Here is a 57,671-nt window from a genome sequence, read left to right as displayed (position 1 = left end):
CGGATGAAGTTGGTTGGACCGTGTGCACTTGTTGCACAGGTTGTGCATACTGAATCGGCACGACTTGTTGCTTAACTTCAGGTTGTTCAGTTAATGCCACATCACATAAAGCTCGAATCGCGACCAAGGATTCACGGATGCTTTGTTCGTCACCTCTACCTTTTGCCAGTGCGACATGTTTCTCGATTTCGGTGACAACTCGACTCATTGGAATCACGTTCGGTCACTCTCCTTTTGCTGATTGTTCTCATCAGACTACACTTTACCACGAAATCTACTTCAAACAAAAGTCTACCGGGTCTAATCCCCAGTGTGAAAGTTGTTCGTTTATTTTGGAATAAGGCTTACTCCCAAAGAATCCACGATGGGAACTAAGAGGACTTGGGTGGACGGATTCAATGATGGCATGTCTGGACGTATCAATTAACTTCCGCTTCAATTGCGCAGGTCTTCCCCATAACACGAAAACAACAGGCTTTTCCCTCTCCGAAAGTTTGCGGATGACTTCATCCGTAAAGAGTTCCCAACCTTGTCCTTTATGAGAATGTGCCGCACCTGCGCGCACAGTTAGGACTGTATTCAATAAGAAAACGCCTTGGCTCGCCCACTTCGACAACGTCCCGTCTTTAGGAATCTCGCAACCAATGTCATCTTGGAGTTCTTTTAACATATTTCGAAGACTTGGCGGATGCTTGATTCCTGGTTTGACTGAAAAACTCATACCATGCGCTTGTCCTGCACCATGATAAGGATCCTGCCCGACAATCACCACTTTCACATCGTCAAATGAAGTTTCTTTGAATGCGCTCCAAAGATCATCCATTGGCGGATAGACGGTTTCGTGTGCATATTGGTCTTTTAAAAATTCGCGTAGTTTCAAGTAGTACGGTTTGTCGAATTCAGTTTCAAGAACTTGTTGCCAGTCGTTATCAAATATTTTTTTATCCAGGATACTCACTCCTCAAATTCAACGGTTACATCATACCCCACCAATGAAAACATTTCAGAAACCGATCGGGCGGCATTTTCTTCGGCCAGTTGCAGTACCCCTTGTTCCGTCGTTTCTTTCATCATCAATTTTTCCGCTTCAGCTGCCAGTTTGTAAGCTTCATTAATATCGGCTTTCTCTCGGAACAAACCTTCAGATGAAAACACTTTGATTTGATCGAATAATATTTCAGGTCCACCTAAAAATTCTGCTTTTGGCAAAGTTAGTGTTGCTGTTTTAGCTTCTTCATCCAGCACAATATCTTCCGCTTCGACTTTAGAGAAATCAATACCTGCCTTCACTGACCCAGGAAAAACGACCAATAAATGCCGTTTCGTCCCTAGTAGGTCGCGCCCGATATCTTGTCCGAGAATCTTATTGTCCTGTCTCTCAATCATAACTTTCGTGTAAGCCTCTGCTGTTGCGAGTTCATTTATCGATTGAATTCGCTCCAAAAAAGCCCCTTTATTTTCTGTGAATGTACTGCCTTTAATCGCCCATAAAGTGATAAATGGAGCAGAAACACCGAGGACGATTAATGCTGTAATGAACCACAGCATTTTTCGTTTCCACAAGGATTTGAAAAGTGAGCCGGATTGCCCAAATCCTGATGAACGTGGCTGAACACTTTCTAGCGTAACCGCTATTTCGTCTTGCGCTTTTAATTCTTCTAGCAACTTTTCAATCTCTTTTATTCGCTGATTTTTTGACATTATTCTCCTCTTTTCTACTATATTAGTCAAAGATTTTATTACGTTTACAATAGTGGAAATTTCCAAATTGTACAACCTTCTGTCGAGTGATAGGATATTTTTAGAGGTGATGTGAATGGCGGATTATCAGTGGCGAGAAAAAATACGAAAAGTCGACCGTTCGACAAAAGAAGAAAGCCAAGTACCCGAACGTGCTAAAACTCTCGGATTTGGATGCTTTACTATAGGGATGTTACTCGTTGTTTTGTTATTCGCTTTTATCAGTTTTGGACTACTTTCACAAAGTTACTGGGTGGCCGGAGGATTTTCGCTCATTTTCACGCTAGGGTTAGCCTATATTTCTATTCAGCTCATGCGGGCGGATAAGCTTCCGTAATTGAATTATTGTGATTTTTTGATACGATAGACACAGATACTTATTGAAATGAGGAATCCATTTATGTCTTTGAAAAAAACATTAACAATCGCTGGATCAGATACTTCAGGCGGTGCAGGCATACAAGCAGATTTGAAAACATTCCAAGAGCACGGTACATACGGCATGAATGCCCTGACTGTTATCGTGACAATGGATCCTGACAAAGGCTGGAGCCACGGAATTTATCCGATTCCAGTTGAAACATTACAAGCACAATTGAAAACAGCTCTTTCTACTGGTGTCGATGCCATTAAAACAGGGATGCTGCCAACTGTCGAGATTATCAAAACAGCTGCAGAAGCAATCGATCGCTCTGGTTTAGAAAACGTTGTTATTGATCCGGTTCTTGTGTGTAAAGGTGAAGACGAAGCCCTTTTCCCAGAGAATGTGGAAGCAATGGTCGCATCATTATTGCCTCGTGCACTAGTGGTCACGCCGAACTTATTCGAAGCAGGACAACTTTCAGGCCTAGGAAATTTAACAACGATTGACGATATGAAACGTGCGGCTGAAAAGATTCATGAAGCCGGCGCAAAAAATGTAGTCATCAAGGGCGGCAAGCAATTGCAACATGAAAAAGCCGTAGATTTATTCTTTGATGGTTCAACATTTACTTTGCTTGAATCAGAAAAAACAGACACATCATACAATCACGGAGCTGGCTGTACATTCGCAGCTGCAGTAACTGCAAACTTAGCGAACGGACTTCCTGTAAATGAAGCTGTGTTGGAAGCGAAGAAATTCGTCTCATCAGCAATCGCAAACGGCTGGAAGCTCAACGAATACGTTGGTCCAGTTATGCACGGAGCGAAAAACCGCTTCGGCGCACCAGAAGTTACAACTTCAGAAGTTTAATATTGATGAAAGTAGCCACTCGTCCTTTATGGGCGGGTGGTTTTTTTGGGGGTTTCGGGTTGTGCGGCGGTTTCGTTAGAGTTTTTGCGATGTTCGTTGGACTTTTTGAGATTTAGTTGGACAATGTGGCAGTTTCGTTGGGCAAATGGACAATTTCATTGGAATCCGACTGTTAAAGTAGTGGAGACCCAGTATGATCCCCCACAGAAAAGGCTGAGCGTGCAGCGAACAGCCTCATTTAAGGTCTTTGAAACTTTAACAAAAGGGTTACTGATTAGCTGAGGGGGACGATTAGTTGGAACTTTTGCGATGTTCGTTGGACTTTTTGAAATTTCGTTGGACACTTTGGCAGTTTAGTTGGACAAATGGGCAATTTCGTTGGAATCCGCATGCTAAAGAAAAGCGAAACCAAAAATGAGCAACTTCGTTGGACAAATCGAACATTTCGTTGGAATTGGCCAATTATAGCTTCGCTCAAAACACATGTGCACTCACTAAAAAACGCCACCCAGGAGCTGTTCTCAGCTCCTTCGGGTGGCGTTCGCTTCATCTTCTTGCTTCTTTTTGCAAAAGGATCATTTTTTCTTTAAGTTGTCGTTGGTTCCATTCGACGGTTTCTTCTGAAAGAAAAGCCATACGTTTGCGTTTTGGTAATGTTACTTGACCGTTCGTTGCGCGAGTATAGCCTTCAATCATGGCAGCAATGGCCAATATAACAAGAGCAAAACTGATAGCTGGTCCTAGTGGCAGCCAAGGCGCGCCTTGAAGATAACGGAAAGAGTTTCCGAATAGTCCTGCCCACTCGTATGAAATGGATCTAGGAGGATCGCCGAACATTCCATCGTAGTCAACATCTGTTCCCCCTAAAAACAATCGGAGCATTCCTAAATGGGCAAAGACAATCAGGGATTCAACTACTTGTTGTCCGTATAACACCAACATTTTTTCGCGCATTTGCGGGAATAAATGACGGATGATTAAACGCCTACGACTGGCGCCTAATGTACGTGCCGCCAAAATATATTCCTGGTGGTACAACAGGTTGGCTTCATTTCCAACTAAAGATGCAACAATTGGAACCGTCATGAAAGCCATGATGACAACTTGAATGACTAATCTCTCTGTAAGAGTTGTCGAGAACCCTTCCGGTGGCATCCACAGGACGGGTGTTAGCAAGATGACGGCGAATATGGTCATGGGTACATAATGAATTGGATCGATTAATCCATTAATCCAAGAGCGCTGACGTTGCAAATATGTTCCAAGTGCAAAGCCTAAGGGAATGGCAATCAACATACGCAACGCTGCCACTGCCATAGCTGCAAGTATGGTGTATTTGGCACCAATCATGATTTTCCCAAACATATCGTAGCCGAATTGATCTGTTCCGAGCGGATGTATCCATTTTGGTGAAATCGGTGGACCTTCTACGGCGCGACCATTTTCTTCGATGAAGAATGTTTGTTTTGGAATGTTGCCATAAATCCATTCGTAAACAAAGCTACCAACTAAAAAGAATGCAATGATACCGAAACCAATAAGAAATAAAGGCTGTCGCCATATGGACTTCATCCTACGACACCTCCCCTTCTCATTCGATGAATAAAGTACCACTCGCCGAGACTATACAAAAGGAATATTGGCAGGAAGAAACTCATGATGGTCACTAAAAACAAAGTACCGCTTAAGTTTTCGAACATGTACAGCATAACCCCTGGAATATTAAACATTAGTTCAAGAATAAAGAGATTGGATAGCATAAACCACATCGTTTTTTTCGATTGGAAAAACACACTGACGATGGCATTACGGAAAATGTGCATAAACAAGATGAATGCTTTACCAAAGCCCAATGATTTCGCCAGTTCCACATACATGTTCCGCTCTTCGGCTTCGAAGGTCAGCATACTCAAACGGTAAAGTTGAATCATCGGTAAAATCATGAGACACAACACCGGAAGCCAGTAAATTCGATCGTCTCCAAGAACCGCAATCTTGGACACCAAGACCCCTGTCTGTTGGTAGATAATGACGACAAACAATTGGGCAAGTAAGATAATCAGGATGTCAGGCAAAGATTCCAAAAAATAAAAGAAAATTTTAACGCGAGCACGAGCTTTTTCACGTAGTAGCATTGTGATAAATGTGCCGATTAATGCAAATACCACCGCAGCAAGCAATGCCAAAAATAATAACTGTAACGAATACGTGATATTTTCCAAGAGCTGTGGAAATACAGGTACTTGCCGCATTTCCCCTCGTCCTACATAATAATCCACACTTAACTCACGTAGATTCATAAGTGAGGTTGCATGTAACTTTATTGTTTCTATGTATTCATTCCACAAGAATTTCCCTTGTTGAAAGCCTGTGATTAGTACGGGTGCTCCACTTAAAAGCAAAACACTCACGAACGCAGCTAGGGACTGGATACTCCACAGCAGAATTCCTTTCATGTGACCATCCTCCTGTTGTCTCAAAAATCAGATAGTTTGATAATACCATATATTCTTTTCGTGAAACGAAGAAATTTCACACAAGTGAACTCATTAATCAAGCAATTTTCATTTCCACAAGGCAAGCTAATCGCAATAATTAGCAGAATTCACTATACTTATGGTTATAAGTTTTGCGGTAAATAGGAGGAAGTCTAATGGAAGTTGTACATGTCGGGAAGTTACAGGAATTATTAAATTCCTTTGCTGATAAAGATGTTTATCTACATTTGGAAACGACGAATGGTGCTTATGCATCTCATTTTGATGAGACTGTGTTTAATGCTGGTGCATTCATTCGTAATATTGTCGTGAAATACGAACTAGGAAAAGTTGCGGGCGACAGTCCTCATCGTGTAGGTTTGAAGTTGCCACATGGCTGGGTGTATGCGCAAGGCATTACGCATTATGAATTGGATGAATACGGTCGTTTATTGATGGCCGGACATGATCAATCAGGAAAATTGGCAGTAGCGCTACAAATTAGCGAAACGCCATTTACGTATTAAGAAGGAGGAAATCACATGACTTTAGCACAAGAAAGACACGTACTCGTTGTATTTCCTCATCCGGATGATGAAGCATTTGGCGTTTCCGGCACTATCTCCATGTATATCAAACAAGGAATTCCGGTTACCTATGCATGTTTGACGCTTGGGGAGATGGGACGTAATCTAGGAAATCCTCCATTTGCAACGCGCGAGTCTTTACCACATATACGCAAACAGGAATTGCTTGCTTCTGCACAAGCGATGGGTTTAACTGACCTTCGAATGATGGGTTTACGTGATAAAACAGTTGAATTTGAAGACGATGAAGAAATGGTCCAAATGATGACGAAGTTGATTGAAGAAACAAATCCTTCCCTTATCATTACGTTTTATCCGAATTACGCTGTGCATCCAGATCATGAAGCGACTGCTCGAGCGGTTGTTCGTGCTGTTCGTCGCATGGATGAAACCTTACGTCCGAAATTGTATGCAGTTGCATTTGCGAATAACACCAAAGATGCCTTAGGTGAACCTGATGTCATCCATGATATTCAAGAAGTGCGCGATCAAAAGATGGGTGCAATGCGTGCTCACATTTCCCAAACAGCGTGGATGCTTTCGGAAATGGACAAACGGTTGGCGGCAGGAGAACCAGAAGCGGAAAACTGGTTTACTTATGAGCGTTTCTATAATTATCGTTGGCACGAGGATTTTGAAGTGTCATATTAATAACTGCCTGTCATTCGACTATCAACGAATGACAGGTTTTTAACTATATTTAGTCAACTACTTATTGTATTAGTTAAACTTTATGTTAATAAATACGATATGAACGATTGTCATTACAATGATTGCAATGAACCAAACATAGAAAAATACATCGAAATTATTTTCTGACAAAAATATAGAAAATGTTAGCGTCCAGATACCATACATCATCAAAAAAAGACCATTAACTATTGCAAATAGCTTTCTCTCTTCTTCCTTAATTGAGCCTTCAACATATCCTGCTAGGAGTCTGAAACGTTGTTTACTCCATACTTGGTATGAAAGCCATAAAATTAATAAAGCACTTACTATAAGCACAGCTTTTGCTATTATCAAAAAAAACCACCTCATAAATCTTAAGTTATATCCAATAATGGTACCATAAACAAGCTATCTCAAATTCCGCAACATCGCGGATTCGAGACAGCTTATTTTTTATCTATTAGGGTTTGATTGTACTCTCGTAATCTCCTAAGAAATAATTAAGCAATAACCTGCTCATTAAAAGAGTCGCGTAATTGGTATTTCAAAATCTTACCTGATGCATTTCTTGGTAAAACATCTGCATAGAAAAATGTCTTTGGCACTTTGTAGCCTGCTAGTCGTTCTTTGCAATAGCTTAGTAAATCGGCTTCATCGATTGGTTCTCCCGTTTTAGAAACGATAATTGCCGCAACCATTTCTCCCCACTTCTCGTCTGGCACACCTATAGTTGCCGCTTCCAATACTTGCGGATGGCTATTGAGAACTTGTTCCACTTCGACTGAGTAAACATTTTCCCCACCTGAAATAATCATGTCTTTTTTTCGGTCAACTATCGTGATATAGCCATCTTCATCAATAGTTGCCAAGTCACCTGTTAATAACCAACCATCTGAAAAAGTCTTTTGTGTCTCTTCTGGTTTTCGATAGTACTCTTTCATCACGGTCTCACCTTTAATGACAAACTCTCCAGTTTCACCAGGCTTCACATCTTCCATGTTGTCATTGACCACACGAATGTTGGTAAAGAACATCGCAGTTCCACCAGCACCTAGTTTCGTTTTATGATCCTCTGGTGATAGGAATACGCCACCTGGGCCAGCTTCAGTTAAGCCGCATAAATTGTAGAATTGATCTGTGCCGAACAATTTCATTGATTGCTCCACCAACGCAGGAGCCATCGGTGCTGCCCCATAGCCACATCGTCGAATGGTTGACAAATTATACGTATCTCCATTCGGCACTTGTAGCATGGCATTGTACATAGCCGGTACACCAAAGAAGATAGTGATGCCATGTTCTTCTATGGCTTTCAATGTTGTCACAGGATGGAAGTCCCGATGAATGACACTGGATGCCCCCAACATAATAGCGCTCGTGAAGAATAAGTTTAATTGCGCTGAATGGAACAATGGCGCAACATGAAGCATTTTATCTTCGGCATGAAGTTTTTTTAGCATGATGAACGCCATATTGACATTGAGTATTCGTTGATGGTCAAATAGCGCCCCTTTCGGCTTTCCGGTCGTGCCTGAGGTATATAATATTTCTGCATCATCTGTATTTAATACAAGTACATTCGGTTCACATACATCTTCACTCGTCACTTGGTTCCACGATAAGTGACCATCTTTAGGAGACGAATGATGGACGATGATATGTTTTACATATTCAAGACCCTCCGCTGCCATAGCCACAGTTTCTTCAAGCTCTCCATCACAAAATATCGCAACACAATCCGATTGTTCAAGAATATAATTCGTTTCCGAAGCTGTCAGACGAAAGTTGATTGGAACAACTGTTAATCCTGCTTTCCAGCTCGCATAAAGGGCAATCGTGAAATAGTCCGAGTTCTTCATGAAAAGTCCAATTTTATTTCCCTTTTCCAAACCTAATGCCAGTAAGCCGTTCGAAAGTCGATTAACTTCATCATTGAACTCTCTATACGAGTAAGTTCGATCTTCACATGTCACACAATGTTTGTTCGGATGCCTGTTTGCATTGAGTACTAACGAAGTGGCAAGATTCATCTAATATCCCCCTATTAAAAAATAACTTATTAATTATTCTGATTAATAAGTTTTCTTATAATAGCATTGTACAAAAAAGAATATGGAAGCGCTATCAAAATTTTCAAATATTTACTTTGACCTGATTCGTGTTACCGATTGTTATTACGATCCTCAGGGATCACCCTTCTGCGAACTAACATGTAACCTTTCAAACAACAAAAAAAGCTAATGATTCTTACAGAATCATTAGCTCGTCATCATTTATTTTTTCGCCAGCTTAGCAAGCATGTCCGCTGTCATTGAATCAAGGTCGTATTGAGCTTTGAAGCCCCACTCGTCTTTCGCAGCCGATGCATCAATGCTATCTGGCCAGCTGTTAGCAATTGCTTGACGGACTGGGTCCACTTCATACGACAACTCAAAACCAGGAATGTGCTTGCGAATGGATGCCGCAATTTCTTCCGGTTCAAAACTCATCGCCGTAACATTAAATGCATTGCGATGCTCGAGTTTAGACGCATCCGCTTCCATTAAATCTATGATTGCTTGCAGGGCATCCGGCATATACATCATATCCATATATGTGCCTTGCTCGATATACGATGTATATTTCCCATCTGCCAGCGCTTTGTAATAAATATCAACAGCATAGTCAGTCGTTCCACCACCCGGAGGCGTAACGTATGAAATCAAGCCAGGGAAACGAACTCCGCGTGTATCTACACCAAACTTATGGAAATAGTAATCACATAGCAATTCACCTGACACTTTGTTCACACCATACATGGTGGTTGGACGTTGCAATGTATCTTGTGGCGTATTTTTTTTCGGTGTCGATGGACCAAATGCGCCGATTGAACTTGGGGTAAAGAATTGAAGTCCTAGTTCGCGAGACGTTTCAAGTGCATTCACCAAACCGCCCATATTTAAATTCCATGCAAGCAATGGTTTTGCTTCAGCTGTAGCCGATAGCAAGGCAGCCATATGCATCATTGTGTCTGCGCCAAAGTCTTTCGCAAGTGTGTGCATGCGTTCTGCATCCATTACATCCAGCAATTCAAAAGGACCGTTTGTGACAACCGGCGAATCCGTTTTACGAATATCAGTTGCTAAGACATTATCTGCTCCATATATTTCACGTAGTTTGGTGATCAGTTCTGATCCAATTTGACCTAAAGCACCTGTAATCATAATTTTTTTCAATTGAATTTCCTCCTCGTCAAATAAACAATTGTTCTTCTCAGGAATACACATTATATTAATAAAACGTTGATATGAATGATTTTAATCAGTATTCATTATAGTGTGTTCATTTGGAAAGTACAATACACATCACCTCAAAGTTTCTTGTATCGATTTGCCCAATTTATCTTTAAGTCCATATAGTTCCCGCGTAACATTTGGTATAGTTATAGAAAAAAAGGAAGTTTGCATATGAATTTCAAGTCTCTTGCCATCACCTATAGTTTCGTGTTTATCGTGACACTAGTACTAGCTTTTCTAGAGTTTCCCTTTTGGCTTATCATGGTAATCGTATTTGTCGCCGTTCTCCTACCGCTTATCCTGATGCAGATTCACACAGCCTATTGGACAAATGATTTAACAAAGGTTGAAAAGTTTTTACAAGCCAACCGTAAAAAGCCGTTACAGGCATTTACTCTTTCATTGGCTCATGGCAATCGGATAGAAGTCGAAGATAATCTTCGAGCCATATTAACGAAATACAAACAGCCACTCATCCAGCAAGTCTATTCAACTATTCTTGACATTTTTCAGCATGACTATGATGCCGCTCGTGCAAGTGCCGAAAAAATTTCGAAAGCCCCTTTGCGTTCCTATTATTTGGCCTATGTGGCAACTAAAAATGGAGACATTGAAGAAGCGAAACGTTATATGGATTCTTTCGACAAGCCTTGGATGACCCACGCCATGAATTCTTTCATTGCACAAGTGGAAGGAAATTCGAAGCTGGCTGAAGAAGAACATCAAAAAGCGATCGACACGTCACGCGGCATTCAAAAATACTCCGTCGTCCACTCTCATAAGCATTTATAAACCAGATGAAGCCACGCGGAATTGCAACCGCGTGTTTTTTTGCGAGATAAATTAGGAGATAATTGGTTTGTTGCAACAAAATGTGAAAAGTTGCAACCAAATCGGGAAAGTTGCAACGAAAACCCCAAAAGTTGCAACCAAATCGTGAAAGTTGCAATGAATCATCATTCATTCAAGAATTCACCCTTTTTACAGAGTAAAATTCCTCTCTAAACAGAAAAACCTCGACGCGTCTTGCTACGTCGAGGTCCATCCATCATTCAAACTCTTAACATCTCACTGTTTTTTTCTTTTTTGGTTCGCCACGTGCAATGACTTTTTCGATGTAATCGAAAGCTAGAGGGACTTTACAAGCTGTCCCTCCCATATCCACATGGACTTTGCCGATTTCCATTGCCACTCTTTGAGCATCTTCCCGCAACTCCGGCACATATCCACCAACGGAGATAACAAATGAGTTCATATCGTAACGTACCCGGTTCGGGGCTTGGTGAATGCCAACTCTGATCTCTTCTAGCAAACGGGAGATTTCTTTTAAATCCAATTCACCGGCTCCTGCATAGGTCAAGTAGTTCGTATAAGTGCTCCACCCCGCACAGGCAATCATTTCATTGTCCGATTGTATCCACTCTCTAGCTAGTTCTAAAGCAAACGGGCTTTCAGCCGCTACCCAGGCGACCGAGTACCCAGACAGCATATACCAATAGGCCGCTTTGACCCATGACTGTAATTGTTCTTTGGTCATTAATTTTGGATCGACGGCCAAGCCTGCCAAGTACATAGCATCCGAATTCCCCGAGTCGTATAACCTCAATGCTAAATCCTGATCTTTTTTCACATGCTTCAGGATTTTTTTCATGTCTCCTACCCTAACTCCATAAAAGTCACCGGTCGCTCCATGATTGATAAATGTCTTTCTTGTTTGCTCCGTGCCAACTTTCTTTAGATAATTCATTACTTCTTCATACGTCACAAACCCATCCCCCATCACAAAATTAATTTATGCTACTGGTAATTTATCTATTACGATACAAAAAAACACTCGAACGCTTATACACATTCGAGTGTTCATCTGTCTTACTTAATTACACCAAGCTCTTTTCCAACTTTTTCATAGATGGCAAGTGCATCGTCCAACATTTCTTTCGTATGGACTGCAGTTGGCATGTTACGAACACGGCCTGTCCCTTTTTGAACGGTTGGGAAGACGATCGCTTTCGCATAAACGCCTTCTTCAAACAGACGTTTTGAGAACTGCTGTGTCAGTTTTTCATCGCCAATGATACAAGGCGTAATCGGCGTATCAGAAGCGCCGATATCGAATCCTAATTTCTTAAGTCCCGCTTTCAAATAATCACCATTATCCCAAAGCTTGTCGTGAAGCTCTGTAGAATCAATGATCATTTGCAAGGCAGCTGTGATTGCAGCAACGTCCCCTGGTGGCACAGCTGTTGAGAATAGGAATGGACGTGAACGGACTTTTAACCAATCAATCAACGATTGTTTACCCGCTACATATCCACCGACTACACCTACAGCTTTAGACAAAGTACCCATTTGGAAGTCGATGTCTTTTTCCAATCCGAAATGCTTAACCGTTCCTTTTCCTTTACCAGTTACACCTGATCCATGTGCATCATCCACGTATGTGATTAAATCAAATTCCTTCGCGATTTCAACGATTTCAGGCAGTTTTGCAATATCGCCATCCATTGAAAATACGCCGTCCGTGATGACCATGACTTTATTATAAAGACCTGATTCTTGTGCTTCTTTTGCCTTTGCACGTAAATCGTCCATGTCTGAATGTTTAAATGCAATGATTTTCGCTTTAGACAATCGGCAACCATCGATAATCGATGCATGGTTCAATTGGTCTGAAAGAATGGCATCGTTTTTGTCCATAACAGCTGAAATAGCTGCCATGTTACAGTTGAAGCCGGATTGATAAGAAATTGCCGCTTCCGTTCCTTTGAACTCAGCTAGCTTTTCTTCGAGCTTCACGTGAAGGTCAAGTGTTCCGTTGATTGAACGAACCGCACCTGCACCCACGCCGTATTTATCGATTGTTTCTTTTGCTATGCGTTTCAATTCTTCGTTTGTTGCCAATCCCAGATAGTTATTTGATGATAAATTAATGAGTTCTTTGCCTCGAACTTGAATTTTTGCTCCATTCGGACCTTCTACTGGATCGACTTCATTGTATAACCCTTGGTCGCGTAATTCTTGTAAGTTTTCTTCTAAAAAAGCATCTAATACGTTAGACAAAAAGCATCTTCCTCTCAAGCGAATTTATTTATATGCCACACCACTATCATTGGCAAATCGCTGGTGTATTATAATCTTTTCCATTTTAACATACGCGCATTAGAAAAGCGCAACGTGCTGACACCACGAAATTAAAATGGCTTGAAACTGTTTATCGTTCCGACTGGAGATGAGTCTGAGATTTTATCGATCATATTCGGCTATATTTCAAAGTCTCAGCCTCAAGTTAACTTGTCTTTACACAAAAAATGGACAGCTGCAGTCGCAGATGTCCTTAACTAATTAGCTTTTTTCTCGGTTTTCCTCATATTGGTCGAGCTATTCGCGTTTCCCAAAAATTTTATGGACTCTTTAAATTTACATATCTTCGAGTCAATTTCATAAATATCTTTTGTTGAATGGTACACGATTATTTAAAATATACTCCTTTGACTTTGTTATGATTTCCGATAATTTGATTGAAGTGAAGGTCGGCGACTCCAGCGGGAAAAGCGTGTCCAAATGTGACCCCGCAGAGAGCGCAGCGAACGAGGAGGCACATGGACCGCCCGCGGAAAGCGTCCGACCGTAACGAAAATCAACAACTCTGTATTAAGAATTTTCGTGTTTACATCCGGTTTTATGAATTATGAATTTGACTCTTTCTTATAAATTTAAAAAAACGAGCTCATTATGAGCCCGCCTCCTTGTTATTTCATTTTCTTTTTACCTTGGTTAGTTTTTAGTCCCACTTCATACGTATAGTCTACCGGTAATGTTTGACCTGGTTTCGCTGCGTATGTTGTAATCATTTTCACATTGCCTTGAGTAAGGAAATTTCGGACTTGTAGTGCCTCTGTTTCCGTCACGTCGAATGGATCGATGTGCATAACTTTTTGTTGTCCATTATTACGTGTTTGGATCAGACTGACAGTAAAGTCTACATACTCACCTTTAATTTCAGCAAGAGATTTGAATACATCGGTTGATGTGCCATCTGCTGAGAAATTACCCAGGTTGATATTTTTAATGAACCAACCACTGTCATTGTAACCCCAATCTGTTAGGTTTCTGAACGATACTAACACATCTTTGCCTGCATAAGCCGACAAATCGAATGACTCCGTTGCCCACTCTGTAGCATGCCCTGTAAATCCAGGTACGTTCTCTTTGATTGTTGGATGTCCTTCTTCCACAATATCTTCACGAGTGTTTTCATTGGATAATGATGTCCACGTTTGACCATTGTCTGTTGAAACTTGAACGACCGCATAATCCCAGCTCTCTTCGATGTCATAGAAATGGTCGAATGTTAAAGTAGGATTTTCCTTTGGAACTTGTGCGTTGAAAATGAGTGCTTGATCTGCTTCGTCCCCATTGTTTGCATGTAAAACTTGCTCATCTGCATTCAATGGATTGGCAACAGTTGCCCATTGCAATGGAAGGAAATCAACTCCATCAAACTTCAACGAACGAACATCTTGACCGAAATCTAAGTCTTTGAAGTCCCCGCCCCATGCCGGAACTCCTTCTTTTTCAAACGTTAACGCTTTTTCAAAATCGACCGTTTTCCCGCGAAGGTCGCCAGCTGCGTTTACTGGCAAGTCTCTTAAATTAATACTATCAAAATTGTAATCGCTCGATACTTTGTCATTATCTAGTGCCAGAGCCGTCATGAAGTTTTGGTAGACTTCTGTAAATGTTTTGTCCGTTCCAGATGACTTTAAGTGCTCGTTTATAGAGGTAATCCCTTGAGAAGTACCATCTACAGCCAATTCACGAATGAAATCTTTACCGAATTTGTCGTACATATAAAGTGTGAACAAGTATGTTTGACCGTAATCCGCAATCGTTTCAGGACCTGTTTCAGCTACACCATGCTCATCCCAGTTGACCAAAGAGTTTTCTGGGTGATCCAAATAGAAGTTTATGGAGCCTTCGCCATGTCCATATCCACCAAGATATTCAGAGAATGTCGACATTCCTTCATTCAACCAGGTCTCTTCAGACCCATCATTATCCGCTTGGATTAAATGTTGAAGTTCATGGATGGTTGTTCCAAAGAAAGTCGACTCGAGTCGTGTTTCCCATGAATTCGTATCGATGGTTACAATATTACGGTCTGTGTAATTTTCAAGTGTTTGCCAGAAGAATCCTGCTACAAAGAATGGATAACTCGGATTATTCCATCCTTCATCTTGGACGTTATCCACGAGCATAATGATTTTGTCTGACCCTTCATAATAACCTTTAGGCAATCCGACCATTTCAGGCAATGGAGAATTAGAGCCATCAAGTGCGTCCGGTGTACCGAAGAAATCAGTTGCTACTGGATAAATGTTGGCATCGAACTCATCACGCAATTTATCAGCTTGTTCTTGAGTGACAACATCAGCAGGTTTCGGGTTATTCGGGCCATACGCTAAATCATTCGCTACCCAAATCTCCACGTTGTCGCCTACACTACGCAACGTAAAATCTTTAAACTTCAAATTGCGATTCAAGAATTTCTTCGTACCACCGTCAAACGTAAAAGGACTTGCTTCGGTTGCATCTTCCCCTCCGCTAGTTGCTTCATCCGCTTGCGCTTTAATGATACGTTCGGCTTCTTTTTGGAAACTTTCGCTTTTTGATAAGTTATTTAACGTTTGATCAATATCAACCCGATCACCGTATTTTGCTGTATTGAAGTTTGCATATGGGCTGGCTGCTTCCACTGGAGTTGCAGCTGCAGGCATCATTAGTGAAGCTGCAAGTGCACCTGTTGATAATACGGAAAACAATTTCTTTTTGTTCAATTTACATTCCCCTCTCGACTATTAAAAATTTTCAGTTAATAGTTTGAGGGTTTATTGTAACACTCGTAAAATATCTGAAGAATGAGTTTATTTAATCATTTATAGATGGAAGAATTATCTATCTTTCGGAATAGGTCATCTTCAATTTCTGCCCATTTATAGTTATTTACACACGTATCTAAAGTCTCTCTAATTGTTTCATCATCCGTGCAATATACCTGTAAAAACTCCGTTGCATGTAAGATTTCTTCCTTATATTTTGCAACGATTCCATCTACTAATTTCTGATCTTCTTCATTCAAATCACGGAATTTTCTAACGTCGTAAATTTCGTCACCCGAACGGTCAGGCTCGTATTCATGCGGTGCGGTACTATCAAACAGGATCGTTTGTAGCTCTGGTAACCAAACATAATCAATGCTGTTGCAGTCGAGTCCACACCAGCCCCATTGGGTATCAAGACCTACGCTCTCTGCTTTTTCAGCAAAGGCTTTCATTAACGTCGACTTGCCGCTACCTGGGTACCCCTTGATGAATATGCGTCTTTTGACCCCTTTAGTTAGAGATGCGAAATAATCTTTTGCCCCTTCAGGCGTCAGTGTCCCCATTAAACGATGTGTCCTTTGAGGGGTCTTATTGAATTTAAGCGTGGTAAAGGTTTCATCAAACAACGCTTTAGCCTGCGCATCAAAGCCTTCCCAGTCCATCCCTTTAACATATGGAACTTCCCAGTCATCATGAATTATTTTTGCGTTTGTTAATGTTTCCAATGCTTTGGCCAGCCACTGTTCACTATGCAATGTTTTTTCTCTTAAGAAGCCACCGTGTTCACGCAGTTTGCTTTCATCATAAGCCTCGTAGAACGAAATCACATGATGGGTACTGCCATAATATTTAGGCTCAAAAGAGATTGGATGGGAAGCTTGAATAAATAAAATCCGATTGCCTCTTACAAAAGTAGCTTCAATCGAATCGGCATGCAATGGATCGTAAAACCACTCAATATCGTAACCTCGTTTTACATAATGGTAGCCAACTTGCCTAAATAATTCCGACAGCTTAAATGTCGGGGGAGATTTAATAAAGTATACTTTCCTAGCTTCATTGATTAAATCGGTATAAATATTTTTTTCACCTTGTCCTGTAAAAGCTCGTCCAAACTGATGTGTGATTGTTCCGTTCATCGACTCATCCCTTTCATTGTGTTGACTGCATCTACTATATGAAATGGGATGGCAAAACATGAAAAAGGCAGCCACCGAAGTGACCGCCTGAAGACATTATTTAGAAGTTAGTTTTACAATCCATTTTTGTGATAGTGGCAATGTAAAGTGCACGATGTACCCGAGTGTTAGTGCAATGATTACAGTACCCACACCTACAGGTCCTCCAAGTAGCCATCCTAGAATCGCAACAACAATCTCAAGTAACGTTCGAACACGTTTGACGGTCCACCCTGACTTTTCAATCAAGATCAGCATGAGTGAATCGCGAGGACCCGCTCCGATATTTGATGCTATATACATGCCAACGCCAAACCCCATCACCGCAACACCTGCAATGAATAAGGCAACTTCAGCAATTGGATTGGCCACAATTGGCAGAGCCCAGAGAAACATATCAATAAATAGTCCAATCAAAACCATGTTTAGCCATGTTCCAATTGGTGGCCAGCGTTTGGAATAGAAAGAAGTAGCAAGTACGAGTAATAAACCGGTGGTAATAGACCAAAGGCCAATCGATAGACCAAAGTGAATGAAAAGTCCTACATGTAAAACATCCCATGGGCCGATTCCAAGTAATTCCCCTCTGATCGTCATCGCAATACCAAGTGCGAGTAAAATTAACCCGACTATAAAAAAACTCCATCGTATGTAAAGAGTGTTTGTCATCTAAAAATGGCCTTCTTTCCGCAAAAAATCCATTCATGTGTAATGCATGAATGGATTTGAATCAATATTGATTAGTATATCAGCATTCTATATTTCGTATAGCGGAAAATTATTCTGCTTTGGTCAATGAAACAAATACCCCTTTTGTACAGGACACCAAATCGTTTGGATTCAAGTGAATCTGCGTGCCGATTTTACCTGCACTGACAATCATCTTATCCAGTTCTCTCGCACTTTCATCGATGAATGTAGGAAATAATTTTTTCATCCCTAACGGAGAACAACCTCCGCGTATATACCCTGATAACCCAAGCAAATCTTTTACCGGAAGCATTTCCACTTTCTTTTCGCCAGCAGCTTTCGCAGCCGCCTTTAAATTCAGTTCGAGGGCTACAGGAACCAAGAACACAAATACTTTCCCTGGCCCAGCAGTAGCAACCAGCGTCTTAAACACTTTTTCAACTGGTTGCTCAATTTTTTGCGCAACGGATACGCCGTCAATTTGTCCATCGTTTACTTCATACTCAAATAAGTCATAGCTTATTTTTTGTTGATCCAGCAAACGGACTGCATTCGTTTTAGTTGGTTTGGAAGACTTGGCCATAGACATTCCCTCGATTCGTTAAAACATCATTATTCTTGATTCAACAACTTTTTCAGTGCTTCAGCCATTGCTGTGTTTTGAGGTTCATCCTGTTGTTTCAGGAATTTCTGTACGTCTTTTTTATTCGCTTTAGCTCCACCTGAAGATTCACGGCGTTTCTCGAAAGCTGATAATTTTTCCCGATGACCACATTTGCAGACAAACAGTTTTCCGTCCCCTTCTCCACGTATTTCCATGCGTTTATGACACACAGGGCAGCGGGCATTGGTTTGCATAGCCACTTGTTTTTTATAGCCACATTCACGGTCTTGGCACACCAGCATTTTGCCACGTTTTCCGTTAACTTCAAGCAAACTCTTTCCACATGTCGGACACGTTTTGCCAGTGACATTATCATGTTTGAACTTTTGATCACTTTGTTTGATTTGTGTCACGACAGTTTTCGAAAAGCTCACCATGTCCTTCATGAATTGTTCTTTTTTCATCGTGCCCTTGGCGATTTTCGTCAACCGTTGTTCCCACTCACCCGTTAAGGACGGGGATTTCAAATCCTCTGGAACCAATTCAAGCAACTGTCTTCCTTTTGAAGTCGTATAAATATCTTTGCCTTTCTTTTCGATGACAAAGCTATTGAATAACTTTTCAATAATATCCGCTCGTGTCGCCACAGTTCCTAGTCCACCTGTTTCGACTGCCGTTTGAATAATGTCTTTTGATTCCCCTGCCATGAAGGCTGATGGATTTTCCATTGCCGCAAGCAACGTCCCTTCATTAAAACGCGCTGGGGGTTTTGTTTCGCCTTGTGTCATAGCAATCGCACGTATTTCGATGGACTCGCCTTTTTGTACAGGAGGCAATGTGCTTTCCGTATCGCTTTCTTTATCTTCTTGGTAGACACGTTTCCACCCTTCGTCACGAACAGTTTTTCCTTTTGCCGTGAATGTTTCTCCAAGCACTTCCAATGTAATGACCGTTTGATCATATGCGTATGGAGGCATGAACACGGCTAAAAATCTTTTGACAATCAAGTCGTATAATTTTCGTTCTTTGTCCGATAAGTTTTGCAAAACTGGTGATTCCTCAGTCGGGATAATGGCATGATGATCGCTGACTCTCGCATCATCAATTACCCCTTTTTGAGGCTGGATGGTCGATGAACGCAATATACTGTTCGTCGCCGCTCGGTACGGCTGCAGGTCGACAGCTTTAATTCGTTCTTTTAATGTGGACTTCATATCGCTCGACAAATGCTTCGAATCCGTACGAGGATACGTCACGATTTTATGGCGTTCATAAAGACCTTGCAACGTAGACAGCGTTTCTTTCGCTGACCAGCCAAATAGACGATGTCCTTCTTTTTGCAGCTCAGTCAAATCAAACAACGGAGGTGCAGGTTGCTTTTTCGGTGTCGTTTGAATGGACTTGATCGTTCCTTCCGTGCTTTTGTCTAATTTCTTCGAAATCTGTTCGACCTGTTCTTTATTGAAATTGCTCGTCTGACTGTTCGAACCAAATGACCACGTATAGGTCGCTTCTTTCGTTAATGCCTGTAAACCGTAATACGTTTTAGATTTAAAGTCGCGAATTTGTTTTTCGCGTGCCGCAATCATCGCAAGAGTTGGTGTTTGCACACGACCTGTAGACAATTGTGCATTGTATTTCACAGTCAGTGCACGTGTTGCATTGATGCCCACTACCCAGTCCGCTTCTGCTCTGGCAACTGCCGCTTCATACAAATGTTCATATGCTCTTCCGTCTTTCAGTTCACGGAACCCTTTTTGAATGGCTTGATCCGTTACCGAAGAAATCCATAATCGTTTGACCGGCTTACGGCATTTCGCTTTCTCCAAAATCCAACGGGCCACAAGCTCTCCTTCACGACCTGCATCAGTCGCGATAATAACCTCTTTAACATCCGTTCGGTTCAGTTGTGCTTTGACAGCATTAAATTGCTTCATTGTTTGTTTGATTGGTACCAGCTTGAATGGCTGAGGCAAAATCGGCAAATCCTCCAGTTTCCATTCTTTATAGCTGTTATCGTACTGTTCTGGATCCGCATGCGTAACCAAATGGCCGAGTGCCCATGTGACAATGTATTGCGTCCCTTCTAAAAAGCCGCTCCCTTTTTTATGACAACCGAGGACGCGAGCGATATCGCGTGCTACGGATGGTTTTTCTGCAAGTACTACTGATTTTGACAAAATGTCCGCCCCTTTCTTACATTCATCCATTATAACGGAAAAAGATGCTGGCTGTTTAGTGCTAGCTGGCGGCTTATTCCCTTTCGATTTGATTTATTGCTCTTTGCGTTTTGTTTATTCCCTCACATTTTGATTTATTCCTTTTCACGATCGGTTTATTCCCGTCCGCAAAGTTCTTATTCCCTTTCTCCCATTTATTCCTAACAAAAAAACCACTTCGCATGGTTTTCGCGAAGTGGTCCAATTGTCTTTTAAGGTTGGTCGATTGTATCTTTTGATAAATGTTTACTCATTTCTACATATTGAACAAATACACGCGCGAGTTCACGCAAGCGGTCATGTACATCTTCATCGATAATGATATTACTTTCACCGAAATGGCTGCCGGTTGTGTACACATAATTCGGTGTCACTAGGCAACGGAAGTAATCCAGAATTGGCTTCAATTGGTTTTCAATGACCAAGTGATGCTGGAACGTTCCGCCATTTGCGACGATTGAAACCGGTTTATATCGCATCGTTCTTGGGTGCAGCATATCAAATGCATTTTTCAGGACACCCGGAATCGACCCTTGGAAAATCGGTGTGGCTAACACATATCCATCCGCTTCTTCAAACTCCCGAACTAGGCGACGCATATCATCGTTGTACTCACCGAGTGGTCGACCGTCAACAAATTGATGGTTAAAATCGGCCAGCTTAAGAATTTCAAGATTTAGCTCACCATTTAATTGTTCAATATATATTTTCACTTGCTCCAGAACCGCTCCAGTTTTGGAGCCAATAATGGTGCCGTCTATAAGTAAAATTTTCATGACCATTCTCCTTCAAAGGCTTTTCTCTTATGAGTTCCAAAAGGAATTTGAACTTCTATAACCTCATTGTATCAAAAAGAAAATCCTTGCCCTAAGCACCATGTGCTGAAAGTACACAAGTTCATTCTTTTGGTGGAGACTGTTTCGCACGATCTGCTTTCAGTCGTTCCTGGACCTTCATGATTTCTTTTGTCGGAGGCAGAAACGGCTTGAAATTCTTACTTGCCGATGAAACTTCAAGTCTCTTTTCGTTCAATGTGGTTCTTCCTCACTGGCACGTAAGTATGGTGTACGAACTTCTGCTACTTTATTTAATTTGTGCAATTGTTTCAGAATCATAAATGGCTACTGTTCTTGAGGGCTTTTGCAAGGCGACTTTCATCATAGCAAACGCCACTTGCTTCGCTTCAATTGAACGGTATTTTCTCAACGGCCCAACGAACGCCGGTTTTAACACATTCATCGCCATTTCTCCGAATCGTTCCCCTAAACGGAATTCTTCTCGGTTTCCGGTTAACAATGAAGGTCTGAAAATGGAGACGTGTGGAAGGGACAGCATCGAGACTTTATCTTCCATCGTTCCCTTTACTCGGTTGTAATAGACATTGGAATCAGGATTTGCTCCCATTGCCGAAATGACGAGCATATGTTTGACTCCTTGTGTTTGCGCAGATTTCCCCATTTGGATTGGGGCGATTAAATCGACTTGCTCGAAAGCTTCTTTAGATCCTGCTTTTTTCATTGTCGACCCAAGACAGCAAAAGAAATCATCCACTCCGACAAAATCATCTTTGGTCACTTGATTCAAATTTTTGACCTTCGTGACTAACTTCGGATGGCTATAGGCAATTGCTTTTCGGACGATGATGGTGACTTTTTCGTAATTCTCATTTTCACAAAGAAACTTAACGAGTTGTGAACCTGTAAGTCCAGTTGCCCCTGCAATCATCGCTGTTCTTTTTTCCAACTTCATCACTCCCATCTTTTAATCTAGTATTTTGAGTTTACCATACGCTGGTGCAAATTCTGAACAATTACTCATACAGCGGTTGTCGTTCCCATACGTTAAATAGAAGATGAAAGGTGGGAATGAAATGAGCAACCAAATTCAACAAAAAACCATTTTATTTACGATTGGACGGGCTGGCTATCCTGTCACGAGGTGTATCCACATTGCAAAGTTACTAGCTTCTCATCGAATTTTATTTGCGGCCCATGAAAAACAAACAGCAGTTCTTCGCACCCTCGACCAACAGGGATTTGCCCCTCTCTCATATGCAAGGAATGCTGATTTAAAGAAATTATTAATCGAACATGAGCCTGATATGGTCATTACCGATGGCTATGATACTGATATTGATGAAGGAAAAATGTACGCTTCGCTTGTTCCGCTCACCCTTCATTTTGACGATTTTGGAGAAGGTGGAAAAGCTGCAACCCATGTTATTCACTCCTTGTACCGAGAAGACCGTGAGCACGTTCTTTCCCATTATGTTGTAGGACCAGCAGGTTTTGTGGTGCCTGACGAATTGGAACCATATGCGAACTCGGGTCTTAAACATGCACCAGCACTTCCACTTCCCCATGTCGTAGTAACTTTTGCTGATGAAGATGCAGATAATCTTTCTTATCGTACGTTGCGTCATTTGCTGCATTTACAAATCCCATTGGCGATCACAGTCGCACTACATTCCAGCTATCGTCACAGTCGGGATGATTTGAAGTTAATGGCGTTAGGACGCAAGCAAACCCGCATTGTCGAATGTGACGATCCAGTTCAACTAATTAGTGAATCTGATTTGGTCATTTGTGATGCTAGCTTCACTCCTTACCACGTCGCAGTCATTGGCAAACCATGTATTGTGATAGCTGAAGATGAAAAAGAAGCGCAGCATGCTTTCCCGAAAGAGCAAAATGGGTTCATTTATTTGGGACTTGGCCGTAAATTGAAACAATCACATTTGCAAAACGCCGTGATGGAAACCATTCTCCATCCTAACCGGAGTGTACGGGCCATCAAAAAGCAACTGTCCTTGAGGCTCCATTTAAACAATGCGAACATGCAACAATTTATAGAAAAAATCATCCAGGAAGAAGTACGCGAAATCACCAGATAACTCATTCATGTGATACAATAGGTGAAAAAAGAGGAGTTTCTCTTACATGACTGCACAAGAAATTCAAGCACAAATTGCCGAACTGAAAATGGATTATGTACGTTTGCAAGGCGACATGGAGAAGCTGGAGTCCACTGGGCATCCTGGCATGATCGAAAAAGCCGAGCAACGTTTAGCAAATATGGAAGTACAACTCGCAGAACTAAACAAAAAGCTCGCGGCGCTGTAAGCCTGCGAGCTTTCTTTATGGAGGAATGGAATCATGGCATTATTGACAGTTGAAAATCTCGGTCACTCATTTGGCGACCGTACACTATTTAAAGACGTATCTTTCCGCTTAATTGAAGGAGAACACGTAGGGCTTGTTGGTGCAAACGGTGTAGGGAAATCTACATTGATGAGCATCATTACAGGCGAAACTATTTATGATTCTGGTCGTGTAGAATGGCTACCTGGCACTCATTATGGCTATTTGGATCAGCATACACGTCTAGAACAAGGTCGTTCGATGCGCGATACATTGCGTGACGCGTTCTTGCCACTATACAAAAAAGAAGAAGAAATGAATGAAATCACGGGCAAAATGGGTGAAGCAACACCTGAAGAATTGGAAGATTTACTCGAGAAAATGGCCGACATTCAAGATGCACTTGATGCGGGTGATTTTTACACGCTTGATATGAAAATCGAAGAAATTGCACGTGGTCTAGGACTTGATGTAATCGGACTTGATCGTCCTGTCTCCGCTCTATCTGGTGGTCAGAGAACGAAAGTATTGTTAGCAAAACTGTTACTTGAAAAACCAAAAGTATTGCTACTGGATGAGCCTACCAACTATTTGGACGAAGAACATATTGGCTGGTTAACGAATTACTTGAAGAATTACCCTCACTGTTTCCTATTAATTTCGCATGATACGGAATTTATGAACGGAATCGTTGATGTGATTTTCCAACTGGAGTTCTCGAAGTTGTCCCGTTTCACAGCATCATATGAAAAGTTCCTTGAGCTTGCTGAAATTAACAAACGTCAGCATATCGATGCATACGAGAAACAACAGGACTTCATTAAAAAACAAGAAGACTTTATTGCGAAAAATAAAGCACGTTATTCAACTACAGGTCGTGCCAAGTCTCGTCAGAAACAATTGGACCGCATCGAGCGAATCGACCGTCCGGAAACGGCAGCGAAACCTCAATTTGGGTTCAAAGAGTCACGCAGCCCAAGTCGTTATGTAGTGGAAGCGGAAAACTTATTGATTGGGTATGACAAGCCATTATTGCCACCACTATCGTTCTCGATTGAACGTGGTGAAAAGATTGCCCTAGTCGGCATGAACGGTGTCGGTAAATCGACATTGCTTAAAACCATGCTTGGTAAAGTGAATCCACTCGGCGGAAATGTACGACGTGGTGATTTCCTTAATATTTCTTACTTTGAACAAGAAGTTAGAGCCGATAATGTGACGCCGATTGAAGAGATTTGGAAAACGTATCCAAGTATGGAGCAAAGCCAAGTGCGCGCAGCATTGGCACGTACAGGATTGAAAAACGAACATATTTCACGTCCGATGAACAGTTTAAGTGGTGGCGAACAAGCGAAAGTTCGTCTATGTAAACTGATGATGGAAGAAAGCAACTGGTTGATTTTCGATGAGCCGACGAACCATTTGGACATCCATGCAAAAGAAGAACTAAAACGTGCGATGAGCGAATATAAAGGCACCATCGTACTAGTCAGCCATGAGCCTGAATTCTATGAAGGTTTAGTAACGAAAATTTGGAATGTGGAAGACTGGTTCCAAACAGGTGTGCATGTAGACGATTCAAAAAAATAATTATTTAAGAAAAGGCCGCTGTCTGTCAGCGGTCTTTTTGTTTGGATGCGGTTATATCTAGATTTCACTATGAATTATCTCCATTTGTCGGGGGATTTCTAGAATTCGTTTGGTAGTTATCTTGAATTCGCAACCGTTTATCTAGACTTCACTAAATCACGCTTTCTTGTGTGAAAGTTGACGAAACAAAAAACCCTGCGACGGAATAGCTCGCAAGGTTTTTGTTTCGTCAATATGTTGTGACTTTGATAGCTTTCTGGATGGTATAAATCCATCTTTGCCACCAGGTAAATTTATCTTGGAATTCTTCCATATCGACCGTGTACATAGCATCTTCGTTGTTCCAAAGACGTTCAAAGTAGTCTTCCATTTCAACAGCGAGCTCGCTGTCATTCGGTGCGACAACACGTAAATTACTTTCTAAATTATAATTATCCAATGTCCGTTCCGTGTAGTTTGCAGAACCATTGGAAATAACGGTTTGATCGTCTGTCTGAATCCAAATAGCCTTAGTATGATACTGCCCGATTACTGTGTTGTACCAACGAACTTTTATCTTCCCTTTTGTATCTTCCACCAATTCTTGTACGACAGGGCGATTCGGTAAGCCTGACTTTTCCTGGCCGAATGAGTTTTCATTCGGATCCAAAATCATATTAACTTCCACTCCACGATTCGCCGCATCAATTAGTGCATTTACAATATCACGTTTGGCGATAAAGAACATGCCTAGCCAAATTTTATCGCCTTCTTTTGTTTCAGCCAAATCCTTCAGTAATGCATCCAGGATCTTTTTCTCAGTTACATATTGGACTTCGTATTGTCCTTCACTTTCTCCCACTTTGATTCGTGGAAGTTCAGGTCCTCCAGAGTATAGGGAAACGGCTTCTTCCGATTCTAGAATATCGTTGATGACAGGTCCCGATACTTTTAAGGCAATATTGCCATGGAACCCACTTGCATCATGTGGATTTGAAGACGTAACCATTGCCTCTTTATCTGTTATCACTGCTTTACGATGATTAGCCTTTACGTTCAGTAAGGTCATATAGGACGCAATGGTCATTTTAGGTGCTTCACTCGCCATTGCATTTGCGATCCAACCTTTGCCACCAAAATCAAACCACTGGAACATCGTTCGATATATTCCTGAGTAAATGGGTGTTGAATCACGCAAAGGATCTAAATCTGTATAAACAATTTCCACGCCCGCATCGCGCATTTTTTTAAACCATTCATTTTCATATGAACCATATCCTCGGTTGATGGGATCCGTAATAAACACGATTGGCATATCTGGATTTTCTTTCTTTTTATCTGCTAATGTCGTAGACAACGTGTCAGCAATTTTAGGAAAATCTTCTTTTTCATCGTAGTAACCATCAAATAAGAAAAAATCTACTACAACAAATTCTTCAGCCTCATCAATCATTGTGTAAACTTCATCAAATATATTATTTTCGTGTACCATACCCTTGCCTTTTTGATCTTGGGCAAAAGTTAAATCGGTAATCATTTCAATCTTATCGGTTTTGTGTAGCTCCCCTGCATATGAAATCCCTTCTGGCAGTGGTTTAAATGTGTGCCACATAATAGCAGCGATATATATAAGAGCAAAAACACCCAATGATCCTATAATAATTCGTTTTCTCATGCTCCATTGCTTGCGCGGCTTGTTGGCCATACGCCGTTCCCCCTTGAACCGTGATTGTTTTTTACTACGTTATTCCCTTGTTCGAAAATTAACAAACCGCATTTCAGGTACACAACAATATATTTTTTGGAGTCATTGCGTATCTTGCAACTGCTTTGGAATGGTCTTGTTTGCGCTACGCTCCTGTTTGGAAAGCAGACTCCATTTCATTGGCTAGTACAATTGGATAATGAGACGTATTTTATGCCTCGCTGTTGCTTGTGAAAAATTTAACGCTCATTCTGGATGGTAATTGCTCATTACAGAACAATTTATCGCTCAAACACGTCTCATTATCTAGTAAACTTGCTGAGAAATTGATGTGTGATAGTTCTGTTTTCGCTACGCTCCTGTTTAATTCCCCCCAACACAAAAAAATCACAGTCGCATGGACTGTGATTTCATTTCATTAGGCAGGTAAATATTCAATAGCAGCTGTATCTGCGATCATCATTTCTTTCAAACGTTGTTTGGCACGGAAAAGACGAGATTTAACGGTCCCGATCGACACTTTCATCAAGTCGGCAATTTCAACGAGTGAATATTGATAAACATAAAAATATAAGACCGTTGTTTTATAAATGTTATCCAATTCGCCAATTTTCTGTTGAACCATTTGTGACAAGTCATGTTTTTCCAACAAATCTTCAGCCGTCAGCGTGTCACATGGAACTAAGTCCAATACGGGAACTTCTAATTGATCCGGTTGGTTCATCACATGTTTGCTGCGTCGCACATTTTTGCGGTAACGATCGCGGAACGTATTCATGCAAATGGTCGTCAACCAAGCTTTGATATGATTAACATCCTTAACATATGTTTCGTAGCGAACAACCTTAACCCATACTTCCTGCATTAAGTCTTCCGCTTCCGTTTGATTGCGTGTCAGTTTCAAACATAAATGATATATATAACGGTTATATTCCTCATACACTTGTTCCAATTGTCCGTTCATCCGATGTATCCTCCGTTCATTTCTTGCTGTTGTCTTTATTTTGCCAAAAACAAACCTTACGCTCTATCGGATTCACTTTCAAAATACTTACAAACGTGTAAGACAGAAATATGGAACAAGATTTTCATGCGACGTGTAATCGCAGTTGTCTCTAAACTGCAAACTCTAATGATGGAAAGAAACTTGAAGATAGAAAAAAAAATGCTGAATGACTATTCGTCATCCAGCACTTCTTCATCTTTATTTTCTTTAATTGTAATGGTTAATTGCAAGATTCGGTTGCGGTCCATCTCGTTTACTTCAAAGTGAAGATTTTCGTAGTTGAACTGCTCGCCGCTATCTGGCATGTGACCTAACTGTTGAAGGACAAAGCCACCAATTGTATCGTGATCATTTGGAATTTCGACTTTGAACATTTCATTGACGTCTTCAATTTCCAGGCGGCCGTGACAAATGAGACGATGTTCCGTCATTTCATAGACTAAAATGTCTTCATCTTCATCTGATTCATCTTCGATTTCCTGACCAATCATTTCTTCAATAATGTCTTCATGAGTGACGATTCCAAGTGTCCCGCCGTACTCATCCAAAACGATGGCCATATGTTTCTTCTTCGCCAGCATTTGTTTGAAGACTTTTTCGACGCTGACTGATTGAACGACAAACAATGGATCGCGGTCAATTAATTCGTGCAGTTCCATTGTTGGGTCCATTGACCATTCAATCAATGTTTTCGAATAGAACATGCCGACGATATGATCCATACTTTCTTCATATACAGGGTAGCGTGTGTAGTAATGTTCTAATATAACATCGCGTACTTCTTCATATGTAGCATTCGTTGGAATACCGACGATTTCCGTCCGGTGAGTTTCCAATACATCTTGTACATCTTTATGTGGGAAATCTAATACGCCTTTTAAACGCTCCGATTCTTCTTCTTCAAAAGTACCTTCAGTTGAAGCGATATCAACCATCGAACGCAGTTCTTCTTTCGTCAGCGTCGCTTCTTTTACAGCCCCTTTTGAAATAATGCGAATGAACATATTTGTAAACTTCGCTATCAAGAAAGTGATTGGACGTAGAATTTGAACAAGAAAAGCAATGATTGGTGCCACAGTGTAAGCAATACGATCGGCGAATGTCACGGCAATCGTTTTTGGAAGAACTTCTCCAAAAATAATGATGATAATCGTTAAAACAGCCGTTGCAATAGCAACGTCCCAATCATAATTGATTGCGATTAATGTCAGCATTGTTGGCATCGCAATGTTTACGATGTTGTTCCCAATTAAAATGGTTGTAATCATGCGGTCCGGTTTCGCAATCAACAAGAGGAGTTTCTGCGACATCCTATCCCCTTGCTCAGCACGAAGCTGGACCTTCATCCTATTTACTGCAGTTAGTGCCGTTTCACTGCCTGAAAAGAAAAACGACAACATTAAACTAATGGCTAAAACTATAAATTCCATTAACCGTGTTTCCTCCTATATGAGTCAAAAATTCCGCTCAATTTCTAGTCCTCTTATCATATCATATTCCGAATTTACATGTCTCATTTCCCACTCTATATAACTAGGAAAAGAATGTGCTATACTATTTCCATTCACGAAATTTTGCGAAAAGAGGGGTTATCATGAGCCATTTAACATCATTGAACACGTATTTTGAAATGAAGCGCGGAGAGCATCTGGAGGAACTAAAACAGTTTTTGCGTATTCCTAGTATCAGTGCCTTATCCGATCACAAAGAAGACATGAAAACAGCTGCGGAATGGTTAGCTGACTCTATGAAATCAGTTGGATTGGAAAACGTTTCAATTGATGAAACGAAAGGTCATCCTGTTGTATATGCAGATTGGATGCATGCCGAAGGAAAGCCGACTCTATTAATTTATGGACATTATGATGTTCAACCTGTTGATCCGTTGAACTTATGGGAATCAGAACCTTTCAATCCTCAAGTCCGTGACAATAAGTTATATGCACGTGGCGCGAGTGATGATAAAGGACAAGTATATATGCATGTTAAAGCGGTCGAAGCGCTGTTACAAACGGAAGGTAAGCTTCCAGTAAACGTAAAATTCTGTATCGAAGGTGAAGAAGAAATCGGTAGCCCGAACTTACCTGAATATGTTGAGGCGAATACGGAAAAACTTGCAGCTGATATCATTGTCATTTCAGACACAGGCATGCAAGGCCCAGGAAAACCCGCAGTATGTTATGGATTACGCGGCTTAACTGGTGTTCAAATCGAAGTTAAAGGTGCAAAAGGGGATCTTCATTCTGGCCTTTATGGTGGAAGCGTGCAAAATGCAATTCATGCATTGGTAGCAGTGCTGGATTCTTTCCGCGATGAAGAAGGAACCATTCAAGTAGAAGGTTTCTATGACAACGTCCGAGCTGTAACGGATGAAGAACGTGCTGCCTACGCTGAACTGGACTTTAATGAAGAAGCATTGAAAGAAGAACTTGGTGTGAATGCCTTATTCGGTGAAAAAGGCTATACACACTTAGAGCGCACATGGGTACGCCCAACTTTGGAAATCAATGGCGTCTTCGGTGGATTCTCTGGAGAAGGCATTAAAACTGTACTTCCTGCAGAAGCTGGCGCAAAAATAACGTGTCGTTTAGTTCCTGACCAAGATCCAGATGAAATCGTTGAGAAATTGAAAGCTCATATTGAAAAGCATAAACCAGTTGGAGTAACTGTCGAAGTAACAGAGTTTGATAAAGGTAAACCATTTATCACTCCATTTGACCATCCGGCAATACAAGCAGCTGGTCGTTCATATGAAAAAGTATATAATGTGCCAACAGCTTATGTTCGTGGTGGCGGCTCTATTCCGATTGTTGCATCTTTCGATGAAATCCTTGGATACCCAGTCGTTCTTATGGGCTTCGGACTCGCTTCGGAAAACTTCCATGCGCCAAATGAACATTTCCATTTGGAAAACTTCGATCAAGGTCTTCGCGTAATTGGCGATTACTATCATGAAATTGCACAATTCACTTCACAAGACTTGAAAAAATAAGGCAAATAAGAAAATCCCGGTTCTCGCACATAATGCGATGAACCGGGATTTTTTAGTTATTTAATGAGAATAATGTTACGAACTCTTCTACTTCTTTACGAGGTTTTGCTTTTGGCATTTCATCGAAATAACCTAACTGCAGCATGCTAATGATACGTTCCCCCTGCTTCACGCCAAGCGCTTCACGGAACTTAGGAGCATCAAGGAATGGAGGTGTTTTCCAACAAGACCCAATTCCCAAATCCCATGCCAATAATTGTGCATTTTGAATATAAGCACTTGCAGCTGCATAGTCTTCCAAACGTTCTTTTTGACGAGCATCTTCTGGAACAATGACAAATGCATAAGCTCCCGGTGCAGTGAATTTCTTCATCTGTTTTGTTAACTCGTCTTCAGAAAGATCCTTCCACTTCGCAACGCCAAACTCTCTCAATACTGTAAGTAAATCGTCCAATTCTTTTCCACATGCCGCAACTACTCTCCATGGTTCACGATTTCCGTGATTCGGTGCCCATTTAGCATCTTCCAAAACCGTCATTAAAGTTTCGCGTTCTACAGGTTGTCCATTGAAATTTTTGACCGAACGACGTTGAATTATTGCCTCGCGTATTGATAAAGATTGTTCATTCATGTGTGTAAGTTCCCCTTTTCACTAACTAATTAAAACCAAAAGTGTGCGATTGCACCTAAAATAATTACATGGAAAATTTGATCGACCATAATGCAAAGCCATTTTGATTCTTGGCCATCCGTTCGCATGACGTGTTTTACCCACCATGCCACAAATAGGCGCTTGTCCAAAAACAAATGACTAAAGAATAGAAGTAAGATTGCTCCGATAGGCAACAAGCCGCCTCCTAAAAACGCCACAGCAATTAATGATATTGTATAAACGACACAATGAACAATTAAAGGCACCCACTTGGTCGCCTTTAACCTTGCCATCCAACTTGTTTGAAACAAGAAATCTCCTATTAGATGACCTATGAGCAAGTAACTGAATATCGTCATCCAAGCTTCCTCCAAATGGCGAAAAATCCTCTTCGCGTCAGGTATCCATACTATATGATTCACTTAACCTATGGTAATATTACCATACTAACCATTTCCTATGAAAAACAAATTATGCTTACTAGCAGGAAGGATTTTCAATATGTTTAAAAATGACATTGTTCATACATCTCATGCTAAAAACGAACTGCCATCAGAAGAATTGCTTGCGGTCATTTTTGAATATATGGGGAAAATCACTGCTGAAACAGATTTAGATAAATTACTCATGATTTTGGCCGATTTAGGGAAGCGTCTTGTCCTTGCTGATCGCTGCACGGTATGGCTTCACAATTCGGAAAATCATCAACTATGGACTATTGTAGCACATGGGATAGACCCTGTTATCATTCCAGCTGAAAGTGGGTTCATAGGTCACAGTTTTTCTACTGGACAGTCCATTATTGTAGAAGATGCTTATGCGGATGCCCGGTTCAATCGAGCGATTGACCAAGCCACTGGTTACCGGACTAAATCGGTGCTGTGCATTCCATTTCGCAATGCGGAAGGAATGGTCATTGGCGCTTTCCAGGCAATTAATAAACAAACCGAAAGCGAAACGTTCAATGAGCGGGATTTAGAGATTTTAACATTGGCTGCCTCCTATTCTGGCAAGTCATTGGAATCTTCCATGTTACGCAATGAATTAATTGAAACGCAAAAAGAAATGATTGAAACGATGGGTGAAATCGGGGAAAGCCGTTCACAGGAAACTGGTAATCATGTAAAGCGTGTCGCACTATATTCATATGAACTTGCAAAGATGGCTGGCTTGCCTGAACTTCAGGCACGCTTGTTGAAAATGGCATCCCCAATGCACGATATTGGAAAAGTAGCGATTCCAGATACAATTTTATTAAAACCTGGACCATTGACTGATGACGAATTTAAATTGATGCAGTCCCATACATCCATTGGCTATAATGTTTTCAAACATTCCAAGCGGGAGTTACTCCGCACGGCTGCTATTGTGGCACATGAACATCATGAAAAATGGGATGGCAGTGGCTATCCGAATGGCCTTAAAGAAGAAGAGATTCATATTTTCGGTCGCATCACTGCAATTGCAGATGTCTTTGATGCCTTATCAAGTAATCGTGCGTATAAAGACGCTTGGCCAATGGACAATATTTTGAACTACCTTTTGGAGCAAAAAGGGAAGCATTTCGACCCTCGTTTGATCAATTTATTTTTCCAACACATCGATACATTTCTGAAGATCCGAAATGAATATGGCAAATAGGAGACTGAAAATGAGCAAGACTGTTTTATTTCATGAAGAACGTGAATTCGACTTGCCGGTTGAAGAACTATGGTCTCTTCTTTCCGATACGAATCATTTCAATCAATACATTGGATTATTTCCTGTCCAGTTTTCTCCTTATACATATGAACATGATGTACTCCACCGGAAAGCTGAAGGTAAAGCGCTCGGTTTAGTAAAAAACGCCTGGCGTGAACATGCTTTTGAATGGGTCAAAAATTCCCACTATGTAATCGAACGAATTTATACAATCGGACCCGTATCACGCGCTTTATGGACGGTCAAATTAGAGCGAGTCAGCCATTCACGTACAAAGCTTATTCTCGATTCGGATTTTACAATTCGTAACCTACTTGGAAATGTCGGTTTAAAATTCATCATCATTCCACAGCTGCGACGTATTTTTCCTTATTCTTTATCGTATAAAGAAAACAGGTCTACTGACAATCCGAGACCCCAGAAAAAACAGGCCATTTCCGTGAATAACGACCGTCTAAACCGATTATCCGAACGTCTCCGAGCTACTTTTCACAATGAACAAATGATCCACAGTCTATTACATATGATTCGCACACATAATGACGATGAAGTCAGTCACATCAAGCCGCTTCAGTGGGCATATGATCGTCGTTACTCCGACCGTGAAACGATTGAACTGTTCTTGCTTGCAACGAAAGCAGGCCTATTAGAGCAACAGTGGAGTCTGATGTGTCCAAACTGCCGTGTTCCTAAAGAACAGACCACCACACTGAAACGGTTGGACAGTTCTGTTCATTGCGATTTGTGTGGAGTGGATTACGAAGTGAATTTCGACCGATTTGTAGAGATGAGATTCGCAATCCATCCTTCCATTCGCAAGACGGAAGAAAAGCTCTTTTGTTTAAACGGGCCAACCAACTCTCCTCACATCGTCGCTCAAACCCGCATTCCACCTGGGGAAAGTCGTACATTGGATGTGGCAAATTGGCCCCAAGACTTGCGATTGCGCGTGGTAAAATTCAACCACACCGTGCAAATTGATCGCAACACCTTGAGTCTAGGAAATGAATTAATTTTTACCGATTCAGGATTCAATACATTGACGATGAACACACTTGATGAAGTGATTATTTGCAATAAAGCCAATTATGAAATCGTCGTTTCACTGGAAGAAACGGAATGGGATCCATTTGCATTGACCGCCCGAGAAGTGACATCACTCCAGTTATTCCGTGATTTATTTGCAACGGAAGTACTATCTCCGGATCAACAAATTGGTGTTGGCGAAATGACTATTCTGTTTACGGATTTAAAAGGCTCCACTAAATTGTACGAAGCGATTGGTGACGCTCTTGCCTATTCAGATGTGAAAAAGCACTTTGATTATCTAAAACACCATATCCAAGCCAATCGGGGTACCATTATTAAGACCATTGGAGATTCAGTGATGGCCGGTTTTTATGATGATACTTTGGCATTGAAATCTTCCCTAGAAATTCAAGCAAATGTGACTGAATTGAATGCCTCGCTATCTCAGCCGGTCTCGATTAAATTAGGCTTTTACAGTGGACCCGTCATTGCCGTAAACGCAAATGATATCCTCGATTATTTCGGTCGCACCGTCAATATGGCCGCGCGCATTCAAAACCAAAGTATAGGTGACGACATCGTCATAAGTGAACGGGGTTATCAGGATCTAGTAAGAAATCCCGAGTCCCAACAACTGCTATTGGATTATTCAGTGGAACCTTTTGAAGCTTCTTTGCAAGGCATAGATGGAGCATTTCCTTTAGTGCGATTGACAAGGAATTGATTGGATTGTTGGTTCAGCTTTCTGACAAAATAATTTTAATCAATTGAGAAACAACCTGCCAATGATGATATTTTGGCAGGTTGTTTCTATTTCGTGCAAAGTGAAGCTGATTTTAAGGTGTCGATTGAGGCTGAAAGGAGGAAACCTGACTCTTGGTTGTGATAATCGGAGTTCACGTAGGAAAAATTGGAGTTCACGTAGGAAAAATCGGGGGTGACGTAGGAATTATTGACGTTGACGTAGGAAAAATCGCAGCTCACGTAGGAATAGTTGAGTTGACGTAGGAAAAATCGAGGGTGACGTAGGAATAATCGACGTTCACGTTGTAAAAGTATCTTTTTGCATTGTGCTTCTTACTGAAACTTTGTAAACCCACCCATACTCCTCCTAATAAAACAAACCACGCCGGGGCGTGGTTTTTTTACTTCATGGTGACGCAGTTTCGTCCTTTTTCTTTCGATTCATACAATGCGCGATCGGCGAGTTTAATCCAATCTTCGGGACATTGATGAGGATGTCGGCTGGATGAAGTTCCTCCGATACTTAAGGTGGCAACTTCACTTGCCGAACTCTCGAGATGTTTCGTTTGTGCATTTTCCATAGCCATCCGGATTTCTTCGGCCAACATGTATCCTTTCTCTTCTGTACAGTCTGGCAAAATAATGGCGAACTCTTCCCCGCCGTACCTGGCGATATAACCTCGAGAATCCACTACTTTTTTAAATATGGCAGCGGCAAATTTTATTAATTCGTCGCCTAATACATGGCCATACGTATCATTGTATTTCTTGAAATCATCCAAATCGATTAACAAGAGTGTCATTGGGTCTTTCGTGCGTTTCACTTTCTCAGCTTTTTCCACCATTTTTTCATCAAAGAAACGACGGTTGTTTAAACCTGTCAGACCGTCCAGTAACGTCAGTTCATGTAATTTTTCATTCATTACTTCCAATTGTTTTGTCCGTGCATGAATTTTTTCATCCAGCGTTAGATTCAAATCTCGCAGCTCATCCGTCAATGATTCAGATTCCTGGAACTTCCGTGCGTAATTGCGACTCAAGTTAATCGATTGAATCAGTATGTACATGAAAAATCCGTATGTTGCTAGATGCATTCCGTCAATCCAGTTTAGGGATATGAATGCGTCATTGATAGTGGTCACAAAGAATAGAATGCTCGCCGTTAAATTCACAACTGCTGTGGGTCTTTTCCTGCGAACTGCTTGTATCAAGACATATAAGACATACATCATCGTTGCAAAGGCAATCACAAGGAAGTAATTGAATAATGGTCGATATATTAATGGAGGAACTATTGCTGTAATGACAAGTAGTATGACTGATAAAACGATTGACCACTTAACCACCCCGCGGCTCATTTCGTTTGGATAAAGGTATCTTAAAAACAGCAGAAACATCATATACCCGATATACAAAATCAAATGTTCCAATCGACTTTGCCAAATCCATGAAAAGTCTGGAAATAACACCGTGAAAAATAATGGTTCTACAAACAGAGCACGTGCAGCAATCATGATACTGACCATGCCAAAATACAAAAATGCTCTCTCTTGTCGTCGGAAAATGAATATGCCCAATTGATAGATTCCCATCACCAAAATTCCACCGATAACGAATAGTGTGGACGCGATCAGTTCGGTGTAATGAGTGGAGATAGCATCTGCTGTTCCGAATAGAATCGGTCTCGTCGCCCCTCCAATTGGAAATTCAAAATTTGAAACTTGCATGGTTAGTTTAATCTCTGGACTGTCAGGAGAGAAATAAGCAAGTTCTTTACGAAATGCAGGTTTACTAGATTCTTTGGTCTCACCCACCCTACCATTAGCTGCAATACGTTCCCCATCCGCCCACAAACTGTAGGAAGAATACTGATGTGGAATATAAATGCCCATTACTTGCCCCTGTAAACTCTTAGGTATTTGAATCGTCAAGGAATAGGTTGCATAACCTAACATGGTTCCTGTTTGAACATTCCAAGCATTTGGTACTTCTATATATTCAAATGTTTTATGTTGTTGCGCTTCTGTTGGTGTTAATAACTGTTGCCAATGGAAAGCCCATTGTCCGTCTAAACTAATCAACTTATCTTCATAGAATTCATAGGTTTGAAGATTGATTATTCCTTGATCCGCTGCCAATTCATTCTGTTCAACTAAGGATGGATTCGAACAGCCTGAAAGCAAAAGTATGAAGAATAAAAGGATATGTATAGGTCTCTTCAATAGGTTCCCTCCAGCGTTAAATAATATTTCCCAAATCATGCTTTTCCTTCATAATAGAAAGAAAGCGTTTGCGAGGTGTTCGTATGGTTATTTATTTCTTGACCAGCTATTTATTGGGTAATGTTCTGACCGCCTGGTGGGTAGGGAAATTTTATAAAACGGATTTACGCCACCATCGCAGTGGTAATTTAGGCGCACGTAATGCAGGCGCAGTGATTGGTAAATCCGCATTCCTGCTCACTTTATTAGGTGATGCCTTGAAAGGTGTTCTTGTCATCTTGGCAGGGCGCTACTTCGGCTTTGAAGAATGGGCAGTGGCAATGGGTGGTTTGTTGGTCATTTGTGGTCATATGTTTCCATTTTGGTTAAAAGGCAAAGGCGGAAAAGGGATCGCAACTTTCGTCGGAATTGGCCTGACTTTCAATCTATTATTTGCATTTGCGTTCATTGTGGTCTTTTTAGTAGCGTTACTTTTTATTCAAAGTGCTACACTTAGCATGATTTTTGGTTACTTTGCGTATATTGGGTCAGTTATCTATTTAAATGAAATACTAAATGCTTGGCCAATTATTGTTGCCATACTACTCATTATGTATCGACATCGCTTTGACTTCAAACAATCTTTAGGTGAACAGAAATGGAAACGTTCATAATACTATCAATTCAATAGCTTTATTTCATTTTAAACCAAAGACTGTCGCTAGAAAATACTTTTCATGTTATAGTAATAAATAGTCAAAATTTTTAATTAAAGATAGGGTGTTTCGTAGATGTCAAAAAAACCAATTGCATGGGTTGTGGATAGTACTGCTTATATTAGCGATATACTCGCTGCCAACCCAGATGTACATGTTGTACCATTAGCTATCCATTTTGGACAGGAACAATATGCGGATGGCATTGATTTAACTTCAGATGAACTTTACAATCGCATTCGAAATGCAGAAGAGTTTCCAAAGACTTCTCAACCAGCTGCAGGTGAATTTGCTAAACTTTATGAACAAATCAGTGAAAACTATGAAGCTATTATAGCCGTACACGTTTCGGCAAAATTGAGTGGAACGATTTCTTCATCCAAATCAGGTGCAGAAATTGCTGAAGTTCATATGGAATGTGTCGACTCTCTTGCTCTCTCATCTGGCATTACTAAACTAGTAGAGCGCGGAATCGTTTTGCAAGAACGTGGAATGAATCTTGAAGAAATTACTACAAAGCTACGGAGCGAAGTGAAAAACTTACGTAACTATATTTTAATTGGAAACTTGAACCAGCTATATAAAGGCGGACGGATGAGCGGCGTTCAATTTTTCTTAGGAAGCTTATTACAAGTAAAACCAATTATTCATTTAACAGAAGAAGGCGAATTGAAAGCGCTAGATAAAGTGCGTTCTCAAAAGAAAGCGCTCAACTATTTAGTTGATAAAGCAGTCGATGCCTACGAAAAAGATGGTGTGCGCTCAATAGATCTTATGCATGGAAATATACCGGATCAAGTTGCGGAATTAAAAAAACTGATTCAAGCAAAGGTACCTGGTTTGGAAGTTCGTGTTGGTGAAATCAGCTCAGTTCTTGCAGTCCATGCTGGTGAAGGTACAATCGCTGCACTCTGGCACGTACCTGCTGAATAGTGAGCAAAGCTCCAAGCACCCTTTTAAGCAAATAGTACAACGGAAAAACCCTTGGAAAATTCCAAGGGTTTTTTACGTAAATGAATCTTTAATATGAAAGAAAATATATCTCGCATCATCAGTATACGCCGGTGACGTTGTATAGCGCCAGTCCCTTTGGCGTGCGCTGACGGTATGTGCATTGACAAGTGGCTCCCCAATCTCATTGAACCCCGTGACGATGGTCGTGTGATCGAATCTGCCGTCGCCTTGAAAATCATAACTGATGACATCGCCCAGCTTTAAATCGCTTGCATTTGCCACTTTTACTGCCTGCAAGCCTGTTGTGGACGTATCCAGATACCATCTGAGTGCATGCGAAGTACTCCAGCTGAAGCTCCATGTGCCCCCTCTGACCCACCATCCTTTATTGCGATTCGGATAGCTTCGCATTGGTGCTCCACCTGCAAGCAAACATTGGGAAATGTAATTTGTGCAATCGACATCAAATACAGGAAAAGCTGGATTGTTAGAATCCCACCACCTATTCGCATAATCCACGGCTGCTTGACGATTGTATATAGAAATCCCTCCTTATGGAGAGCGTATGTGAAAATTGACGGAATTAGAAGAATGGAGCGTGTTAAAAACGAGAAGAATCGTCTTAGGAGTTTTATTGTCGATTGTTTTTGGAGGAATCTGCTTATTTATACTAATCCCTGATGTTTCGGCATTGTCGTGACCTTTTACGGAGGCGAAGTTGAATGAATGAACGGAAGCAGAATTAAAGAAATCTTGAGGTTTTCATTAGAAGAAAAAACCACTCTTATCTCTCAAGAGTGGTTTTTGCCATCATTATTCATAAATCGAGTAGAACAAATTCATTACCACATCTATACTACTTCCGATGAATGGCATGATGGTGCTATCTCCAATTGGAGTCAAAACTACAATTAAAAAGACAATAGAACCGTAAGCTTCTAATGGACGCAGTTTCTCCTGAATTTTGACCGGGAATAAACTGGACACAATTCGATATCCATCCAATGGAGGTAGTGGCAAAAGATTAAACACACCTAACACTACGTTCAACATGACAAAGACGTTCAGGAATTCATCCAGCGTTTGGCTCATTGGCGAAAAATAATAAATTGTAAATCCAATAAACGCCAGAACGAAGTTACTGAGAGGTCCAACTAAACTGACGATAATGGATTGAACGCGTCTTGTAGCGAAATAAGCAGCGTTAACTGGTACAGGTTTTGCCCAACCAAACCCAGCGATAAAAATCAAAAGAGTACCCGCGATGTCCAGATGTTTTAAAGGATTAAGTGTTACTCGTCCCTCTCTTTTTGCCGTGTCATCCCCAAACAGTGAAGCCATCCACGCGTGCATAAATTCATGTAACGTAAAGGCAATAATTAATGTAATGAGCACAAATGGGATTTGTTCTAAAGGAAATGCTAAAAACTCTATGTTGTCCGCCCGCTTTCCTACTATTCTTTTTCCGGTTAATAGATTCTACTTTCTTCCATTACCTGTAAACCTAATGTACCATTTCACTTACTGAATTTCACTAACCATTTTCTGAAAATGTATGTGAGCGCTTATACTATTCATAGTATTTTTCAATGAATTCTTTTTCTTCTTCGTAACTGAGAATTCCTGTAGCTTTGCCCACATTTCCGCCTTGTAAGTTCCAAATTGTATTGTGATCTTTATCCACTTGCGTGAAATCATTTTTTGACCACCGATTAAGAATACTTAAATAGCGATCTTTATTTTGATAATTACCATTTTCGATTACTTCTATTAATCTGTTCACACGCTCAGCTGTCAAAGGGAGGAACCCCCACTTTTCTTCCGCTTCTATTTTCTGGTGACTCATTTGGTGGATAACTTGACCTACCTGAAAATCGGGCATATTCATCGGAAATTCTTCTTCAACAGGTTGGTCTCTCACTTCTTTTACTTCAATTATTTTCCCGCCATCTTCAGTCGTTGTTTCTGTAATTGTTCCATCTTTTTTTATAATGGGTACTTCTTGTCCGTACAATCCGTAGACAACTATTCCCATAATAGCTAAAACCGCAATACTCAACACCATTTTCTGTACCTTAGTGAACTTAAATTTCTCGCTCTTTTCTTTCATATTTTCCTCCATTGAACAACTCAGTTTTTCTTAATAATTTCTTTCCGATAATGAACAGCGAGACAATTGGATAGAGTAAAAAAACCAACATGTTCGTAAAGATGACAGTTACAGATAATGCTGATATGACGAGTAAAGGTCTTTGATTAAACTTCCTTGCAGCCCTCATGCCATCTCCTCCAACAATCATCATGATTAAGATCAAAATGAATGCTCCCGGAAGAAATAAGCCGAAACCCATGGAATATCCTTCTGTATCTTCCAGCGGAAATTTCCACTCCTTGAATTGGTTAGCCATAAAAAAGACAAGCCAAAACCATGACACCGGAAGTGTCTGAAACAATATTTTATTCTCCTGTTGTGTGCCTTTAAAAGCGCATGTGATGAGTACGATATGGCCTACCACCATGACAATCAGACCCGTAATAAGTAAAGAATTCATGTAGACCACCAATCAAAAGATAATATCTTTATATTACTGTAAAATACTTACACAACAAAGATATTTTTAATTTTCTTACAATATCAAAAAAGCACTTACTCAATCTAATTAGATCAAGTAAGTGCTTTTTAAAAAATGGGAGATTCAGTTAAGAAGTCAAATTTTGGCGTATGATTTAATTTCTTTTATTTGTTCAATATGTCGTTGTTCGTGTAAGTATATTAATTCAATCCATTGATTAAGCGGCAATTCACCTAGGAATGGATGTTGCACTGATTTCTCAGTCAATATGGAATTATCCTCCACTGTGTTTAATACACTCATCAATAAGTTTCTTGATTGGCTCAAAAGGTCTATTATTTGTTCAGTTTTTAATGAATCCATTGGTGGCTGAACAATTTCTGGTGCTTTTAATTTATTCGATCTGTCTAACATAAAATCAATTTTCTTCTGTTCGGCTCTAACATTTGATTTTTTCAGTCCATACGCGATTGCTTTTGCAAAAGTTTCTTCAGTTAAAGCTACATGATGACAAACTTGAGCAATACTCCAGCTATTATCTTCTGGATTGTAATTAACATCTTCAAAACTTAATTCAGTCACTTCATCTAACAGATGATTTCTCGTTGTCATCAAATTAGTTTCATAGAACAAATACCTCAACCTTCCCAAATCTTTTCTATAGTACGTAATATTTTATTCGGCTTGTTTTTAAATATTACTCAAAACTAAAACCACTTTTTATTCAAAATAAAAGCACTCCCGATAGGAATGCTTTAAAACGCTTATTTAATTTCCTAACACCCGTTATCTATTGCTTCGTAATATGGCTAAAATGCTCGCTCATTAAGTTGGTATACATCGTACTGCTTTTCGGTATATAGTTTACCGTGTTAAGCCCGCCGTACAATTTCAGTTGCAACGCCAGATCCTTTTTATTTAACCATAAACGCCATCCTTCCCCAATTACGTAAGCACCCTTTTCAGTTTCTTTTCTTTCAAGTTTCATGTCTGCTACTGATTTCATTAATAAACGCTCCCTTAAAGTTAGTTAGTTTAATTGTATTTTCTTATTACAAAGTGTAAAGCCTACCACCGTAAATTTTGTTTCGAACAATTCAGCAGTTCTGCAGTTTTATCTTTTTCATTATCCTGCAAACAAAATAAAAAAGAAAAGCATGAATGGTTCATGCTCCTCCTTTAATCTTTCACATTGAAATTCACTCTAATGTATTCCATTTCTTCTTCAGGACTCATGACTCCAGTAGCATACCCAATGTTTCCATTTTGGCTGTACCAAATAGTGTTGTGGTCTCTTGCCACCTGTGAAAAATCGCCTTCTGCCCACCGATTTAAAATTTCAAAATAGGTTGCTTCGTTTTCAAAATTAGCTTCATGTTGACGAGCATTAATCACTTCAAGCAATCTATCCACTCGCACTTGTGTTAAAGGTATTTTTGGTCCCCACTTTTCATCGTCATCAGAGATTACCTTTTGATGTGACATAGCATGAATCGCTGTTCTGATTTCAGAATCTGCCATGTCTAAAGGAAATTCTGCTTCGATCGTACTTACATCTTCTTCAACTTCAATTGTTGCTCCGCTGTCTTCGGCAATCGTTTCAGACATAATTTCATCTTTTTTCAATATTACTGGCAGATCAGGTTTAACTTTCAAGTAAATAAAAATGCAAAAGAATCCGACACAAGTAACTACAATAGCTGCCTTTTGGATTTTGGTAATTTTAAATGGTGCGAAAATTTTTTTCATGCTTTGCTCCCCATGACAACATCTTTATTGATTAACCAAACCAAATCAGCAATCAATTTTTCAGTATCTTCAAATATCCATACTTGATGATTTCTTTCCTTAGTTACGCATGGAGTGTAAAAAGTTATTGGCTAATACGAATCAGATTCATTGCAAATGAATCTTTGTAAAATTATTCATCTTCAAGTATCAAAACGTCCAAAATTTGTGCAGCTTGATAGTCTTTTTCTGCTATGGCGCTTATTAAACTTGTACAATTATTTTCACGAAGCACGTCTGCTATTAATTGCAAATCCATTACCATTTTATCCATTATTATATCCCTCCAAAACTTGCTTAACTCAATAATATATTAGCAATATATGGCATTCAAGTGCCATTAAAAGAAAGTTACCTCAGTACTTGTATATAAGTTGAATGACATAAAAAAACACTTCCTTTTTCTGTGATTCAGAAATAGTGAAAGTGCTTGTGGTGTATCAAGTTTTGAGTTTTGCACAACATAAATTTTAATAAATCAAGGGATGGAGCCGAGCAGAATCGAACTGCCGCCTACACAATGCCATTGTGTCATTCTCCCGTTAAACTACGGCCCCGTGAATGATTGAGTATATCGGGTCGGGTTGCAACCGACGAGCTAAAACAAGACGCTCTTCCTGCTGAGCTAATACCCCTTTTTCGAAATATTTGGTACAATACTCAGTATATAGTAAGAATGCTAGTTGATTCAAGATGCGAGAGGGTGGCGAAATGCAAAAAGTGCAACAACATGCAGAGCGCGAGATTTTAGCTCCTATTGCATTGTGCGATTCGAAAGGAAATTTGAACCCTGCTGCAATCGGTTTTTCTAGAAAACCGTTAATTGATAGTAATCTGTCTGGACATTTTATGCGTAAGAAAAAATGGAATTACTGGTGTGTGTATGGAGAAGATATTTTATTTTCAGCAAGCATCCGTCATTTGGATTACGCTGCAGTTTGTTGCGTGTATTTTCTGGATTATGAAACGCAACGTTTTTTTGAGAAGACGATTACGATTCCACTGGCACAACGTGTTCACATGCCAAGTCAAGTTCTTGAAACCGTGAAATTTTCCAATAACGAAATGAGTGTCCAATTGTTCCATATGCAAAATGAGACACATATGACGGTCACCGTATCTGATTTTGACGGAGATTTGCTACATGCGGATTTACATATTGAGCATCCAGAAAATGACGATTCATTGAATGTTGTCATCCCATGGAATCGTCAACTCTTTCAACATACGGCCAAGCACCATACACTCCCGACTCGCGGGTTTGTCAAAATTGGTGACAAACGCTATTCATTTAACCCTGATGATAGTTATGCTGTGCTAGATTATGGACGCGGTGTTTGGGCGAGATCAGCTTCTTGGAACTGGGCAATGGCTTCTCAACGTGTCGGAAGAAAGCGCATTGGTCTTAACTTCGGTGGCAAATGGACCGATGGAACAGGTATGACGGAAAATGCAGTCTTTGTCGATGGACACATGTCAAAAATCTCTGAAGATGTCATATTTTCTTATGATGAAACTGATTATATGAAACCTTGGCATATTCGATCGAAATTTTCACGTGATGTCAATTTAACCTTTACCCCATTTTTTAAACGTGAAGCGAAAATTAATGCCCGTCTCGTCACATCAGAGATTAATCAACTCATTGGATATTATCAAGGCTTCGTTTATCTAGACAACGGCTCCCGCCTTGCCATCACACAAATGCTTGGCTCAATCGATGAACACAAGGCTAAGTGGTAACACGAAAACGGAGAAGCCTACTTTATTCCGAACGCTAGAACTTGGAGTCAGACATCAAAACATTAATCTTTTCATTAAAAAATCCTCATCTTCCTGATTAACAGGAGGACGAGGATTTTTTTGAATCATTTTATTTTGAATGGATGAAAAGTTAGCGTGAATGGATGAAAAGCTTTCCTGACTGGACATTAAGTCATTGTGAGTGGACGAAAAGCAATGCTGACTGGACAAAACCACTAATGTAACGTCACTTCCACAACTTAAATTAAACCGTTCCTACTTCAAACGCCCGCTTCATACGTTCCGGATAATCTGTAAAAATCGCATGCACGCCGACTTTTTGCAAAGCCATCGCATGCTCAATATCATTTACCGTGTAGACGCGAAGGATTGCTCCTTTTACCAAGGCCTCTTTCGCCATTTTCCGCATGGCTGTCGGGAGGAATATATGAAGAGCGTTCGCTGGAATGAAACGTGCGTAGTCATATGCATCCACCAACACTTCCAAGGTTAAAATAGCGACCTCAATATGAGGTGCCAATTTCTTAAAATCTCTGACCGCTTCGTGATCAAAAGAGGAGATGACAACCCTTTCTGCCATTCCCATCTTTTCAATTAAATGGAGCACTTTCTCCCCCATGCCTTCATATGGAAAAATATCCGATTTAAGTTCAATATTGATATGATGTGTTGTTTGTTGGAACACCACTAATACTTCTTCTAAAGTAGGTATTTTTTGACCCGCGAATTCACTGCCAAACCAGCTACCGTAGTCAAAAGCACGCAGCTCCGCTAACGTTAAATCTTTGACGTACCCCACTCCATCCGATGTGCGGTCTATTGTCTCATCATGAATAACGACGAGTTCTCCATCTTTTGTTAGATGGACGTCGAACTCAACTCCATGGATATCGAGTTGGGCTGCTTCTTCAAATGCGATTAGTGTATTTTCTGGAAACGTTCCTGATGCACCACGATGAGCATAGATTTTCATGTAAAGTCCTCCTTAAATTTCTGTACGTAATGTCCATAGTTCTGGGAAGAAGTATTGATCGAGTACTCGCTTTAAGTAATGGACGCCTGAAGATCCACCTGTACCTGTCTTAAAGCCAATGATTCGTTCCACTGTTTTCATATGTCGGAAACGCCACTGCTGTAGCCAGTCCTCAATATCCACAAGCTTCTCTGCTAATTGGTACAGCTCCCAGTATTGGTCGACATCACGGTAAACGGTCTTCCATGCTTCGAGTACACTAGCGTTTGGTTCATAAGGAGCTGAGACATCACGCAAAAGAATTTCTTCATCTATAGGAAGACCTGCACGAGCGAGTTTTCTAATCGCGACATCGTATAGACCTGGTTGATGGAAAGCATCCGTTAATGTGTTCAACAACTCTTCGTCTTTTTCATAGATTTTAAGCACATGCTTCGTTTTATAGCCGAGTGCGAATTCGATCATACGGTATTGGTACGACTGGAAACCACTTGCATTGCCTAGTGACGAACGGAACTCCATGTATTCCGCAGGTGTCAGAGTGGACAGGACATCCCATCCTTGAATGATTTGCGTCTGAATTTTAGAGACGCGCGCTAATTGTTTAAATGCAGGTTGAAGATCATCACTTTCAATATTCTTTATCGCTGCTCGCAGTTCATGCAAAATCAATTTCATCCACAACTCTGAAACTTGATGAATCATAATAAATAAAGGCTCGTCGTGGTGATCGGTCAAGCCGTCCTGTGCTGTCAATAATTTATCGAGATGAAGATATTCCCCGTATGTCATGTTTTCTTTAAAATTCGTATGTAATCCTGCTTCTCCTTGTGCTGCACGATTTTGACCGTTATCCAGTGGTTTCTTATCCATTTTAAAATCCCCTTAAGGCTCTACTTTCACTCATCTCATCTAGTTGTATTATGACATGAGATTCAACACTTTAACAGACTACTTAAAATTGTGAAAATTCTTATTGCAAGAGATTCCCAAACTATGGTAAGATTCTATTCTGTTTTCAAACCCGGGCTCGCACGATGCGAGTCATGAAGGCGTTGCGACACGATGTCGCGTTCCTAGCCTTCCTTCCTACCCTCATGCGAAAACAGGCTTTCAATTCAATTCTTCTAGCGCCAGTGACGAGCAAAATCTTCATATCGGAGGACTGTATGACACAGAAACATCCTGATTTTGAGCAAGAGCAAGAGCGCCTGACCTACACTAAACACTATATGCAACAGTTACTCGACGAATCGAAACGTGATGTGAAATCTGCACAGGAAAATATTCGTCACGCAATGGCCGATTTGGATTATTTGGATTCCAGTTTAAGCTATATGAACATTTTAACCAATGCCAGGTTTTTCGAAATGGCCCGTTCTCAAAAAGAAGGACTGGAAGCCATTCAGCAAAAACCTTATTTTGCACGCATTCATTTCCAAAAAGACGGCGAAGACAGTGAAATGCTGTACATCGGAAAGACTTCTTTATTCCACCGGGAAACACAAGAACCGATCATTGTGGACTGGCGTTCGCCTGTTGCCAATGTGTACTACGATGGGCGGCTAGGGGATATTGAATACGATGTCCGAGAAGATACGTTTACCGGTCACCTATTTTCTAAGCGTCAATACACCATTGAAAAAGGTGAACTGCAGGCAGTTCGGGATATCGATTTAACGACCAATGATGAGCTTTTGCAAGAAGCACTTTCAGGAAAAGCGGATGTCCGTTTAACTGAAATTGTGTCGACCATACAAGCTGAACAAAATGAAATCATTCGTGCTCATTTAAAGCAACCCATTATTGTTCAAGGGGCGGCAGGCAGTGGAAAAACGACGATTGCATTGCATCGAATTTCGTATTTCCTTTATACGATGGGCGAACATTTCCCAGCAGAAAAATTAATGATTTTAGCCCCATCCAAACTGTTTATGGACTATATCGCGGATGTACTGCCTGAACTCGGTGTCGGTCAGATATGCCAGACAACCTACACTGAATATGTCTTGAACGCCACGGACATTAAAGTGAAACTGAAAGATGTGAACCTGAAGCTTGCAGCATTAACGGAACAGGAAAACCCGGATGAAATGATGCTTTGGCAATCACAGATGAAAGGATCTCTTTCCTATACAATGTTAGTAGACGCCTTTCTATATGAATATGAAAAATCGGTAGCCAACCAATTCGAAGATATATACATTGAGAAATACTGCATCATGCGCGGTTCCAAATTAAGAAACTTATTCTTAACTGACTTTGCCTATATGCCAATAGAAAAAAGGTTGGAGCGAATCAAGATGATCTTGACATCGCATGTGCGACAAAAGAAAAAAGAAATCCTGATTGTGTTGAACAAAAAATACGAAGATGCCCTTGATAAAGCGTTAGTCGTTCGTGATGATGCAAAACGCAAAGCGGAAGTGACGAAATTTATTGATGAGCGCGATCTTCGGATTCCATTGATTGAAAAAGAAGCCAAGACCACGGCCAATGTTTACATGAGACGTTTTAAAAAAGCCAATATCAAAAATATGTATCGAGATTTTGTTACTAATGGAAAGTTAATAAACGAACATGCCACTCTATGGACAGAGAAACAGAAAAAGGCGTTCCTTCAAAGCCATTCGATGGAGTCTTGGGAAATAGAAGACTTGGCCCCTCTTTATTACATGCATGCCAAAATAAAAGGGATTTCGGACAAGTGGAAAATGCGTGTCGTCTTTATTGATGAGGTCCAAGATTATAGTGTATTTCAACTGGCCGCCCTTAAAGAAGGCCTTGGAACGGATATGTTTACAATGGTTGGAGATTTGGCTCAAGGCATTCATAGTTATCGGGCCCTCACTTCCTGGGAGCCGATTATTGAGTTATTTCCCCGTGCCACTTACACGACTTTGCAAAAAAGCTATCGAACGACAATTGAAATTATGGAAATGGCAAACAGCATATTAATGCAGATGGACGAAGACTTACCATTGGTGGAACCCGTCGTCCGTCACGGCATCGATCCGCAGTTCCACGAAATGAAGACGATTGATGGCCACCGAATTGTTACTTTGCTGGATGAAGTCCGGAGTCGTGGTCATCGTTCGATTGCCCTTATTTGCAAAACGGCGACAGAGGCAAAAGCTGTTGCGAAGCACCTTGACGATTTCCTTCCGATTCAGTTGCTGAGCGATCATTCAGATATAGACCAAGAAAAGCTACTCATCGTGCCGAGCCATTTAGCCAAAGGGTTAGAATTTGATGCCGTGATCGTTGTGGCATTTGATACCCCTTTCCGCGAACATGCAATTGACCGCAAGCTTCTATATGTCGCGATGACCCGTCCAATGCATGAGCTACATTTAGTCGGACCAAACCGTGAGCATTTTTTGTTACCTTAATAAAGTGATACTGAGAAATTATGAAGGTATTGGTGTAGACCTGGTTTTGCCGAGAGTGCAAAAAGATGCTTTTACAACGTGAACGTCGATTTTTCCTACGTGGAGCTCAATTTTTCCTACGTCAACGCCAATTATTCCTACGTGAACGTCATTTACTACAACCAAGAGTCGAGTTCTCCTAGATCATCGACTTGTCTAACGTTTCTCTTACCAAAGGGAAACGTTTTTTCTTTTCCCCTTGCATGAATCAATTATTCGTTGTATTGTTTAAATCGTAATCATTACTATTTACATTAAATCATGAAGGAGCGAACAAATGCAAACTCAAATTCCGGTAACTGTGTTAAGTGGTTATCTTGGCGCAGGTAAAACAACAGTATTGAACCACTTGCTAGCCAATAAAGAGGGAAAGAAAATCGCGGTAATCGTTAACGATATGAGCGAGATCAATATTGATTCACAACTGATTCAAGGGGGAGGTTTTTCACGTACGGAAGAGAAGTTGGTGGAACTGACCAATGGCTGCATTTGCTGTACTCTGCGTGAAGACTTGATGATTGAAGTAGAAAAATTGGCGAAACAAGGAGATATCGATTACATCGTCATTGAATCCACCGGTATTTCAGAGCCAATTCCGGTAGCGCAGACTTTTACATATATCGATGAAGAAGTGGGAATTGACCTTTCTCAGTATTGTCGTTTAGATTCCATGGTTACAGTAGTGGATGCTTTCCGTTTCTGGAGTGATTACGAAAGCGGCGACTCGTTGTTAGAACGCAAACAGACGGATGATGAACACGATGTCCGTGATGTGTCCGATTTACTAATCGACCAAATTGAATTTGCTAACATTATTTTGATCAGTAAAACTGACTTGGTGACGGAAGAATATGTACTTGCCTTTCAATCCTTCCTGAGAAAGATGAATCCCGATGCCATTTTAATTCCTATAGAAAAAGGGACCGTTCACCCTTCTATGCTTTTGAATCAGCGTCTATTTGACTTCGAGCAAGCCAGTCAATCGGCTGGTTGGATTAAGGAGTTAAATGAAGAACATGTACCGGAGACAGAAGAATACGGAATCACTTCTTTTGTTTACAGACGAAAACGTCCCTTCCATCCCGAAAGATGGCATGTTTGGCTTAGTGCCTTTCCACAAGAAATTGTCCGTTCTAAAGGCTTTTTCTGGTTGGCCACACGAAATAAAATGGCCGGATTATTGTCCCAAGCCGGCAATTCCCTTCAGTTCCAAGGAGCGGGCTATTGGATTGCCGCCTTGCCTAAAGCGGAACAGCGGTTGATTTTGGAAGAAGATGAATCTGTAGCATGCAGATGGGACGAGAAACATGGTGATCGTCAAACTGAGATGGTGTGGATCGGTCTCGATATGGACCGGGAAGAAATTGAAGCTCAGCTGGATGCATGTTTGCTGACAGATGACGAAATGATGAGTGATTGGACGGAATTTGCTGACCCTATCCCCCCTTTTGTGGCTGCTAATTAATGCAGGAGTTCTATTCAAAATAATCGAGATATAAAGCCAAAAACCCCACTGCGAATTAGTTCGCAATGGGGTTTTTCACGTAATAATCAACTTGCATAACGGGTTGGAATCCCGCTTTTTCATAAATCGATAATGCTTGGTTATTATCGATTTCCACGTCGAGCATTACACTTTTACAATTTCTTCTCGATCCTTCTGCTTGTGAAAATGCCAACAAGGCTGAACCAATTCCCTGACCTTGTCTTTCTGAATCAGTTGCTAAGGCAGTTACCCAGAGCGTTTCGCCGTCTTCCACAAGTGTGACGGTACCGACAACTTTCTCTTGTTGTTTTGCTACAAACACATGTCGTGAGGGATTAGATGCATTGTAATCCAGCAACGTTTGCACTTCGTCTTCTGTATCCCCGAATGCATTCATTAAAATATGCTTAAGTTCCTGCGCTTCATCAGTAAGCGGGTACACTTCCACCACTGAATTTTCTTCCGCAGCTTTCACATTTGCTTTCAGTGTTGCTTCTGAAAAATTCCACTCATAACCCGCCTGTTGCAAGAATGCTGCCCCTGCCTCCGAATCTTTTATGTTCAATGCCAGCTCACTTTCAAATCCACGAAGCTCCAAGTTATGCTGCAATTCATTCGTCAATGCCTGTCCTAGTCCTTGTCTGCGATATTCAGGATGAACAAGCCCGCTCCACTCATAGGAATGAATCCCAATCATATCGATGGCAGAAATGACTCCTACGACATCATCTTCTGCATAAGCAAGCACAGCAAAGCCTTTTGTTAATGGATCCGTCATGACAGGTATATTTAACACTTGCTCGTAATTGGTTCCTTCTATTTCTTCATTTGCACGCAGTAAAGCCTGGATTTCACTTGATGTTTCTACGTCTAAAGGGAACGAAACTGTTAGTATGGCAATGTCCACAAGTATTTCCACCTTTCTTTCATTGTTGTGTCTAATGTGTATCAATATGGTAACAATGGTTTATTTCCTTCCTAGATAGGCTATATAATAGCAACAGTCTGATTTCATGGAGGAGTTAAATCATGGATAAGAAACGATTATCTTGGGTTGACGTCACGAAAGGATTTTTAATGATCCTGGTCGTAATCGGCCATTACCCTGGACAACTTGATTTCCCTCTTGGGAAGTATATATATTGGTTCCATATGCCTGCCTTTTTTATTTTAAGTGGAATGTTTTTCAAACCAGTTCTGGAAAAAGGACTTTCAAAACAAGTTATTCATAAACGTTTTATGCAATTAATCGTACCATACTTGTTTTTCCTTGTAACGATTACGGTCATTCGTTATGGAATGGAAATCGGTTCCGGAAACTTGGATATGTCATGGTATTTGAATGATATTTGGACACTTGTAATTGGTGGTCGATTTGCACGAGGTGCTTATGGCGTATTCTGGTTTGTCACTACCTTGTTCTTTACGTTCTTGTTCTTCTTATGGATGACGAAATACTTTAATCGTACAAAACAGTTTGTGATTTTAGCTGTTTTCTACTTGATTGCTCACATTGAAAGTGTATTTGCGATGCAAGTTATTGGCGGTGCACCAGACAAAGCCTCTCAAACCATTCCAATGATTTGGAATATCGACGTAGCACTGATGGCGGTTGTCTACTTTGCACTAGGTTATTATATGAAGAATATTTGGATGAATATCACGAAACCATGGTTGATTGCCGGGTTGATTGGTACGGTATCGGCCGTTTCCCTCGATTGGTTCGGTATCATTGACTATCACTTAAGCATGAAGTTCCTTCGTTATGAACATGTCGTTTTGGATTTAGTCATACCGATTTCCATGACACTTGTTTTTGTGGGTACATTCCAATGGATTGCTTCTCGCCTGTCATTGAAGTGGTTGCAACAAATTGAAAAGCACTCGATTTCGATTATGTATCTTCATATTTTCACGGATATCGTGTTGAATGATTACTTCAATTACGGCATCATCGGATTTACGGCATTTGGATTACTTGTTCCGATTGTTGCATCGATTATTATTCAAAAGCTGGTTCCTTACGGCAGATTGTTCCTCGGTGGTTTCTCATCGAAGAAACGCAAAGCAGCTGCTAAACCAGTTAAATTAAAAGAAGCTGAGCCTCAATACTAGAGGCTCAGCTCAGAGTGTAGACAAACTCATTAATTTTGAGTTTGTCTACACTCTTTTTCATTTAATCTAAATTAAGACAAATCATTCGGAATCTGAGCCCTTTCCTTTTTTATAAAAATACTTACTTAGGGTAACAACAAGCTTTCAAAACATAATTCATTTCTACGGGACCAAATTGAAACGATTGCTTGTCTCTTATCATCCGAAAAAACCGATGACAACCGAGTGATTTGTTTATCCAACATTTCAATAAATACTTTTTTCTATAAGAAAGGCTGAACCCTAATACTAGAGGCTCAGCTTTTTCTATGTCTTGAAATTATCTATAACTGTGATTCCGTCAGCATGTTGTAGTACAGACCTTTTTGAGCGACAAGTTCATTCTGACTTCCAGACTCCACGAGTCGTCCTTGATCCATGACGTAGACCACATCTGCCTGTCTGACTGTATTCAATCGATGGGCGATGACGAAACTTGTGCGGCCTTCCATTAATCGTTCGAGCGCTTCCTGGATTTTCATCTCGGTCACGGTATCGATGCTGCTTGTTGCTTCATCCAACAGTAAAATGACCGGGTCGGCCACGAGAGCGCGTGCGATGGACAATAATTGTTTCTGCCCTTGGCTGATTTCCCCACCATCTGCTGTCAGGACGGTATCGTAGCCTTCAGGCAGCTTTACAATAAAGTCGTGTGCGTTTGCTTGCTTTGCGGCTTCCATTAGTTCTTCATCGGTCGCATTCAATCTGCCGTAACGGATATTTTCTTTTACAGTTGCCTCGAATAAAAATGGATCTTGTAAGACAAAGGCAATTTGACTGCGCAATGTTTGGCGGGCCAATTGATCAATCGGAATATCATCAATACGAATCTGACCTTCATTCGTCTCATAAAAACGGGCGAGCAGCTGCATGATTGTCGTTTTCCCTGCACCTGTTGCGCCGACCAATGCAGCCGTTTCACCAGGATTCAACGTAAAACTGACATTACGAATGGTGTGCTCATCATCTGATTGTTCATATTTAAACGAGACCTGATCAAATTCAACTTTCCCTTTTAACACCTTACCCAGTTGCAAAGTGGCTTCGTCTTTTTCAATCGGTTCATCTATGATTGCGAAAACACGCTCCGCGCCGGCAATAGCCGATAGCACGGTGTTGAATTGATTCGCCAAGTCATTTAAAGGACGGGTAAACTGTCTTGCATACTCCGAAAAGATTACGATGGTTCCGATTGAAACGTGTCCATTCAAGGCTAGTAAGCCCCCAACGCCCGCAACTATGGCAAAACTGGCGTTGTTCAGCATATTCATTACTTTTGGGATGAAGCCTGAATAGGTCAGCGCCCAAAATCCGGTTTGTCGCAAACGTTCACTTTTCACGATAAATTCATTGGTGACGCGCTCTTCCTGAGAAAAGGCTTTAACGATTCGTTGTCCAGAAATCGTCTCTTCAATCATCCCATTTAAATCACCCACGGCTTGTTGCTGTTGCTTGAACAGTTTTCCGGTTCTTCTAGTAATCCATCGAATGGAGAAGAACATGACAGGAATGATGGTCATCGTCAACAGTGTCAGTAACGGACTCAATGTCAGCATGACAATGACTGTTCCGGTCAGCGTCAAGATACTGGAAAGCACTTGAATGAAAGAACTGTTTAACGTGGCACTGACGTTTTCAATATCATTTGTCACACGGCTCATGAGTTCGCCGTGTTGGCGTTTATCGAAGAATGAAACCGGGAGCTTTTGAAAATGAGCGAAAAGGCTGGTACGCATGCGGTAAATCGTTTGTTGAGCGACACCGATCATCCAATAGTTCTGGAAAAACAGCGATACCGACAGGAAGAAATAAATGCCGATCAACCACATCATCATGTTTTGCATTCCTGCAAATTGTCCAGGAACGATATATTCATCAATAATTTCACCAAGCAAATACGGTCCAACAAGAGCTAGTGTTGAACTGATCACGACGAGCAACAGAACGGTAATCAATAAAGCCCGTTGTTCATCTACAAGGTGCCAAATACGTTTTAGTACACCTTTCCAGTCCCCTGCCCGTTCCCCTTTTTTCTTTTTCACGGGTGTTATATCTTCTTTTGTCAAAACCGGCTCGTAGCCGAATGGCTTAGTTAACATCTGGCGCATGCGAAGGCACCTCCTGTTCTTGTTGCGACTCCGCAATTTGACGATATAAATCGGACGTTGCGATCAGTTCCTGATGTGAGCCATACGCGGCAATGCGTCCATTATCCAGCAGCAGGACACGGTCTGCCCCTTTTGCCGTGCGTATTTTTTGCGTGACAACGAGCATAGTAGCTTCTTCTTTATCCAAAGCCTGCCACAACGATGCTTCCGTCTTCACATCGAGCGCACTCGTGCTATCGTCCAACAACAGAATTTCCGGCTTACGAACCAATGCCCGTGCAATCGACAGACGTTGTTTTTGACCGCCTGATAAATTCACGCCTTTTTGACCGACTCGCGTATCGTAACCTTTCGCGAACTGTTCCACGGATGAATGAATTTGCGCTTGTTTCGCCGCTTGTTGCAATTCATCAGTTGATGCTTCGACTTTACCCCATGCCAAGTTTTGATAGATGCTACCTGTAAACAGCAGTGACTGCTGCGGCACGAGCCCGATAGCTTGACGTAATTGATCCAACGGCCATTTTTTGACGTCTTTACCATCCACGGTAATCGAACCAGACGTCACTTCAAAAAAGCGTGGAATGAGTTGCATTAATGTCGATTTCCCTGCTCCCGTCGCTCCCATAATGGCAAGTTTCTCACCAGATCTCACATCAAATGAAATGTTCTGCAACACAGGTTCAGGCGTATTCGGATAGCTGAATGTCACATTCTTGAAGCTGATTTCACCTTTAATGATTCCATGCATTTTGCCAGACTCTTCATCGCGTTCTAAACCTTCGTTGACCAGTAAGACTTCTTCCATTCGTTCTGCGGAAGCTTTCGCACGGGCAAACGCCATGATGATGAAAGCGAACATCGAGAAAGCCCCTGTCATACGCATCGCGTAATTGACGATTGCGACCAATTCACCGATTTGTGCATTATTCGATTGGATTTCACGTGCTCCAAACCAAAGAACGGCTAACAAACTGATGTTCATGACCAATAGCAACAGCGGCAGAATGATTTCCATAATACGAAGTGCTCTCACTGTATCCATTTTGAGGAGGTTCGACACTTTTTCAAAACGGGAAGACTCGAAAGTCCCTCGTAAATAGGCTTTAACTAGGCGTACGGCCTGCAAGTTTTCCTGTAGCACACGGTTCACACGATCGAGTCGCACTTGCACAAGCGCAAAGTAACTGACCCCTTTTTTCACCATGATATAAAGGAAAATAAGCAGGAATGGTGCCCCGATGACAAGGAACATCGCGAGGTAGGCATTGACGATAAACGCCATGATGACGCTACCGAGCACAAGTAATGGCGCTCGCAACATGATGCGTAAACTCATGAAGAGCACGTTTTGTACCATGGTAACGTCACTTGTCAGTCTCGTGATCAAGCCAGCTGTCGGGAATCTTGTGAACGTTGCTACGGTAAACTGTTGCACTTGCTTGAATAAAGCACTGCGGACATCAAAAGCGAAGCTTTGCGAAGCATGCGAGGCAAAGAATGAGTTCGTTGCACCTGATAGGAAAGCAACGAACGCCATAAGCATCATGACCCCTCCCCACGTCCAAATGACGGATTGATCACCTTTCAAAATGCCATCATCAATGATCTTGGCTATGATAAGCGGTTGAACCAGCTCGACTGAAAGCTCAATTAACATAAGGAAAAGCGCAATGGCAATCGGCCATTTATATGGTCTGACATACGAAAAAACAGTTTTCACTAGATGTTCCCCCTGAAACTTCTTCGTTTAACGAATTAATTATCTGATTGTTCACTATTATGCCACAATGGATGAGTAAAAGGTATCATTCGTTTGGATGAAATGTTCTCGATTCGTAGCGATTTTTGGGTGAGCGGCGGCTCAGTTGTAAAAATCGGGGTTCACGTAGTAAAAATCGAGAGTGACGTAGGAATTATCGACGGTCACGTAAGAAAAAACCGCGGTCACGTAGGAATCATCTCTTCTTTCCTACAGCAGCGCAGCGAAAACAAGAACCATTAAATCTTTAAAACCTGAATGGTAGCCATTCCGCTAACTCGCTCCAGGCTCTTCTCTGTTTGTCGTCGCGCCTGAGCGGCGGCTCAGTCTGACTTTTTGGCTATGATGTCTGAAAATAGGAGTTCGACGTCTGAAAAAATGGCATCCACGTCTGAGAAATCAGCGTTGACGTCTGAAACCATGACAAACCTCGAGATATCCCTTCTTTCATACAGCAGCGCAGCGAAAACAAAACCATTAAATCTTTAAAACCTAATTGGGAGCCATTCCGCTAACTCGCTCCAGGCTCTTTTCTGTTTGTCGTTGTGCCTGAGCGGCGGCTCAGTTGTAAAAATCGGGGTTCACGTAGGAAAAATCGTGGGTGACGTAGGAATTATCGCCGTTCACGTAGGAAAAATCGACGTTGACGTAGGAATCTCCCCAAA

56 protein-coding genes and 1 tRNA gene (1 of these 57 only partly in view) are annotated in these 57,671 nt (G+C 41.0%); 18 read left to right on the top strand and 39 right to left on the bottom strand.

All coding sequences use genetic code 11. The features are described 5' to 3' along the window. From ACQKEV_RS03100 to ACQKEV_RS03090, 3 genes are all read right to left on the bottom strand, one after another. A protein-coding gene (locus ACQKEV_RS03100; protein WP_427444810.1) for a YwdI family protein crosses the window boundary here: on the bottom strand, positions 1-208 show its 5' portion. It extends 71 nt beyond the left edge of the window; the window shows 208 of its 279 coding nt (coding positions 1-208); it begins with the start codon at positions 206-208; its stop codon lies beyond the left edge, outside the window. A 66-nt stretch (positions 209-274) separates the two neighbouring features. After that, the gene (locus ACQKEV_RS03095) at positions 275-949 is read right to left on the bottom strand and encodes a uracil-DNA glycosylase (RefSeq protein ID WP_427444807.1); all 675 of its coding nucleotides are present in this window, start codon (positions 947-949) and stop codon (positions 275-277) included. 5 nt (positions 950-954) lie between these two features. After that, positions 955-1,701: a DUF4230 domain-containing protein gene (locus ACQKEV_RS03090; protein WP_427443257.1), complete on the bottom strand. Its 747-nt coding sequence runs from the start codon at positions 1,699-1,701 to the stop codon at positions 955-957. Between the two features lie 115 nt (positions 1,702-1,816). Here ACQKEV_RS03090 and ACQKEV_RS03085 point away from each other — a divergent pair, with 115 nt between their 5' ends. Together ACQKEV_RS03085 and pdxK are read left to right on the top strand one after the other, a co-directional pair. Beyond that, a complete protein-coding gene (locus ACQKEV_RS03085; RefSeq protein WP_427443255.1) occupies positions 1,817-2,077 on the top strand; it encodes a hypothetical protein in 261 nt (86 codons plus the stop codon). A 63-nt stretch (positions 2,078-2,140) separates the two neighbouring features. Beyond that, positions 2,141-2,974 (top strand): pyridoxine/pyridoxal/pyridoxamine kinase, encoded by an 834-nt coding sequence (gene pdxK / locus ACQKEV_RS03080; RefSeq protein WP_427443253.1) that lies wholly within the window; start codon positions 2,141-2,143, stop codon positions 2,972-2,974. A gap of 546 nt (positions 2,975-3,520) precedes the next feature. On the opposite strand, the gene ACQKEV_RS03075 is transcribed toward pdxK, so the two are convergent. Beyond that, on the bottom strand, positions 3,521-4,546 hold the full coding sequence (locus tag ACQKEV_RS03075) for an ABC transporter permease (protein WP_427443251.1): 1,026 nt from the start codon (positions 4,544-4,546) through the stop codon (positions 3,521-3,523). Then, positions 4,543-5,430, bottom strand: a complete 888-nt coding sequence (locus tag ACQKEV_RS03070; RefSeq protein ID WP_427443249.1) for an ABC transporter permease subunit — start codon at positions 5,428-5,430, stop codon at positions 4,543-4,545. The genes ACQKEV_RS03075 and ACQKEV_RS03070 overlap by 4 nt, the downstream gene beginning before the upstream one ends. 197 nt (positions 5,431-5,627) lie before the next feature. On the opposite strand from ACQKEV_RS03070, the gene ACQKEV_RS03065 reads away from it, so the two are divergent. Beyond that, a complete protein-coding gene (locus tag ACQKEV_RS03065) occupies positions 5,628-5,978 on the top strand; it encodes a YojF family protein (protein ID WP_427443247.1) in 351 nt (116 codons plus the stop codon). Positions 5,979-5,993: 15 nt separating this feature from the next. Beyond that, on the top strand, positions 5,994-6,689 hold the full coding sequence (gene bshB2, locus ACQKEV_RS03060; RefSeq protein WP_427443245.1) for a bacillithiol biosynthesis deacetylase BshB2: 696 nt from the start codon (positions 5,994-5,996) through the stop codon (positions 6,687-6,689). A 69-nt stretch (positions 6,690-6,758) separates the two neighbouring features. On the opposite strand, the gene ACQKEV_RS03055 is transcribed toward bshB2, so the two are convergent. The 3 genes from ACQKEV_RS03055 to ACQKEV_RS03045 form a co-directional block, all read right to left on the bottom strand. Then, on the bottom strand, positions 6,759-7,064 hold the full coding sequence (locus ACQKEV_RS03055) for a hypothetical protein (protein ID WP_427443243.1): 306 nt from the start codon (positions 7,062-7,064) through the stop codon (positions 6,759-6,761). A gap of 146 nt (positions 7,065-7,210) precedes the next feature. Continuing rightward, a complete protein-coding gene (locus ACQKEV_RS03050) occupies positions 7,211-8,740 on the bottom strand; it encodes a class I adenylate-forming enzyme family protein (RefSeq protein WP_427443241.1) in 1,530 nt (509 codons plus the stop codon). A 243-nt stretch (positions 8,741-8,983) separates the two neighbouring features. Further along, positions 8,984-9,925 (bottom strand): L-threonine 3-dehydrogenase, encoded by a 942-nt coding sequence (locus ACQKEV_RS03045; RefSeq protein ID WP_427443239.1) that lies wholly within the window; start codon positions 9,923-9,925, stop codon positions 8,984-8,986. A gap of 231 nt (positions 9,926-10,156) precedes the next feature. Here ACQKEV_RS03045 and ACQKEV_RS03040 point away from each other — a divergent pair, with 231 nt between their 5' ends. Continuing rightward, positions 10,157-10,777 carry a hypothetical protein gene (locus tag ACQKEV_RS03040; protein ID WP_427443237.1) on the top strand — a complete coding sequence of 207 codons (621 nt, stop codon included), beginning with the start codon at positions 10,157-10,159 and terminating at the stop codon, positions 10,775-10,777. Positions 10,778-11,045: 268 nt separating this feature from the next. Here the strand turns inward: ACQKEV_RS03040 and ACQKEV_RS03035 are convergent, their stop codons facing one another. The 10 genes from ACQKEV_RS03035 to ACQKEV_RS02990 form a co-directional block, all read right to left on the bottom strand. Continuing rightward, the gene (locus ACQKEV_RS03035; RefSeq protein WP_427443235.1) at positions 11,046-11,750 is read right to left on the bottom strand and encodes a DNA alkylation repair protein; all 705 of its coding nucleotides are present in this window, start codon (positions 11,748-11,750) and stop codon (positions 11,046-11,048) included. Between the two features lie 104 nt (positions 11,751-11,854). Then, positions 11,855-13,045: a glycine C-acetyltransferase gene (locus tag ACQKEV_RS03030; RefSeq protein WP_427443233.1), complete on the bottom strand. Its 1,191-nt coding sequence runs from the start codon at positions 13,043-13,045 to the stop codon at positions 11,855-11,857. Between the two features lie 689 nt (positions 13,046-13,734). Further along, positions 13,735-15,822, bottom strand: a complete 2,088-nt coding sequence (locus ACQKEV_RS03025) for a peptidase M6 (protein WP_427443229.1) — start codon at positions 15,820-15,822, stop codon at positions 13,735-13,737. Positions 15,823-15,917: 95 nt separating this feature from the next. After that, the gene (locus tag ACQKEV_RS03020) at positions 15,918-17,006 is read right to left on the bottom strand and encodes a hypothetical protein (RefSeq protein WP_427443228.1); all 1,089 of its coding nucleotides are present in this window, start codon (positions 17,004-17,006) and stop codon (positions 15,918-15,920) included. Positions 17,007-17,102: 96 nt separating this feature from the next. Continuing rightward, complete coding sequence (locus ACQKEV_RS03015; protein ID WP_427443226.1) at positions 17,103-17,714, bottom strand: YczE/YyaS/YitT family protein; 612 nt, start codon at positions 17,712-17,714, stop codon at positions 17,103-17,105. 109 nt (positions 17,715-17,823) lie between these two features. Next, entirely contained in the window at positions 17,824-18,318 is a 495-nt protein-coding gene (ybaK, locus tag ACQKEV_RS03010) for a Cys-tRNA(Pro) deacylase (protein ID WP_427444805.1), read from the bottom strand. A gap of 29 nt (positions 18,319-18,347) precedes the next feature. Further along, positions 18,348-20,549 carry a DNA topoisomerase III gene (locus ACQKEV_RS03005; protein WP_427443224.1) on the bottom strand — a complete coding sequence of 734 codons (2,202 nt, stop codon included), beginning with the start codon at positions 20,547-20,549 and terminating at the stop codon, positions 18,348-18,350. 221 nt (positions 20,550-20,770) lie between these two features. Then, a complete protein-coding gene (locus ACQKEV_RS03000) occupies positions 20,771-21,334 on the bottom strand; it encodes an NADPH-dependent FMN reductase (protein ID WP_427443222.1) in 564 nt (187 codons plus the stop codon). A gap of 121 nt (positions 21,335-21,455) precedes the next feature. Continuing rightward, positions 21,456-21,590 carry a hypothetical protein gene (locus ACQKEV_RS02995; RefSeq protein ID WP_427443220.1) on the bottom strand — a complete coding sequence of 45 codons (135 nt, stop codon included), beginning with the start codon at positions 21,588-21,590 and terminating at the stop codon, positions 21,456-21,458. 51 nt (positions 21,591-21,641) lie between these two features. After that, positions 21,642-22,307 carry an NAD(P)H-binding protein gene (locus ACQKEV_RS02990; protein WP_427443219.1) on the bottom strand — a complete coding sequence of 222 codons (666 nt, stop codon included), beginning with the start codon at positions 22,305-22,307 and terminating at the stop codon, positions 21,642-21,644. 121 nt (positions 22,308-22,428) lie between these two features. Between ACQKEV_RS02990 and ACQKEV_RS02985 the strand changes: the two genes are divergently transcribed. Genes ACQKEV_RS02985 through ACQKEV_RS02975 form a run of 3 tightly spaced genes read left to right on the top strand, consistent with a single transcriptional unit; the run spans position 22,429 to position 25,288 of the window. Then, on the top strand, positions 22,429-23,451 hold the full coding sequence (locus ACQKEV_RS02985; protein WP_427443217.1) for a hypothetical protein: 1,023 nt from the start codon (positions 22,429-22,431) through the stop codon (positions 23,449-23,451). A gap of 46 nt (positions 23,452-23,497) precedes the next feature. Next, positions 23,498-23,680: an SE1832 family protein gene (locus ACQKEV_RS02980; protein ID WP_269927145.1), complete on the top strand. Its 183-nt coding sequence runs from the start codon at positions 23,498-23,500 to the stop codon at positions 23,678-23,680. Between the two features lie 33 nt (positions 23,681-23,713). Then, on the top strand, positions 23,714-25,288 hold the full coding sequence (locus ACQKEV_RS02975; protein ID WP_427443215.1) for an ABC-F family ATP-binding cassette domain-containing protein: 1,575 nt from the start codon (positions 23,714-23,716) through the stop codon (positions 25,286-25,288). A 229-nt stretch (positions 25,289-25,517) separates the two neighbouring features. On the opposite strand, the gene ACQKEV_RS02970 is transcribed toward ACQKEV_RS02975, so the two are convergent. From ACQKEV_RS02970 to ACQKEV_RS02960, 3 genes are all read right to left on the bottom strand, one after another. Beyond that, a complete protein-coding gene (locus ACQKEV_RS02970) occupies positions 25,518-26,972 on the bottom strand; it encodes a phospholipase D family protein (RefSeq protein WP_427443214.1) in 1,455 nt (484 codons plus the stop codon). Positions 26,973-27,390: 418 nt separating this feature from the next. Continuing rightward, complete coding sequence (locus ACQKEV_RS02965) at positions 27,391-27,936, bottom strand: RNA polymerase sigma factor (protein WP_427443212.1); 546 nt, start codon at positions 27,934-27,936, stop codon at positions 27,391-27,393. 212 nt (positions 27,937-28,148) lie between these two features. Then, positions 28,149-29,408, bottom strand: a complete 1,260-nt coding sequence (locus ACQKEV_RS02960) for a hemolysin family protein (RefSeq protein ID WP_427443211.1) — start codon at positions 29,406-29,408, stop codon at positions 28,149-28,151. 164 nt (positions 29,409-29,572) lie between these two features. On the opposite strand from ACQKEV_RS02960, the gene ACQKEV_RS02955 reads away from it, so the two are divergent. After that, positions 29,573-30,970, top strand: coding sequence for a dipeptidase (locus tag ACQKEV_RS02955; RefSeq protein WP_427443209.1), 1,398 nt, complete (start codon positions 29,573-29,575; stop codon positions 30,968-30,970). A gap of 52 nt (positions 30,971-31,022) precedes the next feature. Here ACQKEV_RS02955 and ACQKEV_RS02950 read toward each other — a convergent pair whose 3' ends face one another. Together ACQKEV_RS02950 and ACQKEV_RS02945 are read right to left on the bottom strand one after the other, a co-directional pair. Next, positions 31,023-31,601, bottom strand: a complete 579-nt coding sequence (locus tag ACQKEV_RS02950) for a nitroreductase family protein (RefSeq protein ID WP_427443208.1) — start codon at positions 31,599-31,601, stop codon at positions 31,023-31,025. Positions 31,602-31,630: 29 nt separating this feature from the next. Beyond that, positions 31,631-31,981 carry a DUF3307 domain-containing protein gene (locus tag ACQKEV_RS02945; protein WP_427443206.1) on the bottom strand — a complete coding sequence of 117 codons (351 nt, stop codon included), beginning with the start codon at positions 31,979-31,981 and terminating at the stop codon, positions 31,631-31,633. Positions 31,982-32,123: 142 nt separating this feature from the next. On the opposite strand from ACQKEV_RS02945, the gene ACQKEV_RS02940 reads away from it, so the two are divergent. The 3 genes from ACQKEV_RS02940 (at position 32,124) to ACQKEV_RS02930 (ending at position 35,360) form a co-directional block, all read left to right on the top strand. Beyond that, positions 32,124-33,263 (top strand): HD domain-containing phosphohydrolase, encoded by a 1,140-nt coding sequence (locus ACQKEV_RS02940; protein ID WP_427443204.1) that lies wholly within the window; start codon positions 32,124-32,126, stop codon positions 33,261-33,263. Between the two features lie 10 nt (positions 33,264-33,273). Beyond that, the gene (locus ACQKEV_RS02935; RefSeq protein ID WP_427443202.1) at positions 33,274-35,076 is read left to right on the top strand and encodes a DUF5939 domain-containing protein; all 1,803 of its coding nucleotides are present in this window, start codon (positions 33,274-33,276) and stop codon (positions 35,074-35,076) included. A 152-nt stretch (positions 35,077-35,228) separates the two neighbouring features. Then, entirely contained in the window at positions 35,229-35,360 is a 132-nt protein-coding gene (locus ACQKEV_RS02930) for a hypothetical protein (protein WP_427443200.1), read from the top strand. A 137-nt stretch (positions 35,361-35,497) separates the two neighbouring features. On the opposite strand, the gene ACQKEV_RS02925 is transcribed toward ACQKEV_RS02930, so the two are convergent. Next, a complete protein-coding gene (locus ACQKEV_RS02925; RefSeq protein WP_427443198.1) occupies positions 35,498-37,318 on the bottom strand; it encodes a diguanylate cyclase in 1,821 nt (606 codons plus the stop codon). An 83-nt stretch (positions 37,319-37,401) separates the two neighbouring features. Between ACQKEV_RS02925 and ACQKEV_RS02920 the strand changes: the two genes are divergently transcribed. Both ACQKEV_RS02920 and ACQKEV_RS02915 read left to right on the top strand, forming a co-directional pair. After that, positions 37,402-37,971 (top strand): glycerol-3-phosphate acyltransferase, encoded by a 570-nt coding sequence (locus tag ACQKEV_RS02920; RefSeq protein WP_427443196.1) that lies wholly within the window; start codon positions 37,402-37,404, stop codon positions 37,969-37,971. A 117-nt stretch (positions 37,972-38,088) separates the two neighbouring features. Beyond that, a complete protein-coding gene (locus ACQKEV_RS02915) occupies positions 38,089-38,946 on the top strand; it encodes a DegV family protein (RefSeq protein ID WP_427443194.1) in 858 nt (285 codons plus the stop codon). Between the two features lie 72 nt (positions 38,947-39,018). Here ACQKEV_RS02915 and ACQKEV_RS02910 read toward each other — a convergent pair whose 3' ends face one another. The 9 genes from ACQKEV_RS02910 to ACQKEV_RS02870 all read right to left on the bottom strand — a co-directional run bounded on the left by ACQKEV_RS02910 (position 39,019) and on the right by ACQKEV_RS02870 (position 43,885). After that, a complete protein-coding gene (locus tag ACQKEV_RS02910) occupies positions 39,019-39,507 on the bottom strand; it encodes an amidase domain-containing protein (protein ID WP_427444803.1) in 489 nt (162 codons plus the stop codon). A gap of 273 nt (positions 39,508-39,780) precedes the next feature. Then, positions 39,781-40,362, bottom strand: a complete 582-nt coding sequence (locus tag ACQKEV_RS02905; RefSeq protein ID WP_427443192.1) for a site-2 protease family protein — start codon at positions 40,360-40,362, stop codon at positions 39,781-39,783. A 175-nt stretch (positions 40,363-40,537) separates the two neighbouring features. Beyond that, positions 40,538-41,077, bottom strand: a complete 540-nt coding sequence (locus tag ACQKEV_RS02900) for a DUF6241 domain-containing protein (RefSeq protein ID WP_427443191.1) — start codon at positions 41,075-41,077, stop codon at positions 40,538-40,540. After that, entirely contained in the window at positions 41,052-41,519 is a 468-nt protein-coding gene (locus ACQKEV_RS02895; protein ID WP_427443189.1) for a hypothetical protein, read from the bottom strand. Before ACQKEV_RS02895 ends, ACQKEV_RS02900 begins: the two co-directional genes overlap by 26 nt. 156 nt (positions 41,520-41,675) lie before the next feature. Next, a complete protein-coding gene (locus tag ACQKEV_RS02890; protein WP_427443187.1) occupies positions 41,676-42,152 on the bottom strand; it encodes a DinB family protein in 477 nt (158 codons plus the stop codon). Between the two features lie 178 nt (positions 42,153-42,330). After that, complete coding sequence (locus tag ACQKEV_RS02885) at positions 42,331-42,546, bottom strand: hypothetical protein (protein WP_427443185.1); 216 nt, start codon at positions 42,544-42,546, stop codon at positions 42,331-42,333. A 173-nt stretch (positions 42,547-42,719) separates the two neighbouring features. Beyond that, positions 42,720-43,289 carry a DUF6241 domain-containing protein gene (locus ACQKEV_RS02880; protein ID WP_427443183.1) on the bottom strand — a complete coding sequence of 190 codons (570 nt, stop codon included), beginning with the start codon at positions 43,287-43,289 and terminating at the stop codon, positions 42,720-42,722. Between the two features lie 172 nt (positions 43,290-43,461). Next, complete coding sequence (locus ACQKEV_RS02875) at positions 43,462-43,602, bottom strand: hypothetical protein (protein ID WP_427443181.1); 141 nt, start codon at positions 43,600-43,602, stop codon at positions 43,462-43,464. A 212-nt stretch (positions 43,603-43,814) separates the two neighbouring features. Then, positions 43,815-43,885, bottom strand: a tRNA-Ala gene (locus tag ACQKEV_RS02870). A 154-nt stretch (positions 43,886-44,039) separates the two neighbouring features. Between ACQKEV_RS02870 and ACQKEV_RS02865 the strand changes: the two genes are divergently transcribed. After that, entirely contained in the window at positions 44,040-45,071 is a 1,032-nt protein-coding gene (locus ACQKEV_RS02865; protein ID WP_427443179.1) for a DUF2804 domain-containing protein, read from the top strand. A 265-nt stretch (positions 45,072-45,336) separates the two neighbouring features. Here the strand turns inward: ACQKEV_RS02865 and ACQKEV_RS02860 are convergent, their stop codons facing one another. After that, a complete protein-coding gene (locus tag ACQKEV_RS02860) occupies positions 45,337-46,065 on the bottom strand; it encodes a glycerophosphodiester phosphodiesterase (protein WP_427443177.1) in 729 nt (242 codons plus the stop codon). A gap of 12 nt (positions 46,066-46,077) precedes the next feature. Continuing rightward, positions 46,078-46,938 (bottom strand): tryptophan 2,3-dioxygenase, encoded by an 861-nt coding sequence (gene kynA, locus ACQKEV_RS02855; protein ID WP_424473350.1) that lies wholly within the window; start codon positions 46,936-46,938, stop codon positions 46,078-46,080. A 296-nt stretch (positions 46,939-47,234) separates the two neighbouring features. On the opposite strand from kynA, the gene helD reads away from it, so the two are divergent. Further along, positions 47,235-49,457: an RNA polymerase recycling motor HelD gene (gene helD / locus ACQKEV_RS02850; RefSeq protein ID WP_427443175.1), complete on the top strand. Its 2,223-nt coding sequence runs from the start codon at positions 47,235-47,237 to the stop codon at positions 49,455-49,457. Positions 49,458-49,475: 18 nt separating this feature from the next. Here helD and ACQKEV_RS02845 read toward each other — a convergent pair whose 3' ends face one another. Further along, positions 49,476-49,622: a hypothetical protein gene (locus ACQKEV_RS02845; RefSeq protein WP_427443173.1), complete on the bottom strand. Its 147-nt coding sequence runs from the start codon at positions 49,620-49,622 to the stop codon at positions 49,476-49,478. Between the two features lie 151 nt (positions 49,623-49,773). On the opposite strand from ACQKEV_RS02845, the gene ACQKEV_RS02840 reads away from it, so the two are divergent. After that, entirely contained in the window at positions 49,774-50,961 is a 1,188-nt protein-coding gene (locus tag ACQKEV_RS02840; RefSeq protein WP_427443171.1) for a GTP-binding protein, read from the top strand. 55 nt (positions 50,962-51,016) lie between these two features. Here ACQKEV_RS02840 and ACQKEV_RS02835 read toward each other — a convergent pair whose 3' ends face one another. Beyond that, complete coding sequence (locus tag ACQKEV_RS02835; RefSeq protein ID WP_427443169.1) at positions 51,017-51,889, bottom strand: GNAT family N-acetyltransferase; 873 nt, start codon at positions 51,887-51,889, stop codon at positions 51,017-51,019. 122 nt (positions 51,890-52,011) lie between these two features. On the opposite strand from ACQKEV_RS02835, the gene ACQKEV_RS02830 reads away from it, so the two are divergent. Then, the gene (locus ACQKEV_RS02830) at positions 52,012-53,097 is read left to right on the top strand and encodes an acyltransferase family protein (RefSeq protein ID WP_427443167.1); all 1,086 of its coding nucleotides are present in this window, start codon (positions 52,012-52,014) and stop codon (positions 53,095-53,097) included. A gap of 323 nt (positions 53,098-53,420) precedes the next feature. Here ACQKEV_RS02830 and ACQKEV_RS02825 read toward each other — a convergent pair whose 3' ends face one another. Both ACQKEV_RS02825 and ACQKEV_RS02820 read right to left on the bottom strand, forming a co-directional pair. Then, positions 53,421-55,244 carry an ABC transporter ATP-binding protein gene (locus tag ACQKEV_RS02825; protein ID WP_427443165.1) on the bottom strand — a complete coding sequence of 608 codons (1,824 nt, stop codon included), beginning with the start codon at positions 55,242-55,244 and terminating at the stop codon, positions 53,421-53,423. After that, the gene (locus ACQKEV_RS02820) at positions 55,225-56,967 is read right to left on the bottom strand and encodes an ABC transporter ATP-binding protein (RefSeq protein WP_427443163.1); all 1,743 of its coding nucleotides are present in this window, start codon (positions 56,965-56,967) and stop codon (positions 55,225-55,227) included. The genes ACQKEV_RS02825 and ACQKEV_RS02820 overlap by 20 nt, the downstream gene beginning before the upstream one ends. Positions 56,968-57,671: the final 704 nt, after the last annotated feature.

This window comes from Paenisporosarcina sp. NPDC076907 (assembly GCF_050269735.1).
In the GTDB taxonomy this organism is placed as follows: Bacteria; Bacillota; Bacilli; order Bacillales_A; family Planococcaceae; genus Paenisporosarcina.
This window is presented reverse-complemented; position numbering and strand designations above follow the sequence as displayed.

Bases quoted from the DNA above. Each gene is read 5' to 3' on its own strand.
- ACQKEV_RS03090 (WP_427443257.1), bottom strand. From the start codon at position 1,701: ATGTCAAAAAATCAGCGAATAAAAGAGATTGAAAAGTTGCTAGAAGAA.
- ACQKEV_RS03085 (WP_427443255.1), top strand. From the start codon at position 1,817: ATGGCGGATTATCAGTGGCGAGAAAAAATACGAAAAGTCGACCGTTCG.
- pdxK (WP_427443253.1), top strand. From the start codon at position 2,141: ATGTCTTTGAAAAAAACATTAACAATCGCTGGATCAGATACTTCAGGC.
- ACQKEV_RS03075 (WP_427443251.1), bottom strand. From the start codon at position 4,546: ATGAAGTCCATATGGCGACAGCCTTTATTTCTTATTGGTTTCGGTATC.
- ACQKEV_RS03070 (WP_427443249.1), bottom strand. From the start codon at position 5,430: ATGAAAGGAATTCTGCTGTGGAGTATCCAGTCCCTAGCTGCGTTCGTG.
- ACQKEV_RS03065 (WP_427443247.1), top strand. From the start codon at position 5,628: ATGGAAGTTGTACATGTCGGGAAGTTACAGGAATTATTAAATTCCTTT.
- bshB2 (WP_427443245.1), top strand. From the start codon at position 5,994: ATGACTTTAGCACAAGAAAGACACGTACTCGTTGTATTTCCTCATCCG.
- ACQKEV_RS03050 (WP_427443241.1), bottom strand. From the start codon at position 8,740: ATGAATCTTGCCACTTCGTTAGTACTCAATGCAAACAGGCATCCGAAC.
- ACQKEV_RS03040 (WP_427443237.1), top strand. From the start codon at position 10,157: ATGAATTTCAAGTCTCTTGCCATCACCTATAGTTTCGTGTTTATCGTG.
- ACQKEV_RS03020 (WP_427443228.1), bottom strand. From the start codon at position 17,006: ATGAACGGAACAATCACACATCAGTTTGGACGAGCTTTTACAGGACAA.
- ACQKEV_RS03015 (WP_427443226.1), bottom strand. From the start codon at position 17,714: ATGACAAACACTCTTTACATACGATGGAGTTTTTTTATAGTCGGGTTA.
- ybaK (WP_427444805.1), bottom strand. From the start codon at position 18,318: ATGGCCAAGTCTTCCAAACCAACTAAAACGAATGCAGTCCGTTTGCTG.
- ACQKEV_RS03005 (WP_427443224.1), bottom strand. From the start codon at position 20,549: ATGGATGAATGTAAGAAAGGGGCGGACATTTTGTCAAAATCAGTAGTA.
- ACQKEV_RS03000 (WP_427443222.1), bottom strand. From the start codon at position 21,334: ATGAAAATTTTACTTATAGACGGCACCATTATTGGCTCCAAAACTGGA.
- ACQKEV_RS02990 (WP_427443219.1), bottom strand. From the start codon at position 22,307: ATGAAGTTGGAAAAAAGAACAGCGATGATTGCAGGGGCAACTGGACTT.
- ACQKEV_RS02985 (WP_427443217.1), top strand. From the start codon at position 22,429: ATGAGCAACCAAATTCAACAAAAAACCATTTTATTTACGATTGGACGG.
- ACQKEV_RS02980 (WP_269927145.1), top strand. From the start codon at position 23,498: ATGACTGCACAAGAAATTCAAGCACAAATTGCCGAACTGAAAATGGAT.
- ACQKEV_RS02975 (WP_427443215.1), top strand. From the start codon at position 23,714: ATGGCATTATTGACAGTTGAAAATCTCGGTCACTCATTTGGCGACCGT.
- ACQKEV_RS02970 (WP_427443214.1), bottom strand. From the start codon at position 26,972: ATGGCCAACAAGCCGCGCAAGCAATGGAGCATGAGAAAACGAATTATT.
- ACQKEV_RS02965 (WP_427443212.1), bottom strand. From the start codon at position 27,936: ATGAACGGACAATTGGAACAAGTGTATGAGGAATATAACCGTTATATA.
- ACQKEV_RS02960 (WP_427443211.1), bottom strand. From the start codon at position 29,408: ATGGAATTTATAGTTTTAGCCATTAGTTTAATGTTGTCGTTTTTCTTT.
- ACQKEV_RS02955 (WP_427443209.1), top strand. From the start codon at position 29,573: ATGAGCCATTTAACATCATTGAACACGTATTTTGAAATGAAGCGCGGA.
- ACQKEV_RS02950 (WP_427443208.1), bottom strand. From the start codon at position 31,601: ATGAATGAACAATCTTTATCAATACGCGAGGCAATAATTCAACGTCGT.
- ACQKEV_RS02945 (WP_427443206.1), bottom strand. From the start codon at position 31,981: ATGACGATATTCAGTTACTTGCTCATAGGTCATCTAATAGGAGATTTC.
- ACQKEV_RS02940 (WP_427443204.1), top strand. From the start codon at position 32,124: ATGTTTAAAAATGACATTGTTCATACATCTCATGCTAAAAACGAACTG.
- ACQKEV_RS02935 (WP_427443202.1), top strand. From the start codon at position 33,274: ATGAGCAAGACTGTTTTATTTCATGAAGAACGTGAATTCGACTTGCCG.
- ACQKEV_RS02920 (WP_427443196.1), top strand. From the start codon at position 37,402: ATGGTTATTTATTTCTTGACCAGCTATTTATTGGGTAATGTTCTGACC.
- ACQKEV_RS02915 (WP_427443194.1), top strand. From the start codon at position 38,089: ATGTCAAAAAAACCAATTGCATGGGTTGTGGATAGTACTGCTTATATT.
- ACQKEV_RS02900 (WP_427443191.1), bottom strand. From the start codon at position 41,077: ATGAAAGAAAAGAGCGAGAAATTTAAGTTCACTAAGGTACAGAAAATG.
- ACQKEV_RS02895 (WP_427443189.1), bottom strand. From the start codon at position 41,519: ATGAATTCTTTACTTATTACGGGTCTGATTGTCATGGTGGTAGGCCAT.
- ACQKEV_RS02890 (WP_427443187.1), bottom strand. From the start codon at position 42,152: ATGACAACGAGAAATCATCTGTTAGATGAAGTGACTGAATTAAGTTTT.
- ACQKEV_RS02885 (WP_427443185.1), bottom strand. From the start codon at position 42,546: ATGAAATCAGTAGCAGACATGAAACTTGAAAGAAAAGAAACTGAAAAG.
- ACQKEV_RS02880 (WP_427443183.1), bottom strand. From the start codon at position 43,289: ATGAAAAAAATTTTCGCACCATTTAAAATTACCAAAATCCAAAAGGCA.
- ACQKEV_RS02875 (WP_427443181.1), bottom strand. From the start codon at position 43,602: ATGGATAAAATGGTAATGGATTTGCAATTAATAGCAGACGTGCTTCGT.
- ACQKEV_RS02865 (WP_427443179.1), top strand. From the start codon at position 44,040: ATGCAAAAAGTGCAACAACATGCAGAGCGCGAGATTTTAGCTCCTATT.
- ACQKEV_RS02860 (WP_427443177.1), bottom strand. From the start codon at position 46,065: ATGAAAATCTATGCTCATCGTGGTGCATCAGGAACGTTTCCAGAAAAT.
- kynA (WP_424473350.1), bottom strand. From the start codon at position 46,938: ATGGATAAGAAACCACTGGATAACGGTCAAAATCGTGCAGCACAAGGA.
- helD (WP_427443175.1), top strand. From the start codon at position 47,235: ATGACACAGAAACATCCTGATTTTGAGCAAGAGCAAGAGCGCCTGACC.
- ACQKEV_RS02840 (WP_427443171.1), top strand. From the start codon at position 49,774: ATGCAAACTCAAATTCCGGTAACTGTGTTAAGTGGTTATCTTGGCGCA.
- ACQKEV_RS02830 (WP_427443167.1), top strand. From the start codon at position 52,012: ATGGATAAGAAACGATTATCTTGGGTTGACGTCACGAAAGGATTTTTA.
- ACQKEV_RS02825 (WP_427443165.1), bottom strand. From the start codon at position 55,244: ATGCGCCAGATGTTAACTAAGCCATTCGGCTACGAGCCGGTTTTGACA.